The 57,671-nt window shown below is 45.1% G+C and carries 48 protein-coding genes and 7 tRNA genes (2 of these 55 cut by a window edge); 15 read left to right on the plus strand and 40 right to left on the minus strand.

Annotated features, from left to right (window positions below):
• The 9 genes from AAY47_RS00390 to tsaE form a co-directional block, all read right to left on the minus strand.
• Positions 1-59 carry the beginning of an adenylosuccinate synthase gene (locus tag AAY47_RS00390; RefSeq protein WP_047766278.1) on the minus strand. It extends 1,240 nt beyond the left edge of the window, so only the first 59 of its 1,299 coding nucleotides appear in the window; it begins with the start codon at positions 57-59; its stop codon lies beyond the left edge, outside the window.
• Between the two features lie 190 nt (positions 60-249).
• The gene (gene hflC, locus AAY47_RS00395) at positions 250-1,239 is read right to left on the minus strand and encodes a protease modulator HflC (RefSeq protein WP_047766279.1); all 990 of its coding nucleotides are present in this window, start codon (positions 1,237-1,239) and stop codon (positions 250-252) included.
• Positions 1,240-1,241: 2 nt separating this feature from the next.
• On the minus strand, positions 1,242-2,453 hold the full coding sequence (gene hflK, locus AAY47_RS00400; RefSeq protein WP_047766280.1) for an FtsH protease activity modulator HflK: 1,212 nt from the start codon (positions 2,451-2,453) through the stop codon (positions 1,242-1,244).
• Positions 2,454-2,775: 322 nt separating this feature from the next.
• Positions 2,776-4,056: a ribosome rescue GTPase HflX gene (gene hflX, locus AAY47_RS00405; protein ID WP_047766281.1), complete on the minus strand. Its 1,281-nt coding sequence runs from the start codon at positions 4,054-4,056 to the stop codon at positions 2,776-2,778.
• Between the two features lie 95 nt (positions 4,057-4,151).
• The gene (gene hfq, locus AAY47_RS00410) at positions 4,152-4,454 is read right to left on the minus strand and encodes an RNA chaperone Hfq (RefSeq protein ID WP_047766282.1); all 303 of its coding nucleotides are present in this window, start codon (positions 4,452-4,454) and stop codon (positions 4,152-4,154) included.
• 121 nt (positions 4,455-4,575) lie between these two features.
• Positions 4,576-5,517, minus strand: coding sequence for a tRNA (adenosine(37)-N6)-dimethylallyltransferase MiaA (gene miaA, locus AAY47_RS00415; protein ID WP_047766283.1), 942 nt, complete (start codon positions 5,515-5,517; stop codon positions 4,576-4,578).
• Positions 5,510-7,375 (minus strand): DNA mismatch repair endonuclease MutL, encoded by a 1,866-nt coding sequence (gene mutL, locus AAY47_RS00420; protein ID WP_047766284.1) that lies wholly within the window; start codon positions 7,373-7,375, stop codon positions 5,510-5,512. The genes miaA and mutL overlap by 8 nt, the downstream gene beginning before the upstream one ends.
• 60 nt (positions 7,376-7,435) lie before the next feature.
• Positions 7,436-8,752, minus strand: coding sequence for an N-acetylmuramoyl-L-alanine amidase AmiB (amiB, locus tag AAY47_RS00425; RefSeq protein WP_047766285.1), 1,317 nt, complete (start codon positions 8,750-8,752; stop codon positions 7,436-7,438).
• A gap of 14 nt (positions 8,753-8,766) precedes the next feature.
• Complete coding sequence (gene tsaE / locus AAY47_RS00430) at positions 8,767-9,231, minus strand: tRNA (adenosine(37)-N6)-threonylcarbamoyltransferase complex ATPase subunit type 1 TsaE (RefSeq protein ID WP_047766286.1); 465 nt, start codon at positions 9,229-9,231, stop codon at positions 8,767-8,769.
• A 204-nt stretch (positions 9,232-9,435) separates the two neighbouring features.
• Here tsaE and queG point away from each other — a divergent pair, with 204 nt between their 5' ends.
• Complete coding sequence (gene queG, locus AAY47_RS00435) at positions 9,436-10,593, plus strand: tRNA epoxyqueuosine(34) reductase QueG (protein WP_047766287.1); 1,158 nt, start codon at positions 9,436-9,438, stop codon at positions 10,591-10,593.
• Positions 10,594-11,252: 659 nt separating this feature from the next.
• Here the strand turns inward: queG and AAY47_RS00440 are convergent.
• Positions 11,253-11,328, minus strand: a tRNA-Gly gene (locus AAY47_RS00440).
• Between the two features lie 384 nt (positions 11,329-11,712).
• Between AAY47_RS00440 and AAY47_RS00445 the strand changes: the two genes are divergently transcribed.
• Positions 11,713-15,093, plus strand: a complete 3,381-nt coding sequence (locus AAY47_RS00445; RefSeq protein ID WP_047766288.1) for an indolepyruvate ferredoxin oxidoreductase family protein — start codon at positions 11,713-11,715, stop codon at positions 15,091-15,093.
• Between the two features lie 88 nt (positions 15,094-15,181).
• Here the strand turns inward: AAY47_RS00445 and AAY47_RS00450 are convergent, their stop codons facing one another.
• From AAY47_RS00450 to orn, 4 genes are all read right to left on the minus strand, one after another.
• Complete coding sequence (locus AAY47_RS00450; RefSeq protein WP_047766289.1) at positions 15,182-16,618, minus strand: NAD(P)/FAD-dependent oxidoreductase; 1,437 nt, start codon at positions 16,616-16,618, stop codon at positions 15,182-15,184.
• A gap of 364 nt (positions 16,619-16,982) precedes the next feature.
• Positions 16,983-17,058 (minus strand) — tRNA-Gly (locus AAY47_RS00455).
• 54 nt (positions 17,059-17,112) lie between these two features.
• Positions 17,113-17,188, minus strand: a tRNA-Gly gene (locus tag AAY47_RS00460).
• Positions 17,189-17,405: 217 nt separating this feature from the next.
• A complete protein-coding gene (gene orn / locus AAY47_RS00465) occupies positions 17,406-17,951 on the minus strand; it encodes an oligoribonuclease (RefSeq protein ID WP_047766290.1) in 546 nt (181 codons plus the stop codon).
• A 123-nt stretch (positions 17,952-18,074) separates the two neighbouring features.
• Here orn and rsgA point away from each other — a divergent pair, with 123 nt between their 5' ends.
• The 6 genes from rsgA (at position 18,075) to AAY47_RS20230 (ending at position 24,649) form a co-directional block, all read left to right on the plus strand.
• The gene (gene rsgA, locus AAY47_RS00470; RefSeq protein WP_047766291.1) at positions 18,075-19,133 is read left to right on the plus strand and encodes a small ribosomal subunit biogenesis GTPase RsgA; all 1,059 of its coding nucleotides are present in this window, start codon (positions 18,075-18,077) and stop codon (positions 19,131-19,133) included.
• A gap of 94 nt (positions 19,134-19,227) precedes the next feature.
• Positions 19,228-20,133: an archaetidylserine decarboxylase gene (asd, locus tag AAY47_RS00475; RefSeq protein ID WP_047766341.1), complete on the plus strand. Its 906-nt coding sequence runs from the start codon at positions 19,228-19,230 to the stop codon at positions 20,131-20,133.
• A gap of 40 nt (positions 20,134-20,173) precedes the next feature.
• The gene (mscM, locus tag AAY47_RS00480) at positions 20,174-23,518 is read left to right on the plus strand and encodes a miniconductance mechanosensitive channel MscM (RefSeq protein WP_047766292.1); all 3,345 of its coding nucleotides are present in this window, start codon (positions 20,174-20,176) and stop codon (positions 23,516-23,518) included.
• Positions 23,519-23,746: 228 nt separating this feature from the next.
• On the plus strand, positions 23,747-23,917 hold the full coding sequence (locus AAY47_RS22515) for a hypothetical protein (RefSeq protein ID WP_161803404.1): 171 nt from the start codon (positions 23,747-23,749) through the stop codon (positions 23,915-23,917).
• Positions 23,914-24,189 carry a DUF2931 family protein gene (locus tag AAY47_RS00485; protein WP_047766293.1) on the plus strand — a complete coding sequence of 92 codons (276 nt, stop codon included), beginning with the start codon at positions 23,914-23,916 and terminating at the stop codon, positions 24,187-24,189. The genes AAY47_RS22515 and AAY47_RS00485 overlap by 4 nt, the downstream gene beginning before the upstream one ends.
• Positions 24,182-24,649, plus strand: a complete 468-nt coding sequence (locus tag AAY47_RS20230; RefSeq protein ID WP_072059715.1) for a DUF2931 family protein — start codon at positions 24,182-24,184, stop codon at positions 24,647-24,649. Before AAY47_RS00485 ends, AAY47_RS20230 begins: the two co-directional genes overlap by 8 nt.
• Before the next feature lie 766 nt (positions 24,650-25,415).
• On the opposite strand, the gene AAY47_RS00495 is transcribed toward AAY47_RS20230, so the two are convergent.
• The 5 genes from AAY47_RS00495 to recQ form a co-directional block, all read right to left on the minus strand.
• Entirely contained in the window at positions 25,416-25,847 is a 432-nt protein-coding gene (locus AAY47_RS00495; protein ID WP_047766294.1) for a carboxymuconolactone decarboxylase family protein, read from the minus strand.
• A 300-nt stretch (positions 25,848-26,147) separates the two neighbouring features.
• Positions 26,148-26,501 carry a DUF805 domain-containing protein gene (locus AAY47_RS00500; RefSeq protein ID WP_047766295.1) on the minus strand — a complete coding sequence of 118 codons (354 nt, stop codon included), beginning with the start codon at positions 26,499-26,501 and terminating at the stop codon, positions 26,148-26,150.
• Positions 26,502-26,999: 498 nt separating this feature from the next.
• Complete coding sequence (gene yigL, locus AAY47_RS00505) at positions 27,000-27,800, minus strand: sugar/pyridoxal phosphate phosphatase YigL (RefSeq protein WP_047766296.1); 801 nt, start codon at positions 27,798-27,800, stop codon at positions 27,000-27,002.
• 21 nt (positions 27,801-27,821) lie between these two features.
• Positions 27,822-28,793: a lysophospholipase L2 gene (gene pldB, locus AAY47_RS00510; protein ID WP_047766297.1), complete on the minus strand. Its 972-nt coding sequence runs from the start codon at positions 28,791-28,793 to the stop codon at positions 27,822-27,824.
• Positions 28,794-28,838: 45 nt separating this feature from the next.
• On the minus strand, positions 28,839-30,665 hold the full coding sequence (gene recQ, locus AAY47_RS00515; RefSeq protein ID WP_047766298.1) for an ATP-dependent DNA helicase RecQ: 1,827 nt from the start codon (positions 30,663-30,665) through the stop codon (positions 28,839-28,841).
• A gap of 287 nt (positions 30,666-30,952) precedes the next feature.
• Here recQ and AAY47_RS00520 point away from each other — a divergent pair, with 287 nt between their 5' ends.
• Together AAY47_RS00520 and rarD are read left to right on the plus strand one after the other, a co-directional pair.
• Positions 30,953-31,438 carry a thioesterase family protein gene (locus AAY47_RS00520; RefSeq protein ID WP_047766299.1) on the plus strand — a complete coding sequence of 162 codons (486 nt, stop codon included), beginning with the start codon at positions 30,953-30,955 and terminating at the stop codon, positions 31,436-31,438.
• A gap of 247 nt (positions 31,439-31,685) precedes the next feature.
• Positions 31,686-32,576, plus strand: a complete 891-nt coding sequence (rarD, locus tag AAY47_RS00525; protein ID WP_047766300.1) for an EamA family transporter RarD — start codon at positions 31,686-31,688, stop codon at positions 32,574-32,576.
• A 178-nt stretch (positions 32,577-32,754) separates the two neighbouring features.
• Here the strand turns inward: rarD and corA are convergent, their stop codons facing one another.
• The 7 genes from corA to lptM all read right to left on the minus strand — a co-directional run bounded on the left by corA (position 32,755) and on the right by lptM (position 39,448).
• On the minus strand, positions 32,755-33,705 hold the full coding sequence (gene corA, locus AAY47_RS00530) for a magnesium/cobalt transporter CorA (protein ID WP_047766301.1): 951 nt from the start codon (positions 33,703-33,705) through the stop codon (positions 32,755-32,757).
• Positions 33,706-33,793: 88 nt separating this feature from the next.
• A complete protein-coding gene (gene uvrD, locus AAY47_RS00535; RefSeq protein WP_047766302.1) occupies positions 33,794-35,959 on the minus strand; it encodes a DNA helicase II in 2,166 nt (721 codons plus the stop codon).
• Between the two features lie 46 nt (positions 35,960-36,005).
• Positions 36,006-36,722, minus strand: coding sequence for a 5-amino-6-(5-phospho-D-ribitylamino)uracil phosphatase YigB (gene yigB, locus AAY47_RS00540; protein ID WP_047766303.1), 717 nt, complete (start codon positions 36,720-36,722; stop codon positions 36,006-36,008).
• Positions 36,722-37,636 carry a tyrosine recombinase XerC gene (gene xerC / locus AAY47_RS00545; RefSeq protein ID WP_047766304.1) on the minus strand — a complete coding sequence of 305 codons (915 nt, stop codon included), beginning with the start codon at positions 37,634-37,636 and terminating at the stop codon, positions 36,722-36,724. The genes yigB and xerC overlap by 1 nt, the downstream gene beginning before the upstream one ends.
• Positions 37,633-38,337, minus strand: a complete 705-nt coding sequence (locus AAY47_RS00550; RefSeq protein ID WP_047766305.1) for a DUF484 domain-containing protein — start codon at positions 38,335-38,337, stop codon at positions 37,633-37,635. The genes xerC and AAY47_RS00550 overlap by 4 nt, the downstream gene beginning before the upstream one ends.
• Before the next feature lie 48 nt (positions 38,338-38,385).
• A complete protein-coding gene (gene dapF, locus AAY47_RS00555) occupies positions 38,386-39,210 on the minus strand; it encodes a diaminopimelate epimerase (RefSeq protein ID WP_047766306.1) in 825 nt (274 codons plus the stop codon).
• Between the two features lie 40 nt (positions 39,211-39,250).
• A complete protein-coding gene (gene lptM / locus AAY47_RS00560; RefSeq protein ID WP_047766307.1) occupies positions 39,251-39,448 on the minus strand; it encodes an LPS translocon maturation chaperone LptM in 198 nt (65 codons plus the stop codon).
• Between the two features lie 78 nt (positions 39,449-39,526).
• On the opposite strand from lptM, the gene cyaY reads away from it, so the two are divergent.
• A complete protein-coding gene (gene cyaY, locus AAY47_RS00565) occupies positions 39,527-39,847 on the plus strand; it encodes an iron donor protein CyaY (RefSeq protein ID WP_047766308.1) in 321 nt (106 codons plus the stop codon).
• 111 nt (positions 39,848-39,958) lie between these two features.
• Here cyaY and AAY47_RS00570 read toward each other — a convergent pair whose 3' ends face one another.
• The gene (locus AAY47_RS00570; protein ID WP_047766309.1) at positions 39,959-42,577 is read right to left on the minus strand and encodes a class I adenylate cyclase; all 2,619 of its coding nucleotides are present in this window, start codon (positions 42,575-42,577) and stop codon (positions 39,959-39,961) included.
• A 656-nt stretch (positions 42,578-43,233) separates the two neighbouring features.
• On the opposite strand from AAY47_RS00570, the gene hemC reads away from it, so the two are divergent.
• Genes hemC through hemY form a run of 4 tightly spaced genes read left to right on the plus strand, consistent with a single transcriptional unit; the run spans position 43,234 to position 47,301 of the window.
• Positions 43,234-44,175 carry a hydroxymethylbilane synthase gene (hemC, locus tag AAY47_RS00575; protein ID WP_047766310.1) on the plus strand — a complete coding sequence of 314 codons (942 nt, stop codon included), beginning with the start codon at positions 43,234-43,236 and terminating at the stop codon, positions 44,173-44,175.
• Complete coding sequence (gene hemD / locus AAY47_RS00580) at positions 44,172-44,912, plus strand: uroporphyrinogen-III synthase (protein ID WP_047766311.1); 741 nt, start codon at positions 44,172-44,174, stop codon at positions 44,910-44,912. Before hemC ends, hemD begins: the two co-directional genes overlap by 4 nt.
• Positions 44,913-44,932: 20 nt before the next feature.
• Positions 44,933-46,093, plus strand: coding sequence for a uroporphyrinogen-III C-methyltransferase (gene hemX, locus AAY47_RS00585; protein WP_047766312.1), 1,161 nt, complete (start codon positions 44,933-44,935; stop codon positions 46,091-46,093).
• 2 nt (positions 46,094-46,095) lie between these two features.
• Complete coding sequence (gene hemY, locus AAY47_RS00590) at positions 46,096-47,301, plus strand: protoheme IX biogenesis protein HemY (protein WP_047766313.1); 1,206 nt, start codon at positions 46,096-46,098, stop codon at positions 47,299-47,301.
• Between the two features lie 735 nt (positions 47,302-48,036).
• Here hemY and AAY47_RS00600 read toward each other — a convergent pair.
• The 13 genes from AAY47_RS00600 to rffG all read right to left on the minus strand — a co-directional run.
• Positions 48,037-48,113, minus strand: a tRNA-Pro gene (locus tag AAY47_RS00600).
• A 23-nt stretch (positions 48,114-48,136) separates the two neighbouring features.
• Positions 48,137-48,223: transfer RNA gene (locus AAY47_RS00605), tRNA-Leu, on the minus strand.
• A 15-nt stretch (positions 48,224-48,238) separates the two neighbouring features.
• Positions 48,239-48,314: transfer RNA gene (locus AAY47_RS00610), tRNA-His, on the minus strand.
• Positions 48,315-48,389: 75 nt separating this feature from the next.
• A tRNA-Arg gene (locus AAY47_RS00615) sits at positions 48,390-48,466 on the minus strand.
• A gap of 171 nt (positions 48,467-48,637) precedes the next feature.
• Positions 48,638-50,011, minus strand: coding sequence for a bifunctional threonine/serine APC transporter ThrP (thrP, locus tag AAY47_RS00620; protein WP_047766315.1), 1,374 nt, complete (start codon positions 50,009-50,011; stop codon positions 48,638-48,640).
• A gap of 378 nt (positions 50,012-50,389) precedes the next feature.
• Positions 50,390-51,127 (minus strand): lipopolysaccharide N-acetylmannosaminouronosyltransferase, encoded by a 738-nt coding sequence (gene wecG / locus AAY47_RS00625; protein WP_047766316.1) that lies wholly within the window; start codon positions 51,125-51,127, stop codon positions 50,390-50,392.
• Complete coding sequence (gene wzyE, locus AAY47_RS00630; protein ID WP_047766317.1) at positions 51,114-52,541, minus strand: ECA oligosaccharide polymerase; 1,428 nt, start codon at positions 52,539-52,541, stop codon at positions 51,114-51,116. The genes wecG and wzyE overlap by 14 nt, the downstream gene beginning before the upstream one ends.
• Positions 52,542-52,543: 2 nt before the next feature.
• Positions 52,544-53,641, minus strand: a complete 1,098-nt coding sequence (locus tag AAY47_RS00635) for a TDP-N-acetylfucosamine:lipid II N-acetylfucosaminyltransferase (RefSeq protein ID WP_047766318.1) — start codon at positions 53,639-53,641, stop codon at positions 52,544-52,546.
• Positions 53,638-54,888, minus strand: coding sequence for a lipid III flippase WzxE (gene wzxE, locus AAY47_RS00640; protein WP_047766319.1), 1,251 nt, complete (start codon positions 54,886-54,888; stop codon positions 53,638-53,640). The genes AAY47_RS00635 and wzxE overlap by 4 nt, the downstream gene beginning before the upstream one ends.
• 1 nt (position 54,889) lies before the next feature.
• Positions 54,890-56,020, minus strand: coding sequence for a dTDP-4-amino-4,6-dideoxygalactose transaminase (gene rffA, locus AAY47_RS00645; RefSeq protein WP_047766320.1), 1,131 nt, complete (start codon positions 56,018-56,020; stop codon positions 54,890-54,892).
• The gene (gene rffC, locus AAY47_RS00650) at positions 56,007-56,735 is read right to left on the minus strand and encodes a dTDP-4-amino-4,6-dideoxy-D-galactose acyltransferase (protein ID WP_047766321.1); all 729 of its coding nucleotides are present in this window, start codon (positions 56,733-56,735) and stop codon (positions 56,007-56,009) included. Before rffC ends, rffA begins: the two co-directional genes overlap by 14 nt.
• Positions 56,713-57,594 carry a glucose-1-phosphate thymidylyltransferase RfbA gene (gene rfbA, locus AAY47_RS00655; RefSeq protein WP_047766322.1) on the minus strand — a complete coding sequence of 294 codons (882 nt, stop codon included), beginning with the start codon at positions 57,592-57,594 and terminating at the stop codon, positions 56,713-56,715. The genes rffC and rfbA overlap by 23 nt, the downstream gene beginning before the upstream one ends.
• A gap of 18 nt (positions 57,595-57,612) precedes the next feature.
• Positions 57,613-57,671, minus strand: the end of a protein-coding gene (gene rffG, locus AAY47_RS00660; protein WP_047766323.1) for a dTDP-glucose 4,6-dehydratase. It continues 1,012 nt past the right edge of the window; the window shows 59 of its 1,071 coding nt (coding positions 1,013-1,071); the start codon falls outside the window, past its right edge — the gene reads right to left on this strand; it ends in the stop codon at positions 57,613-57,615.

A 57,671-nucleotide genomic window follows, 5' to 3' on the forward strand; every position in this document is an offset into this window, starting at 1 on the left:
ATTTTACCCTTGCCCTCGTCACCCCATTGGGTGCCCAATACGACAACGTTCTTACTCATTTCAAAAGTTCACTCGGTTGCTTAAAAATGGATTCTACCATCTCATTTAGCACCTTTCAGTATTTTTTATTACTTCTTGTTATTTCTTTTAGTTATATAAATAGGATAATGAATAAACAATTGGTAATTATAGCGGTATATAAAAGCCACTGTCTTTTTCTACAGTGGCTTACAGTAAGTTAAGAGGACATTACTTCGCAGGGGCTTTCATATAACGGAAGAAGTCAGTATCTGGACTGAGTACCATGACATCATTACCGTCATTCTTGAAGCTCTTCTCGTAAGCACGCAGGCTACGGATAAATGCATAGAATTCGGGGTCCTGATTGAATGCATCCGCAAAGAGTTTTGTGGCTTCCGCATCACCTTCACCATGTAAAACCAGTGCTTCACTCTGTGCTTCTGCCCTGATTTCAGTTGCTGTTTTATCAGCAGCAGCCCGGATCTTTTCCGCTTCTTCCGAACCTTCGGAACGCAGGAGACGCGCTTCGGCTTCACGGTCAGCACGCATACGCTGGTAAATCGCTTCTGAAATTTCCTGTGGCAAGTTGATCTGTTTGATACGAACGTCAACAACCTCAATACCTAACGCCGCCATACTGTTTGGATTGATGGCAGGTTGCTTGCCTTTCGTCTCTTTTTCTACCAAGGCCGCAGCCGATGCAATGGCAGTATCGACATCTGTTGCATCATTCTCTTCGTGAGTCCCCTGATTCAGGGCATCACGCACATCGGTAGTTAAACGACCACGGGAATCAGTCACAATACCGCGCACATCAAGACGACCAATTTCAGAACGCAAGCGGTCACTGAATTTACGTCTCAGCATTATTTCAGCCCGGTTAATATCACCGCCACCGGTAGCCAGATAGTAACGGCTGAAATCATTAATGCGCCACTTCAAATAAGAATCAACGATCAGGTCCTTATTTTCACGTGTCAGGAAACGGTCAGCCTTGATATCCATCGTCTGGATACGGGCATCAAGGGTTTTAACTGTTTCTACAAACGGAATTTTGAAATGCAGGCCCGGCTCATAAATGATCGGTTTATTCTCTGCATCACGTACAACCTTACTAAAACGCAGTACAATGCCACGTTCACCTTCTTTTACAGTAAAGATTGATGAATAGAGAACAACCAATACCGCAATAATTACAACAATGAGTGAATTACGCATGATTATGGTCTCCCTGTTCTGACCGAATCACCGCGCAGGTTATCGCTACCACCATAAGTGTTAGATTCCCGTTGTGGCGTAGGTTGATTCTGACGGATCATTTTCTGCACTGCCGTGTTACTGGATATATGTTGCTGAACTTTCGCCTGATCTTTCACCACGTTATCTAATGGCAATAACAGCACGTTGTTACTCTTGTCGCTTGCAATAACTTTACGTGTATTGCTCAACACACGTTCCATCGTCTCGATATACAAACGTTCACGCGTAATTTCTGGCGCCGCCTTATATTCAGGTAAGATTTTGGCAAAACTCGCCACTTCACCCTTCGCATTCAATACCGCGCTAACTTTATAGGCTTTGGCATCTTCAATAATACGCTGCGCTTCACCTTTCGCTTTAGGTAATACTTCGTTCTCGTAAGCTCGAGATTCACGAATGGTTTGCTGCTTCTGTTCACGTGCTGCGATCACATCATCGAATGCAGCTTTAACCTCTTCTGGCGGACGGGCAGCCTGGAAGTTTACATCGACCACAGTAATGCCCATATGGTATGGACGGATCGTCTCTTCCAGCACTTTCTGAGTATCGTTACGGACAACAGTACGTCCTTCCGTCAGGTTGGTTTCCATCGAGTATTTACCAACAACACCGCGCACGGCACTGTCTGTAGCTTGACGCAAGCTATCATCAGGATTGGTAACGCTGAAGAGATAAGCGGATGGATCAGTCACGCGGTATTGGACGTTCATTTCAGCCAATACCACGTTTTCATCTGAGGTCAGCATGGCACCGGTCGTTGCCAAATCGCGCACAGACTCAATGTTAACAGGCCTGACTTGATCGATAAACGTCATTTTCCAATTCAAGCCGGGCTGTACAACATGACTAAACTTACCAAATCGAGTAACGACACCACGATCCGATTCTTTAATCGTATAAAAACCACTAACAACCCAAACAGCAATTGCAGCAGCAACGGCAAGACCAATAAGACGCCCGCCAAGTTTAGGGTTCTGCCCAGAACCATTTCCACCTTTGTTTCCACCGAGACCACCGAGTTTTTCACTCAGCTTACGGAACAGATCGTCGAGATCAGTTGCCCCACGGTTACGACCACCTTTATTGTTGCCGCCGGAGTTGCCGCCATTATTATTGCTGCTTCCCCACGGGTCGCGGTCTTGTCCGTTATTACCGGGCTGATTCCACGCCATGTTTTAGCTCCACTTTCTAGTTTTTACTGGTTTTTCAGAGGTGACTGCTCTCCACCCAGATGGGTGAGGCTTCCCACTTCACAGACCGTTGCCTGTCCCTGACAGGTTTGACAACGGCCTCCGTGGGCAGAAACGACGAACTTCATCGTTTTTGTAAGCAACCAATATTATTGGGTGATAACTTTTGACAGTGCTGATCCTGTTACTGCAATTCTGGCACAGTCATTTCATCACCGCCATTTCATCTCTGCCACTCCATCACTATAAGCACCTTGAAATGACGGATAAAATGATACCTTGTTTGTTGTCCTGCGCCAATCAATCAGACAACATAGTCGGGTAATTTTGGTTCTTGTTTGCACAGACGGCGCCAATCGACCATTGGCATTCTGACTTCAACACCAACCTGGCCATTTTCTTCCATCCATTCACGTTCAATGGCCTGAAGCTGATAAAAACGGCTACGCAAACGCCCTGCTTCAGGTGGGAGATGCAATTTATAGTGCGCAATTTCACCTGAAAGGCGCTCAGTCAATGCCTGCAATAATAAAGGAATACCTGCGCCGGTTTGTGCAGATAACCAAACTCTGACCGGACGATTTTCTTCATCACGATCAATGCGGGGAATAAAATCTTCTAACATATCGATTTTATTCATCACCATCAGCGAAGGGATCTCATTGGATTCAATCTCTTCAAGAACACAGTCAACAGCGATAATGTTTTCATCGAAGCGAGGATCAGCCGCATCAACCACATGCAGTAATAATCTCGCCTGCCGAGTTTCCTGCAAAGTCGCCTTGAACGCTGCCACCAAATCATGGGGTAAATGGCGGATAAAACCCACTGTATCAGCCAAAACAACCGTACCAACATCATCCACCTCTATTCGGCGCAATGTCGGATCCAGAGTGGCAAAAAGCTGGTCAGCCGCATAAACATCGGCAGAAGTGATTTTATTGAATAGACTGGACTTTCCGGCATTGGTGTAACCGACAAGAGAGACGGTGGGGATATCGGCTTTATTACGTGCCTGACGCCCCTGTTCACGCTGCTTTTCAACTTTGTTGAGGCGCCCCAAAATCTGTTTGATTTTGTCACGCAGCATACGGCGGTCACTTTCCAACTGGGTTTCCCCAGGCCCACGCAGCCCGATCCCCCCTTTTTGGCGTTCAAGGTGAGTCCAGCCTCGAACCAGACGGGTGGACAGATGACGCAACTGTGCCAGTTCGACTTGCAACTTGCCTTCGTGCGTTCTTGCCCGTTGGGCAAAAATATCCAGAATCACGCCCGTGCGATCAACGACACGGCATTGGCACAAGCGTTCAAGATTACGTTCCTGAGCAGGACTGAGGGTATGGTTAAATAACACCACATCTGCACCGCTGTTTTTGACAGCTTCAGCAATTTCCTCTGCCTTGCCCTCTCCGACAAAATATTTCGGATGAGGTGCCTTCCGGCTTCCGGTTACAATCTGCACAGGAGAAACACCTGCGGAAGTTACCAATGACTCGAATTCACTGAGATTTTCCGTATCTTTTTCCTGTGAGAAGAAAACATGCACCAGAACGGCTAACTCTCCGCCTTCATAACGATCAAACAACGGTGCAACCCCTCAGGCTGAGTAAAAATCCAATAAGAAAAAACATAGGTAAAGTCTCCCTACCTATGTTTTTATTTTCAGGCACGGCGGCTGATTTATTCAGCGCCATCGCTTTCCTGTTGTACTGCCGAGTTCGTGCCAGCATGATAATTACCAACGCCAGTCGGCACATTCGGGTTGTTACCATGATGAGACACTGGACGGGAAGGCACAACAGTAGAGATGGCATGCTTATAAACCATCTGGCTCACCGTGTTCTTCAGTAAAATGACAAACTGGTCAAAAGATTCAATCTGACCCTGTAATTTGATGCCATTGACCAAATAAATAGAAACCGGGACCCTTTCACGTCGTAAAGCGTTCAGGAATGGATCTTGCAGAGATTGCCCCTTAGCCATTCTATATTTTCCTTATTTTGTTGTTTTTCACTAAGAACCTGTTGGTTCGAAAAATTAACTACTCAAAAATGACACTTTGTATTGATCACTGGTACTGATCAATTGTACACAATCAATAAATTTATGTACTAACAACCTGCATGACTGTGTTTAGGTTTTGTTTAGGTTGATCGCTATCCAACCACGCCACATTGTCCCAACTCCTGAGCCACGTGATCTGACGCTTCGCCAATTGGCGTGTCGCACAGATACCACGGTAAACCATCTCATCATGAGAGATTTCGCCCGCGAGGTAAGACCACATCTGACGATAACCAACACAACGAATGGAGGGTAAATCGGTATGCAAATCACTACGAGCATAAAGTGCTTTTACCTCATCTTCAAACCCTGATTTGATCATTTGTTCAAAACGGGCTGCGATACGCTGATGCAACATTTCACGACTTGTCGGCGCGATCGCAAATTGATGAACTCGATAAGGCAATATTTCTCCAGACGTTTCAGTCAACTCAGTTAGAGTTTTACCCGAAATCCGAAAAACTTCCAGTGCACGAGTAAGACGTTGTGGATCATTAGGATGAATCCTTGCCGCAGAAACGGGATCAATTTCCTGTAATTGTCGATGTAATTCGTCCCATCCTAGCTCTGCGGCCTGTTGTTCAATCTGCGCCCTCATCTCAGGCTCTGCGGAAGGTAAAGGCGATAATCCTTCCAACAATGCTTTGAAATATAGCATGGTTCCACCAACCAGGAGTGGTATTCTCCCAGCCGCCGTGATTTCAGCCATTTCTTGCAATGCATCACGGCGAAAATCAGCAGCAGAATAGACTGCCGCAGGGTCAAGAATATCGATCAAACGATGAGGTGCCAGAGCCTGCTCTTCTGCGGAAGGTTTTGCTGTCCCAATATCCATTCCACGATAAATTAACGCAGAATCGACACTGATTAATTCAACCGGAAGATGCCGGCGCAAGGCGATCGATAACGCCGTTTTCCCTGAAGCCGTCGGTCCCATGATAAAAATGGCTGTCGGCAGGTGTTGAGTTTTTAAATCACTCATGATTAAGGAATGCCACCACTGCTTGTAAATCAATTAACTGTAATAACCCATCCGGCGGCGATCCCACCAGCTGAGGGCAAAGGCGTTCGACATCAGCCAAAAGCTGGACAGCCTGCGCGATGTTCCACGTTTCATGCTCACTATCCACGTGACGGGAAAGCCAACTGGCAACTTGCTCAACAGAAGCGGCTGACTGTTCCCCAAGATAACCCAACAGTTCCGGCAAGAGTTTCGGCAGGTTCTGTTGACGCAGAGGCAACGATACCGCATGAATGGTTACTTTTCCATGTGCGACTGTCGATTCAATACCAAAAGTCTTTAACAAGTCACTATTCTGCTTTAAGACATGCATTTCTGACTGATTGAGAGCCAGTTTCAGCGGGATCAATAATGGCTGGGATTTCAGCCCCTGTTCTCCGGGGGTCAGTTGCGCCTGTTTCAGCCAGCGCCCTGCAACTGGCAGAGAAAGCAGCCCGATTCCCAATGGCGATTCGAGCAAAGCATAACAACCTGCATAGATACACAATACTTTTCCAAAGCTATGTTTCCCCTGCCCCGATGGCACAGGAGTCGCAGAAACCGATACACCTTCCCGCACACCCCGCTCTGGAAATAACGGGCGTTTTTCTTCCGGGGAGAATTGCATCATTTTTTGGTACAACTCCCCCTGTTTTTTCTGGTAGCTTTCCCCATGATGTATTTGTTGTGTACCACGATCATGATGCTCATGACGTCGTGAAGAGGCCTCATCCGCTTGTTCAACACGCTTACGGGTAAAATGATTTTCTCCCGCAGCAGGGCGATTCTCCGGCACCCAGCTTGTAACACTCTCCTGACAGCCGAGCGCCAGTTCATCTCCCGTGCCGCGTTGTTTCAATACCGCAGCCACCCCCTGATAAATAAAATCATGTACCAGGCGGGCTTGATGGAAACGCACTTCATGTTTGGCCGGATGTACATTGACATCCACCTGTCGTGGATCGATTTCGAGATACAAAACATAAGCGGGTTGTTGCTCACCCTTAATCAAATCCTGATAAGCCTGACGAATCGCATGATTAAGCAGGCGATCCCGCATCATGCGCCCATTGACATAGCAATATTGGATCTCGCTCACGGCCGGATTCACCGGATCGACAACCCAGCCCTTAATAGACAAGGAATCATGCTGCCATGACAACGCCAGCGCCTGTTGCACAAAAGCGGTTCCACAAATGGCTGCCAGACGCCGTTCATGCTGAGATTCCTCTTTAGCGGGACGGTACTGGCGCATCAATTTCCCATTGTGATTCAGGTTAATGGCGACATCCAACCGCGTCAAAGCGATACGACGCACTATTTCATCAATATGGCCAAATTCCGTTTTTTCTGTTCTCAAAAATTTTCGACGGGCAGGCGTGTTATAAAACAGATCCAACACTTCAACCGTTGTCCCCACAGGATGAGCAGCAGGTTTTACCGTGACCTCCATATCACGGCCTTCGGCATAAGATTGCCACGCTTCTGCCTGACTTTCAGGACGGGAAGTTAATGTCAGCCTTGAAACCGAGCTGATACTCGCTAAGGCTTCCCCACGGAACCCCATGCTGACAATCGCTTCCAAATCATCCAATGAAGCAATTTTACTGGTCGCATGGCGCGCCAGTGCCAGCATCAAATCCTGTTTGGCTATCCCACAGCCATTATCGCGGATACGGATAAGCTTTGCGCCACCCCGTTCAATATCAATATCAATACGGGTTGCACCGGCATCAAGGCTATTTTCCACCAACTCTTTCACTACAGAAGAAGGGCGTTCAACCACTTCACCCGCAGCAATCTGGTTTGCCAATTGTGGGGGTAATATCTTGATAGCCATAATGTGACCTTACCTACGATTCAGAGCCTGTCAAACCTATTCTGATAGGCGTATATTTGGTTACTTTGGTGCAGACTGCAACGGGTTAGCCAGAAAATAGTGACGTAATCCCAAATGAATGGCCTGTGCCAGTTTCTCCTGATACTGATTGGAGCCTAATAACGTTTCTTCAGACACATTACTGATAAAGCCCGTTTCCACTAAAATGGACGGAATATCCGGCGAGCGCAAAACACCCAGGCTTGCATGTTCTGGTGTACGTTTATGCAGGGAACCAATTCTGGTTAGCTGGCTCAATACCTGCATAGCAACATCATAGCCAACCCGTTGTGAATGCCCAAATTGCAAATCCAGCACGGCCTTACTCAGATAAGGATCAGTGCCGTTGGCGAGAGCATCTCCCGCACCGCCCAGTAATTCCGATTGTTTTTCATGCTGTTCCAGCCAGTTCCCCAATTCACTGTTTGCACGGCGGTTGGATAGCACCCAGACAGAAGCACCTCTGGCACCGCGATTAGGCGCGGCATCGGCATGAATGGATACCAGTATATTGGCTTTATGTTTACGGGCGACTTCAGAACGCCCTGCCACAGAAATAAAATAATCGCCATTTCGCGTCAACACCGGCGTGAACATGGGATCATTGCGCAAAAGGGCTTCCAATTTACGAGCAACATTAATCGTGACATTCTTTTCTTTCAGCCCCCGTTGCCCAATCGCTCCAGGATCTTGCCCGCCATGCCCCGCATCAATGGCAACGACAACCGGGTGGAACGCTCTTCCTTGCGCAGATTGAGCTGCCTGTTTCTTCACACCTTGCTCACGGTGATTCGATACTGGCTTAGTTTCTTTTTCCGGCAGGGGAGCATTATTTGTAAGCAAGCGCTTACTTTCATTTTTTAAGGCCGGCTTATTCGATACCGATGAGTTATTCGCCACTCCATTGGCTTTCAGTGTCATCATCACTTGCGATTGATTGCCGACATTTTTCACCGTAGATGTCACTGTAGCCTTATGTGCCAATTCCAACACCACCCGCTGATGATGTGCATCAGATGGCTGGCTGGAACGTATCTGTTTTACCAGATTCTGGCCGGATAAAATCATCGGTAATCCAACAATCTTACTGGCTTGGCGAATATCCACCACCAACCGTTCAGGAGAATGCAAAAGAAAGAACCGATAATCAGGATACCCGCCGGTGAATTTCAACGTTACTACGGACTCAGATGGATCATTCTTCACATGAATATTCGACAGTGTAGCCGCAGACGCCGCCGTAATAACCAGCTGATTTAACATGAAAAACAAAACACAGGCCATTACCCAATAGGCACGCCATTTTTTTATCACATCCACTAAAAAGGCATTCATCATAGTCGGGTATTCCTTCATAAGGACTTCAAATTATCCAACAGACTTTCACCATATTGAGATAACGCAACAAAACGAGCCTGGCGCCCTTCACTGTCATAACTCAGGTGCAACTCAATATCTGCATCAGGCAAAACGCCAGTGCCCTGCTGAGGCCACTCCACCAGACAAATAGCGTCCTGATGGAAATAATCCCGGATCCCCATAAATTCCAGCTCTTCAGGATCAGCCAGACGGTAAAGATCGAAATGGTAGACAGGCCGTGGTTGTAAAGCATAAGGCTCGACTAACGTATAAGTCGGACTTTTCACATGCCCCTGATGGCCGAGAGCTTGCAGAAAACCCCGGCTGAATGTGGTTTTTCCTGCACCAAGATCGCCATACAGATAAATAACATAGCCGCGATCGCCAACTGCCGCCACTGCATTGCCCAATGCAACTGTGGCATTTTCATTTGGGAGTGATAAAACGAGTTCTTTCATTGAAAAATATCTGTTTTGATTTATTGAATGAGAAACTAGTCAGGTAGAATATCAGTTAAATAGATTAACCCGTAACCATAACATAATTCAGACATTATCATTTAGTCTCTTCTGTGCTACCGTAACAACTATATGCTCCATTTTTTGTATTCAATTCCCTCTGTGTTAAGCTAACGCCCCTCTTTCAGCAGTCATTTGTATTTCATGGCAACCCCTCTCGATCTGAATCTTCTGGCAACAAACATCAAGCAATGGGGCCTTTCCCTTGGCTTCCAGCAAGTCGGCATCTGTGATACGGACTTATCGGCAGAAGAGCCGAGATTACAAGAATGGCTTGATAAGCAATATCATGGCGAAATGGACTGGATGGCGCGTCACGGCATGATGCGCGCCCGTCCCCATGAGCTTCTGCCGGGGACTTTGCGGGTTATCAGCGTACGCATGAATTATCTGCCTGCTAAAGCCGCGTTTGCCAGTACGCTTAACAATCCGCAAATGGGTTATATTAGTCGCTATTCGTTGGGCCGGGATTATCATAAACTGCTACGTCAGCGTCTCAAAAAACTGGGCGACAAGATCCAAGAATATTGCAGCACCCATGAATATCAGGGAACTTTGAATTTTCGTCCTTTTGTCGATTCTGCTCCGATTATGGAACGCCCACTGGCCGCAAAAGCGGGGCTTGGTTGGGTTGGTAAACACTCACTTATATTAAATCGTGAATCGGGTTCCTGGTTTTTCCTCGGTGAATTGCTGATTAATCTTCCCCTGCCGATTGATGTTCCACAAGAGGAGCAATGTGGACGCTGCGTAGCCTGCATGACAACTTGTCCAACGGGGGCTATTGTTGCACCTGACACCATTGATGCCCGACGCTGCATCTCATATCTGACCATTGAATTGGAAGGTGTTATTCCAGAAGAACTGCGCCCACTGATGGGTAACCGGATTTATGGCTGCGATGATTGCCAGCTTATTTGCCCCTGGAACCGTTTTTCTCAATTAACAGATGAAGCTGATTTTAGCCCACGAGCCGTACTGCATACTCCTGAGCTATTAGATCTATTCAATTGGAGCGAGGAGAAGTTTCTGCGTATCACGGAAGGCTCGGCAATTCGCCGTATTGGATATCTGCGCTGGTTGCGCAACATTTCCGTCGCCTTAGGTAATGCACCGTATCAAGATGACATTGTGTTAGCGTTGGAAAAAAAGTTCGGCTTAAGTGAAGTTTTGGATGAACATATCCACTGGGCGATCGCCCGGCAAATGACCCGCCGCAATGCGAATGCCATTGAGGTTCAAACCTCACAACAAAAACGATTAATAAGGGCAATAACCAAAGGCTTACCCAGAGACGCCTAATAATTAACCATCCGGTTTTATGGTAAAAAAAACCGTTTATTTCCTTGTGAATAAAATAAAAATACTTTGCTGATCAACTAACAAACAGAGAATAAATGTTGATCATGTTATTTTTAAATTAGGTTAATTACTTTAATTAATCAATAAGTTAAGTTTGAACTGTTGTTGTGAATGATAAGTCAAGAAAACCAAACACAAAGAATCCTCCTGTGGATAACTCTGTGTAACAAGTAGAGCATCATCAGGTGACTCAATAGAGTGATAATGTTAAAAACTGTGGATAAAAAACAAGAATTGAGTTCTAGTCTCGAACACCAGAAATCAGCAGCAAGGCAATAGCCCACTCATCCATTCTAGACGCTAGTGGAGAAATTTTCCTCTGCCCATTCAAAAATGAGGCGGCATTATGGACCTGTTGGAGCAGGATAGCAAGCGCTTTATCGTCAATAATGTGCTGGACGCTTCCCAATCGGACGGCTTATAAAGGCACCTTAACGTCTGATAAGGGGACACCTGCATAAAACAACTCATATTGGAGATGCCTTGAAGCAAACGCTAACCCAACCACATCCTACACCAACCTGACCCTTTCGACAGGAGATACAGTATCTGTCTTGAACGAGATTTTTATAGAAATAAGGTAACAAAATGGAGGAAATTGGAGCGGGAAACGAGACTCGAACTCGCGACCCCAACCTTGGCAAGGTTGTGCTCTACCAACTGAGCTATTCCCGCGTCGCTGACAGCTAATATTATTAGCCTGAGATGCCTGAATGCTGATTTTGAATACCTGTTAACCTTATGAGTTATAGGTCATTCTTAGAGCCTGCATATCAGGAACGGGCGCCATTATGAACGCGTTCAGATAAGATGGCAAGCCCTTTGCTTTTACTTCCGAGTTAAACGCTCAAAAGATATTCACTCCCGTTTGACACAAAAAATCCCTACCATAACCCCGACAGTTGTCTGGAATACCAAACAGCACGGAGTTAACATTAAATAAACAATTAACCAACATCTAATAAGATTTGTGCTTGTTCTAACGATTTTATGGAAATAGATTAACAATAATTTGCGTTGTTAATTAGATAATTATTCTCTTAAGAGAGGGTCAGGAACATGGCTCGATATTATCAATCTAAATTTGTCACGGGCACTGAGGCGCTGGTTGACCTTCTACTCGCTCAAGCTGAGTTGGATGAAATCCACAATCTCAACACAGCGGGGTTAGTTTCAGGTTATCGTGGCTCTCCTTTAGCCCGCTTAGATCAAACATTATGGCAACACAGCAAACAACTTATCCAAGCCAACATTCGCTTTCAACCTGCCGTCAATGAAGATCTCGCAGCCGATGCACTGATAGGTACACAAAAAGTCGAAACAGACCCTGACAGACAGGTTAACGGCGTTTTTGGTATGTGGTACGGCAAAGGGCCAGGCGTCGATCGTTCCGGTGATGCACTTAAACATGGCAATGCTTACGGCTCCTCGCCAAACGGGGGTGTGCTGGTTATCGTCGGAGACGATCACGGTTGTGTCTCTTCGTCCATGTCCCACCAATCTGATCTCACGATGATGGCATGGAGTATGCCTGTTTTGCACCCGGCATCGGTTGCCGATTATATGAGTGTCGGTTTATGGGGCTGGGCGGCATCACGTGTCAGCGGCGCATGGTTTGGCTTTAAAGCGATCAGTGAAGTTGTGGAAAGCGGTGCCGTCAGAGAAAGCAAGCCATTTCCTGATTATAACGTTCCCCACGTTGATCCTGGACCCGATGGGTTGCATTGGCGCTGGCCTGATCTCCCCGGCCCACAGATTGAAAAGCGATTGGCCTATAAACTAAAAGCCGTCGAAGAGTTCGCTAAACTTAACCCCATTGATTACCTGCTCGCCCCCTGCGAACATCCACACGCTTTATTGGTAACGGTGGGTAAGGCTCATAAGGATGTTATGGAAGCCCTGCGTGTCGGGGGCCTTACACCTTCTGAACTGGCCCAACAAGGCGTCGCTTTTCTCCATATCCGTTTGGTTTATCCTTTATCACCGCTTCTCAGCGAGCTAGCTACCCAAGTCAGTCATATTTTTATTATTGAAGAAAAAGCAGCCATCGTTGAGATGCTGCTGGCTCATCAATTGGTTAAATTACAGAAAATGACCAATCTGATAGGTAAGCATAACCAGCTTGGTCAGAAATTGTTACCCGCTGACGTTGAACTACGCCCTTCACGGGTTGCCGTCCCACTTTCTGGATGGTTACAACAATTCAATTTATTTCTCTCCGTGCCACCCGAATGGTCAACGACGCCCATTCAGCACGATGCAACTTTACCCAAACGTACACCGTATTTTTGCGCTGGATGTCCCCATAGCACTTCAACCCGCTTACCAGACAATAGCCAAGCTCAACCTGGTATCGGATGCCATGTTATGGCGACATGGATGGATCGCAATACCGGAAACGGCCTCTTGCCAATGGGAGGTGAAGGCGTTGACTGGATAGGACATGCCCCATTTGTCAATCGCTCCCATGTCTTTCAAAATCTGGGCGATGGCACCTACTTCCATTCTGGTCACTTAGCCATTCGCCAATCAGTCGCCGCAGGAAGCCACATTACTTACAAATTGCTGTTCAATGATGCGGTGGCAATGACAGGTGGACAACCGCTGGATGGGAATATCACCCTATCGCAAATTGTTTCTTTGATGATTGCTGAAGGTGTGAAAGAAGTAGTTGTCGTGACGAATGATCTTGATAAATACAAAGATAAAAATTGCCTTCCTGCCAAGGTGAAACTCTATGAACGAGATTATCTGGAGGATGTACAGAAACGTCTTCGGGATATCATTGGCGTCACAGTGCTTATCTACGATCAAGCCTGTGCCACAGAATTACGTCGTAAAAGAAAACGGGGGCTGGCACCAAAATTGACGCGGCGCGCCGTCATCAATGAATTGGTCTGTGAGGGATGTGGTGACTGTCAAATACAATCAAATTGCCTGGCCGTAATTCCAGTCAAAACGCCTTTAGGCACTAAGCGCAAGATAGACCAACACGTTTGCAATTCAGATCTGTCCTGCCTGAAAGGATTCTGCCCCAGCTTTATTACTGTCGAAAATGCCAACCCACGTGCGGATCTCAGTAAGATCATCACACAGACTGAGTTAGATAAAATTATCCACAAACTACCTCAACCGACACTGGCTTCTGCCGAAATACCTTATGAAATCCTGTTAGTCGGTATCGGCGGTACTGGTATCGTCACCGCAGGACATCTACTTGCCAATGCGGCGCAATTAGACGGCTGCTTTGTCAGTCTGCTCAATTTTACCGGATTTGCGCAAAAAGGCGGGGAAGCCATAACCCATATTCGGCTATGCCATGACCAGGATAAACTGCATCAAGTCAGGATTGATCGCGGGCGTGCTAATCTGGTTATCGCCGCCGATTTGGTGGCTGCAACAGGGCAAAATGCACGGGAAGTGATGTCAAGGGGATCAACAAAATGCATACTGAACACCCATGAAACCCAGGTCGGCACTATGCTTCGCTCCCCTATGCTGGATTTGGATCACCCCAAAATGCTGGACACCCTGAATCAACATACACAAGTATTACACGCCATTGATGCAGAAATCATGGCTGCACACCTGGTCGGTGACAAAGACCAAACCAATATCATATTAATGGGTTATGCCTGGCAGCTCGGCAAGATTCCAATCACATTAACTGGCATCAACAATGCGATGCAAGAACTGGGAACCTCAGCAGATAATGCCCGACGAGCTTTCTGTCTGGGCCGCATCGCGGCAGCCCAACCCGATATTCTGCAAAAACACCTCAATATTACGCCGCCAGAAAATATAAAAAGTCTGGACGATCTCATTATGCATCGGTATCAATTTCTGGTTGATTATCAAAATGAAAGATATGCGATGCGTTATCTCAGCCGTATAGCCCAGGTTCAAATGGTGACTCAGCAGATCGACGCAGAAGAAATTACTCAATCCGTTGCTGAAAACTTATTCAAGTTAATGGCGTATAAAGATGAATATGAAGTCGCCAGACTCTACGTTAAAACCGGTTTTTTCGATAAGCTCCGCTCACAATTTGATAATACAGAAACCCTCCGCTTTCACCTTAGCCTTCCTCTCTTCAATCGCAAAGATCCCCGTACAGGCCAACGCGGAAAAAAAGAATATGGTTCGTGGATCGTTCCTGTATTCCGCTTTCTTGCCGCATGTAAATCGCTACGAGGCACTGTTTTTGATATTTTTGGCTATCAGGAAGAGCGTAAACAGGAAAGAAATCTGCTGCTTGAGTATGAGCGATTAATTGATTTTTTAATCGAAAAAATGGAACGCAATAATTTGGCAATCTGTCGGCAAATTGCGGAGCTTCCCAATCAGGTGCGCGGTTTTGGGCATGTGAAACAAAAAGCGATGAAAAACATGATGGAACGTAAGGAAATATTGCTGAAAGAATTACAAAAAGTGATGTGATAAAGCGTGTTGGACATTATCAATAATAATGTCCAACACTTTTCGAACCGCGATCAGCTATAGATACAATGTTCATGCCTTCCAAACACTATCCTTTCCAAACACGATAGTAATCACGTAACCGCTTAGTTATCTGCTCATCATGGCAAGAGAATGCAACCAAATCAGGAGGAGGCGTATAGATCGCATCAATAGATTCAACGTGCGCACGATACTTATTGTGTAAACCTTCATGGATTAATTCATCCCATCCTGGCTTAATATTCCAGAGATATTCATAACCCATCGCGACTGTTTGCTGCGCCGCTTCTAAAATAGTTTTCTCTCGGTTAAGTCCCACTAAGGGCCGACGGATAGGTATAAAATCCCCCAGATCAATATCCAGATTAGGCCGCCCCATAAGTGCATTTGCAACATAATCCGCTAAAAGCGGAGATTGATGCAAACCGTCCCGATATGTTCCCGTCACAAGCCACAACCCATCTATGCCACACTCCCCAATCAAGGGAAAACCATCTGCTGAGATGGGTCGATTGCCCACTTGAACAGCAATAATCTCAGATGCAAATAAATCAACGTTTATCTGATTGTAAACGCATTCTAAAAGGAACTGTGTGGTAGCAACTGTTGCATATTTACGAGGTTGGCTGAATACAAGATTGGTCGCACCAACGTAGAGAATACCATCACCACGCGGAACACAATGTAATCCACAAGCAAATGCGCGGTTAGGTGTTCGAATAACTGATGTTGGTAAATCATCGGGATTTTTAACTTTGAGTAAAACAGAAACTCCATGACCCGCAAAAAGCGGAGGGATCTTCTGCACGATAGAAAGCTGGTCTGATAATATATCAAGTGACTGCACTCCTGCTGCAATCACTACTTTATTTGCTGTAAAGCGCACCCCGTCGATGGTTTCAACACCGGTTATAGCCCCCTTTTCTGTAAGAACACGTTTAACATTATTATCAATAAGTTCTCCCCCTTCCTTGAGAAAAGCAGCATCCAGCATTTCAAGCAATATATGGGAATTAAGGGCATTTTCTTCTGAAATATAAATTCCTTTGAGCGAACGTACCAAATCGTTAGCTTTCATTCCCTTAATCGATTGCGGATCGACAACCTCATAGGGTTCATTATATTCACGAAGAATACTTTCTATCGCATCATAATTAACACTATCAACAGCAGCCATTCCTGCGGTATTGAGAATGACATGAGTACCTTTTGCAGTAAATAAAGGACGGGGATCTCCCGAAGATGCGATTAAACGCTGTGCCCATATTGACCAACGCGCTTTCGCGATACAATCCATTTTGAGTTTCAGTTTTCCATAATCGCTCGCAATCAGCCCGCTGGTCACTTCACCAAAACAGCCATTCATTGCCCCCGCAGCTTTTGACGCTGCATTGCTACGATCAAGACGTCCCAACCTGCATATTTTCAATTGGCGACTAGCCAGTTCATAAGCAATCGAACCTGCAATAGCACCAGATCCTACAACAATAACATCATACTTCATCGGCTCTATCCTTGTTCACATTGACAGATAAACATCCTTAAGAAACCCTTAAGGACAGATTAGAGATGCTTTGCAGATAACTGGATTATGGAGAGCTTCCATCATACGTTCACTCCCATTGCAGGGAGATTACGTTAAATTGATTTCTATGAGTGATTATAACGATCAATTCAATCTACCAAAGGATTTTAATATTCGTCAACATGAATATGACAGAATCGCAACATTGTAACTGAGCAAATTTCAGTACCGCTGAATATTCAGAAAGTTGTTGGCTTTGGTTGGAATTTTGAAAACAAAAAAACGCACTTAGGCGCTTTTCTTATGACTTGCAGACCTGGTTAGCAATCTACCGTCTTGAATTTGGAGCGGGAAACGAGACTCGAACTCGCGACCCCAACCTTGGCAAGGTTGTGCTCTACCAACTGAGCTATTCCCGCATTTTGTACGGCTTGCATTAAGCCTGACTTGAAATACCCGAATAAATTTTAATTTGGAGCGGGAAACGAGACTCGAACTCGCGACCCCAACCTTGGCAAGGTTGTGCTCTACCAACTGAGCTATTCCCGCATATATTCTGGCATATCGTACAGTTGAAATTTTTCATCGGTACGGGGAGCGCATTATACGAGAAATTATGCCGCTGGCAAGTCCCACAACACAAAAAATTGTATTTTCCCTCCGATTGATGATTAAACCAGCAAACAATCCGCTTAACCATCAATACAGAGATTGATTTACATACAAATCTTATATCAAATACCGTTCTTTATTTTTAGATCACATTTTATTTTTGGATAAAATGCTCACGGTAATACACCAATTCAGCAATGGATTCCCGGATATCATCCAGGGCCTGATGGGTATTTTTCTTACTGAATCCTGACAGCATCTCAGGCTTCCAACGACGGGCCAATTCCTTAAGCGTACTGACATCCAAATAACGGTAGTGAAAATACTTTTCCAACTCTGGCATATAACGAAACAGGAAACGACGATCCTGTCCCACGCTATTGCCGCAAATGGGTGATTTTCCTGCCGGCACCCATTGTTCCAGAAAGGCAATAGTTGCTTTTTCAGCTTGCGCATCATCAAACTGGCTCTGCTTTACACGTTCTACCAATCCACTCGCAGTATGCGTCCGTACATTCCATTCGTCCATCAATGCCAATTGCGCATCCGGCTGATGAACCGCAATCACAGGCCCTTCTGCAAGGATATTCAATTCCGAATCGGTGACAATAGTTGCCATTTCAATTATGCGATCGCGCTCGGGATCTAACCCCGTCATCTCTAAATCTATCCAGATAAGATTGTTCTCACTTTTTGACATGATATATCCTAGTTTCCTTCAAAAGAGGTAGTCTGTATCTGTGAGGTATCATAACGGTTTTGATCACTCACAGCGATGATCAGCAAGATAGATGAAATATAAACAAAAAATAAGTGAGGTTCGGTGGCTAAAAGTAAACTCTCCAAAGGGCAACAACGCCGTGTGCAAGCCAATCATCAGCGCAAGCTGAATAAGGCCGATGCTCAAAAGTCAGAAATGGATGACAGCCAGTTTGGTGAGCCACAAGAAGGGCTGGTGATCAGCCGATTCGGGCAACATGCCGATATTGAGGCAGCCGACTCTTCTATACAGCGTTGCAATATCCGTAGAACAATCCACTCATTGGTCACGGGTGATCGCGTTGTATGGCGCCCCACGCTGCAACTCCAGTCTGATGTCAAAGTGAATGGTATTGTAGAAGCGGTCCATGAACGTACTTCCGTTCTTACTCGTCCTGACTACTATGATGGCATCAAACCCATTGCATCAAATATCAACCAAATCGTGATAGTTTCCGCTATTTTGCCTGAACTCTCACTGAATATTATCGATCGCTATTTAGTCGCCTGTGAAACACTCAATATCGAGCCTCTGCTCGTACTCAATAAAATCGATCTGTTGGATGCCGAGAGCCGTGAGTGGGTTAACGATGTCATGGATATCTATCGCCATATCGGTTATCGCGTACTGGAAGTTTCCCGCTATACCGGCGAGGGTATCCCTGAACTCACCACGATGCTGACTAACAAAATCAGTATCTTTGCAGGCCAATCTGGCGTCGGGAAATCCAGCTTACTCAATACCCTGTTGCCCGACATGAAAGAAGATATCCTGGTCAATAATGTCTCAGATAACTCAGGTCTCGGGCAGCATACCACGACCACCGCACGTCTTTACCATTTCCCACTGGGGGGAGATGTGATCGACTCTCCAGGTGTCCGTGAGTTTGGCCTGTGGCACCTAACGCCAGAACAGGTTACACAAGGTTTTATCGAATTCCGCGAATATCTGGGGGGGTGCAAGTTCCGTGATTGCAAACATCTGGACGATCCGGGATGTGCCCTAAGAGAAGCATTGGAACAAGGCACCATTGCTCAGGAACGCTTCGAAAATTACCACCGGATTCTGGAAAGCATGGTACAGGTTAAACCACGCCGAAATTTCACAAGCGCTCACAAATAAGGCAATAATTAATGATACCCTGACATTAAAAATAATGGCAGGTACAATAGCCGACTTTTGTCCAATTTGCCAAGAAGAGATCCAAGAGGTTGACGTGCTGGATAATTTTAAAATCAGTCTACAATATTTACTGCCAAAACAATGCATTACAAAACTGGCAGGTTGGTTTGCCAATAAAAAAGCGGGCTGGCTGACACAGCTTGCAATCAAGGCTTTCGCTAAGGCCTATAAAGTGGATATGAATGAGGCAAAGGATCCTTCATTCACGGCTTATTCAACATTTAATGAATTTTTTGTTCGCCCTCTTAAGGAAGGCATTCGCCCTATCGCCAATGAAATCCACCAATTGGCTCTACCAGCAGACGGCACCGTCAGCCAGCTTGGGGCGATCCGCGAAGATCAGATTATTCAGGCTAAAGGCCACTATTACACGATAGAAGCATTGCTGGCAGGGCAGTATCAACTGGCCGAACAGTTCCGTCATGGTCAATTTATCACGACTTACTTATCACCAAGGGATTATCACCGTGTCCACATGCCATGTGATGGCGTGCTCAAGGAGATGATCTATGTCCCTGGTGATCTGTTCTCAGTAAACCCATTGACGGCAGCCAATGTGCCAAACTTATTTGCACGTAATGAACGCGTCATCTGTTTATTTGAGACAGCGTTTGGTCCCATGGTGCAAATTCTGGTTGGTGCGACCATTGTTGGCAGTATTGAAACTGTCTGGAGTGGCTGTGTCACACCTCCGCGTGAAGGCATCATCAAGCGTTGGACCTACCCTACAGAAGGCCAAGAAGGCGTCATCTCCCTCAAAAAAGGCGAGGAAATGGGACGCTTCAAGCTGGGTTCAACCGTGATCAATCTGTTTGCTGCTAATCAGATTAATTTTGCCAACCACTTATACAGTGGTTCACAAACCCGTATGGGAGACATGATGGCGCAGACTGCCACATCAGAAGAACCCACAGTAAATAACGATGAATCAATGAATTAAAGGTATCATCAACTAATTTATAACCAAGGAGCCCCTTATTGTGCGCCTGATTATCAGTCTACTTCTCAGCCTCTTAATTGCGAGCCAGGCTTTTGCTTCTGTGTCCCCGTTGGATGAAACCCAACTAAAACAAGAGCTGAAGCAGGTTGGAGGCAGTAAACGCTCACAAGATTCTGAAATCGCACATGCACTTCAAGGGGCAATAAATTGGGTTAATGATACAAAATCCGCCAATGAGCGTACCCAGAAGTACCGACAGGCAATTGATGAATTTCCTAAAATCATCAAAGATCTGCGCCAAAAAATCCTTGCTGAAAACAATGCTGCTACTTCCATTCCGGCCAATCAACCTATCAGCAATTTAGAACAGCAAATTATCCAGACCAATAATGAATTACAGGAACAAGGACACCAATTACAGCGCGAACAGGATAAACTCCGAGAAATCAGTGATTCCATGAGTCAATTGCCTCAACAACAGGCTGAGGCAAAGCGTTTGCTTGCTGAGGCAACTTCCCGGTTCCAGTCTCTGGATTCACCTTCCACGCCACTGGCCAAAGCGCAATTAGCGTTGGCGCAAGCAGAAGTCAATGCGCGTAGGGCTATGGCTGATGAACTGGAGATAGCTCAACTTTCTGTCAATAATCGTCAGGAGATTGCGCGCATACGCGCAGAATTATACAAAAAACGCTATCAACGGCTGGATCTTAAACTCCAGCAATTACGCAGCCTGTTAAATACCCAACGCCAGCAGAAAACGGAATCTGCACTGGAGTATACAGAAATGCTGGCGGAGCAGAGTGGAGAAAAATTGCCAACGTTTTTGCAGGATGAACTCCAGCAAAACCGCCAATTATCGCAAATGCTCAATCAACAGGCCCTGAGAATGGAAGCCATTGGCTCAAAACAGCGCAAGGCCAATAGCGAAATTCTTTTTGTTCTCCAAACACTCAATACTATCCGTGAACAAGCACAATGGCTAAACGATTCCACTGCGCTTGGCGAAACCTTGAGGGCGAGAGTCACCCATATTCCCGATATGTCAAAATCCCAGCAAATTGACAGGGATATTGTCGAATTACGGGTCGAAAGACTGAAATATGAGGAAATGCTGGAAAACCTGCAACGGCCTCCTGAGCAAACATTGCCCTTATATCACACGCTGATGCCAGAGCAAAAGAAGGTCTACGAATCACTTATCCGCACCAAGAAAGAGCTATTAAATTCCCTGCTATCAGGATATGACAATGAGATACTGGAACAGACTCAATTCAAGGTCATCACCAACAAATTAAATGATGCCCTGAAAGAAGTTCAGGATGCTACCCATCGCTATCTGTTCTGGGTAGCGGATGTCAATCCTATATCGCTCAATTATCCATTGCAGGTGGTGCAGAATCTGACGCTTCTGTTATCTCTGGATACGTTCTCTCAATTGGGTGCCGCCATCCACAGCATGTTGACTAAACAAGATACTCTGCTCTATTTGCTGGGGACTTTATTACTGGTCATTTTTAGTGTTAGCTCACACCGCCAGTATCATGCTTTTCTTGAGCGTTCGAGCAACCGCATCGGTAAAGTGACACAAGATCATTTCTCTTTGACTATGCGCACCGTTTTTTGGTCTGTTGTTGCGGCATTACCGTTACCAATGCTTTGGTCAGCCATTGGTTATGGATTGCAAAACGCATGGCAGTATCCGATGGCTACCGCAATAGGTAACGGTGTACGTGAAACCACCCCCGTTCTGTGGGTCTTTATGCTCAGTGCGGCCTTTGCCCATCCCAATGGCTTATTTATCGCCCACTTTCGCTGGCCGGAAGAACGTATCAAGCGAGCGATGCGTTTCTACCGTCTTTCCATTTTCCTGATCGTGCCCCTGATGATGGCATTGATCACTTTTAATCATTACAAAGACCAGGATTTTATCGCAACCCTCGGCAGGCTCTGTTTCATCATGCTCTGTATCTCGCTGAGTCTGGTCACCAGCAGCTTAAAACGCGCCGGCATTCCACTCTATATGGACAAACATGGTTCAGGCGAGAATATTGTCAGCTCTGTTCTATGGTGGATACTCCTCTCGGCCCCAATCTTAGCGGCACTCGCTTCGATCCTGGGTTATCTGCAAACCTCACAAGCACTATTAGGCCGTCTGGAAACCTCCGTCGCTATCTGGTTCTTCCTGCTGGTCGTTTACCACATTGTCCGTCGATGGATGCTGATCCAGCGCCGTAAGATCGCTTTTGAGCGGGCAAAACAACGTCGTGCGGAGATATTGGCCCAGCGAGCCAAAAGTGAGGAAGATGCTGGCAATATTAATAGCAGTGTAGAAGGTGCAATCGAAGTTGAAGAACCCGTCATCGATTTGGATGCCATCAGTGCCCAATCGTTAGGATTAGTACGTTCAATCCTGACAATGATAGCACTGGTTTCACTTATCCTATTGTGGTCTGAGTTACATTCAGCGTTCTCTTTTCTTGAAAATATCCGGCTTTGGGACGTGAGTACAACCATCAACGGTGTTGATAGCGTTCAGCCAATTACCCTGGGTTCCGTATTAATTGCAATCTTAGTTATTGTCATTACTACACAGCTTGTCCGTAACTTGCCAGCCCTGCTGGAACTCGCCCTGTTACAGCATTTAGTGCTGACACCGGGAACCGGTTATGCCATTACGACACTGACCAAATATAGCATTACCCTCATTGGTGGCCTGGTGGGTTTTTCACTGGTGGGTATTGAATGGTCAAAAATACAATGGCTGATTGCTGCAATGGGGGTTGGGCTGGGTTTTGGCTTACAGGAAATTTTCACCAATATTATTTCTGGCCTGATCATCTTATTTGAAAAACCGATCCGCATTGGTGATACCGTGACTATCCGTGGTCTGACAGGCAGTATCACGAAGATCAATACGCGGGCAACAACGCTGTCTGATTGGGACAAAAAAGAGATTATTGTTCCCAACAAGGCCTTTATTACAGAGCAATTCATCAACTGGTCACTGTCTGACACAATCACGCGTATCGTCCTGACAATCCCTGTGCCGGCTGATGTTGACTCTGCAAACGCCACCGACATATTAATGTCTGCCGCCAAAAGTTCGCCCTTTATTCTCGATAACCCGATGCCGGAAGTGTATTTAGTGGATTTGCAACAAGGCATTCAGATTTATGAACTACGTGCTTATGCCGCAGAGATGGGGCATCGTATGCCTGCCCGTCATGAAGTGCATCAACATATTTTGCAGGAATTCCGCAAACATGATATCACCTTGCCATTCCCACCATTCCAGGCACGGGTTGATATTTTTGGACAAGAGATCCGCAGTGCTACAACTAACTTCACGGGCCGTAATCCCCCACGCAGGCCGGGAGAACTATAGCCTATGCCAATCTCACCACATGTCCAAACGCATACCTTTTTAAATTAGCGAATACCTATGCTTTCAGGCTACGGGAGTTTAGGTTCGCCACCCGAAGGTGATCCTGACAGGCGAGGGATCGTTTTGTAGAAAAAGATATTAACGGTCAGGCAGGAGAGAGCCATCACTCAGGGAAAGGCTATCAGGCAAGGTCAAAAACCTGAATCTTTTACTTTGGAGGAACTTACATTGATATGGTCTAAATATACCCATTTTTCAGCACATTGGAATAATGTGAAAACAAAAGATAATAAAATCAAAGGTGATATTTATCCGGCAGAAATTGCTTATGCGAACCGTCCTAATCGTGATTGGCGCAGAACTATTTTTGATAACAATGGAAAGGACATCTCAAAATGAGAAAAAAAGCATTAATTTTATTGATTATGATAGGGCATATTCTGCTGATATTAGGTGGATTTGCTTATATATACATTAATGAACTTGCTAAAGCGTTTGGGTACTCAGAAAATCGTGTCGTGAATTACAAACCCATTGTACGCAACAGTGAACCACTGCCTTATGATAAATGGAGATTCCAATTTATTACCCCAGAATATTTTTATGCCAGTATTAGTTTTGTTCAATTTTTGGATGAAGATAATTATATTGTGCAAAAAATTTATGCCTGATGGAGCAGATTCAGATTTTAGAAGTGTGAATTCATGGAGTAAGAAGTTAGGAGGGGGGGCTAGCGGAATTAAAAATCATGGTGAAGCCTTACCTCAGTCATTATTAGTTTGCTGGGATTCGGTGATTGATAAAAAAACCTACCAAACAAAATTTATTTTTACACCAGATGTCCGAAAACTGATGAGAAAGCCTTCTGCCGGGCACTCAGTTAAAAATCGTGTATTCTATCGAGATACCTTATTTATTGGCCTAGCTCCTGGTGGAACTGCTAAGGCTTGGTTACGGGGTTATGATAAAAACGATGGCAATAATATTTTGATTGCTATAGGAGAGTCAGTTTCTGGTGATGAAATGACTGTATGCCAGAATAAGACAAAACACCCCGATGGATATAGTGAATATTCTGAGGAAATAAAATCCTTTATCAAAGGGAAAAAATACCCCTATGGAGAATGGTAAAACGGCCATTTTGAAATCGCCTCAACATCAGAAGTTGGCATGATTTCTGATGTTGGAACTTGAGACCAATCCAGAGCGAGGGCGAGAACGTGAACGTTTTATGAACACAATTGGAGCAAAAATAACTAAGAAAATATTAGCATTGTTACTTTGCTCAAGCATGATATTTGGATTAACTGCTTGTCACTCTTATCCGTCCGGAAAGCGGGTAGTGACCTATAGCTGGATTAACGCAATAAGTGCAACATGCGACCCGATATAGGCTTCCATTGGCGTCAGCCCATTTAAAATCTTTCTTGGTGTCATATTCAGCCTCAATTCCATATCGCTGATACCTTACCCCGTCAGTGGGCTAAAAGCGGTTCCCTTAGGCCATTGGCGACGAACTAAACCCTTTGTAGCAAGAGTTTATGGTTTCACATATATAAGTAAAAAAGGGAAACAAGTAGATTTTGAGGAGAATGTGGAGGCTTATGACGCAGAAAAAAAAGACTGCATTTGGAAATAAACGTGACGTTGTTTAAGATTTTGTGTAATCGCCATTTCATGTTAAATGAGACCGTCTAGGCGGTCTTATTGGAGGCGTGCCCGAGATACAGCAAGAGAATTAAATAACGCCAGGATATATCAGTCCATTATACCTAATATCTATGATTTTTGATTTGGATAAGATTTTCTTTTAAAAGGAGGGACCGTAATCCCAACTTCCAGAAGAAAATATTTCCTTTTAATTAGCTCAAAGCAACGATGATGAAATCAAATAACATTAATGGCGCATACCGATTGCCAATCGATTCATCCCATTCATAAGCACAATCGCAAAAGTCAAATCAGAAATTTCCTGATCTGTGAAATGATCTTTTAAGGGTAAATAAGCATAATCGTCTGCGTGTGTGGTCACAACGTGAGTCAATGCCTCGGCCCATTCCAACGCCGCTTTTTCACGGGGAGTAAACTGACTACTCACTCGCCAACCGGCTAATTCAGCTAACCGACGTTCTGCCTCTTGATTTTCGCGCAAAACTTGCGAGTGTTTATTTAAGCAGAAAGAACAACCATTGATTTGAGATACACGCAAATAGATCAATTCAACCAGTTGCAAACCTAACGGACTATTTTCCAGACCTTCTTTTACCGCACGAAAACCTTGCAGTAACTCTGGAGATAAGTTGTAGTAGGCGAGACGCAATTTACTCATAAATAATACTCCTTATATTAATATTCCAAGAAACTATATTAAAAACACTTACATTAAGTAAAGGAGAAAATTATTTTTTATAAGACCAAATCATTTAAGCAATAAAACGCATAAAAACCCGTCATTCAAAGAGATAAATATAATCCACTGAATTAATTATTCAGTAAAGTAACTATCAAAAAAAACGCCACACAAGTAATAAGTGGCATTTCATCTTACATGGCAAACTAAATAGTTAACATTTCAATTCACCGATTTATAGACAGTAATTTAAAATGATCAGGGATATATTTTCCGATATTAAGACATTCTTCTTGGATCAGGACCGTATTCATTATTACCCTGAGTACCTTTCAACAGAGTAAAAACGAATACAAGAATGCTGGCTACAGGAACAAAGGTAAATAAAATCCACCATCCAGAACAGTTAATATCATGCAGTCGGCGTATTGTTACAGCAAGATTTGGAATAAAAGTAACAATGATATAAATCCCCAACAATGCAATACCGGCAGTATCATTAATTGCTGAACCCAATACTAAAAGAACAAAGGCTACAATAATGTTCAATAACTGGAACATCCAATATTCTTTACGACGGGCACGGCCAGAAAATTCAGCATAATTCTTTAAAACACTAAAATACCAATTCATAATGTCACTTTGTTTAAATTAAATGATATAAAATAAAAATAGGCAAACTATAAAGGATGATAGATTCTATACTCATTTATCTTTTTATGTCCACAATTCATGATTCGTTGATAGATGGCTCCTTATTCATGTCATTATTAGATAATGAATTAAAAAATACTTCCAAATGTAAAATTAGAAACAGGAACAATATAAACCTCTTTAACTCATATCAAAGTTATGCATAAATCTATCCGAAAAATAAGAGCAATTATGTTACTATAAACTATAGCTACATCCACAAGATTCACTAATCTGTAATTCGAGTTCAAACTCCCGCGCTTGAGCTGTCCTATTCCATATTCTTAATATTTCAATGGCAGTTTTAGCCATTTTATCGATGGGCTGACACACTGCGATTCAAAAAATTGGACATGTTATAGGAAAAATACCTAACACGATAAAAAAACAGCATCACGCCGGATGCTGTTTTTTAAGCCATGATTTAAATTATTAGCTTCACACCTGATACATTTTCCGTAAATAACAAGAAACGGCATCCTCCGCGTTGGAACCAATGACTTCCATATCAGGCAAAATATCTTTTAAGCGCTGATGCGCTCCCTGCATGATACAGCCTTTACCGGCCGCACTTAACATTTCTCGATCGTTCATACCATCGCCAAAAGCAATGCAGTCATTTAATTGATACCCGATCAATTGGCAAACTTGCTCCAATGCATGACCTTTAGAAACACCACCAGCCATCACTTCCAAACAATTCCTCAGTGAAAAACTGACATTAACCCTTTCCCCCCAACGCGCTTTAATCCTCTCTTCCAAATCCACCAAATAATCATGATCTTCACTGGTGTAATAAACCTTGCATACGCCATCCGTGGAAAAATTATCGCGCTGAAAAAGTTGGTAATGGAAAACGGACTCCTGAAAAAACGCTTTCTGTTCAGGTGATTCTCTATTTATTAGCCAATCATCGTTATTGAAATAATTAGTCAGGATATCTGGATTATCAAACTCCAATAAACACAAATCATGGGCAATATCCGGATCTAAGTTATGGCTAAATACCAATTCATCCTGGGGATTGTGAACCCTTGCACCGTTGGAAGTGATCATATAAGCATCAATGCCTAATCCATCACGGATCTGTCCCACATCAATATGATGCCGCCCTGTTGCAAAAACAAAATGAATCCCTTGTTCCGTCAATAAGTTCAACGTTTCCTTGGTATACGGGGTTAATTTATGGTCGGGAGATAACAAAGTGCCATCTAAATCTGAAGCAACAATATGATACATGGTTATAGTTCCTAAACTAAATCAGTTCTGGTCAAAAAAATCACAAATTGCATTGAGGCCCTGCGCTCGCAATACATCTTTTTCGAACAGGATTTCGTGATGAGCCCCCTGGATAATCAGGGGATTTTGGTGCGATGCACAAAAAGCCAATAACTCCCGATGACTGACTATCTTATCTTCACTTGCTTGTAATACGATGAGTGGAGTTTGAATTTTGCCCGCATTTTCAATCAGATTATCGCCCATCAGCATACTTTCACGCATCCAATGGTAAGTCGGCCCCCCAAGGCGCAATTCAGGATAATCAGCATAGTAACGCAAATAACGCTGATAACGCGCATAACTGTGCGTTAATAGATTGATAAAATAGGGTAATGGCTGCCATTGCCCCGTTGACAGGGCATAGGCGTTACGTCTTTTGATACTGGGTTCCGCCTGATTAACCAGAAAATTCGCCAACCAGCGCGGCATGGGTAAGTTAATACCAAACATCGGCGCACATAACGCCACAGCACGAAAAATCGGTTCCTGGTAACGCACCAGAAAACGGCTCAAAATTGCGCCCCCCATTGAATGGGCCAGAGCATAACAGCGATGAGACTGACGAGGTGCTACTTCAAGCTCAATAAATTTAACTAAGTCATCCACATAATGATCGAATTCTTCAACATGGCCTTTTTGTCGATCGTCTAACATTCTCCCTGAACGGCCTTGCCCACGATGATCAATAATGAAAACATCGTAACCCAGATGATAAAAATCATAGGCAACTTCAGTATATTTCACGTAACTTTCACTACGGCCAGGCAAAACGACGAGTGTTTTGTCATGATGGAAGGAACAAAAGGAGACATAATGGATGGAAATATCATCAACTCCTACAAATTGCCGTTCTTCCCTTGTTTGCCAAAAATCCAGTAATAGTCCATTCGTAAAGGCTGAGAACTGAGGTTCACGGTTTAACCAGCTGGCTTTCAATATCTCAGATACCATGCGTTATCCTCAGTTCACTGTCCTTTAGTTATTCAAATCTTTCAGTTACTCGAATTCTTCAAAATGCTCTCGGATTAAGGTCATAAATGCATCACCAAAACGCTCTAATTTCCGCTGACCAACGCCATTAATCAGCAAAAGTTCATCTGGCGTTATTGGGCACTGCTCTGCCATCTCAATTAACGTGACATCATTGAAAACAACAAAGGGTGGAATATTGTTTTCATCAGCAATGGATTTACGCAATTTGCGTAACTTAGCAAATAATTTGCGATCATAATTGCCACTGTATGATTTGTTTTGCTGATTGCGGCTTTTCAAGTTTTGGATACGTGGTACGGCAAGTTGCAGAGACACTTCGCCACGTAATACAGGCCGTGCAGCCTCTGTCAATTGCAGCGCAGAATAGTTGGCAATGTTTTGGCTGATAAGCCCCAGGTGAATAAGCTGACGCAAAACGCTCATCCAATGTTCCTGACTCTGCTCTTTACCCATGCCATAAACAGGCAGCTTGTCGTGCCCAAAATCTCTAATGCGTTGATTATTCGCACCACGTAGCACTTCTACAATATAGCCAATCCCAAAACGTTGTCCAACGCGATAGATGCAGGACAGCGCTTTCTGTGCTTCGACCAGACCGTCGTAACGTTTGGGAGGATCAAGGCAAATATCACAGTTGCCACAAGCTGTTTGGCGGCTTTCCCCGAAATAATTCAACAATACCAAGCGACGGCAGGTCTGCGCCTGTGCAAATGCGCCCATAGCATTGAGTTTATGCCGCTCAATATCCTGTTGTTCACCAGTAGGTTTTTCCTCTAAACAGCGACGCAGCCATACCATATCCGCAGGATCGTAAAACAGCACGGCTTCCGCCGGTAAGCCATCTCGCCCAGCCCGGCCTGTTTCCTGATAATAAGATTCGATATTACGGGGAATATCAAAGTGCACAACAAAGCGCACATTAGGTTTGTTAATTCCCATACCAAATGCAACCGTTGCTACTACGATCTGCAAATCATCTCGCTGGAAGGCATCTTGTACCCATGCCCGTTGACTGTTTTCCAGCCCCGCATGGTAAGGCGCAACACTTAACCCCCGCTTTTGCAGACGCACTGCGGTTTCTTCCACTTTATTACGGCTATTGCAATAGATAATGCCACTTTTTCCCTGCTGGCCTCGGACAAATGACCAAAGCTGATCAAGCGGTTTGTATTTTTCAACTAAAGTATAGCGAATATTGGGACGATCAAAGCTGCTGATATGGATAATCGGCTCATGCAACTCCAATAAACGTACGATATCCTGACGGGTCGCTTTATCTGCTGTAGCGGTTAGTGCAATCACTGGAAGCTCGGGGAAACGACGACGGAGTTGCCCTAATGCTCGATATTCTGGGCGAAAATCATGCCCCCATTGAGAAATACAATGAGCTTCATCGACAGCCAATAAAACAGGCGGCCAGTCGCGGAGCTGGTCAAGAAAGTTATCCGTTACCAGCCGTTCAGGCGCGATATAGAGCAGTTTAATACTTCCCTTACGACAACGTTGAATGATATCAAATTGCTGTTCACGATTTTGAGTTGAGTTCAGGCATTCCGCTTCAACGCCATTCGCACGCAGCTGATCAACTTGGTCTTTCATCAATGAAATGAGTGGAGACACAACCAGAGTCAGCCCATTTTTAACCAATGCGGGGATCTGGTAGCACAGTGACTTACCGCCTCCCGTTGGCATAACCACCAGACAGTCGCGTCCGTCAAGAACGGCGTCAATCACTTGCTGCTGCCCCGGACGAAATTGCTGGTATCCGAATGTTTTTCGTAATGCTTGTTCAGCCAGCGAGGCCGTGCTGATAAGTTCTGCGGTAGACACGCCTTTCCTCGATCGTTAGATACTAATCCCTGAAAAAGCCTGAAAACAGGCTATAAAAATACAGTAGCGATCCGATCGCCTGTATATAAAAAATTACCGTTTATTCTACACGCTATATGGTTATTTTTTGTAGTCCGTTTTTTCCCCCCCTGAATTGTTTCTCGAAGCGCTTCACAGACTGGCAAAGACGATAATGAAAGCATAGACTTAACAAGAAATTAACTATATAAATTCATTTAGCACCCGTTAATTTTACTTTTTATTATCAGATTATCAGGAAAATCACCATGGAAAATACTCAGCCAGTAGACACCCTCTTAACGCCAGAAGAAGCCCGTAAATTTATCGGTGAAATCTTTGTTTATCGTATGCCATTCAACCGCCTGTTGGGTCTCGAACTGCTCCGCTTCGAGCAAGACTACGCAGAACTGCAATTTTGTTACCAAGAAAAATTGGTAGGTAATATGATCCATAAAATTCTACACGGTGGTGCTATTGCTTCCATATTAGATGTTGCTGGAGGGCTGGTTTGTGCTGGCAATGCATTAACATCCATTGAAACAATGACCATCGCCGAGATCCAAAAACGTCTAACCACATTAGGCACTATTGATTTGCGCGTGGATTATCTGCGCCCAGGACGTGGTGAAGTATTTACTGCCAGTTGCAATCTTATCCGCGCAGGCAATAAAGTTTCTGTCGCCAGAATTGAATTGCATAATGAAAAACAAGTGCATATCGCTAGTGCCACGGGAACTTATTTGGTTGGTTGATGTTTTCAAACCCTAATACCTAAAACGAATACCCCACTCATGCCCAGAATACAAACTTAAAATAAATGAAGGAATTAATAATTTAGCATAAAGTGCTATTTGGCTAAGTGGAAAATTTAATTTATTATTCATGCGATTAACTACTTGTAAATCATTCATCCCAATGACAAATTGTATAGGTCTATGAGCTATCACCTTAACCAGCTCTTCTGATTTTCTGAACATTTTCTAAATATTCAAGGATATTATGAGTAACCAACAGACTGCCAAAGGTATCTTGTATGCCTTGGGGGCTTGTCTTATTTGGGGATTTGCGCCCATTTACTTCAAAGCCATACAATATGTGCCCCCCGATGAAATCGTATCACACCGTGTTATATGGTCAGTTTTTTTTATGGTACTGTTGCTGACAGTGACTCGTCACTGGCGCCAGACTTGGGCTGTTGTTCGCCAGCCAAAGATACTGCTATTACTAGGTATCACTGCCTTCACTATTACCAGTAACTGGCTTACCTATATCTGGGCAGTCAATAATGGGCACTTGCTGGAAGCGAGTCTGGGGTATTTTATTAGCCCACTGGTTAATGTGCTGTTTGGTATGATATTTCTTGGTGAACGTTTTCGCCGTATGCAGTGGGTTGCCGTAGGATTGGCCTTTACCGGTGTATTGATCCAGCTATGGCAGTTCGGTTCTGTACCGGTGATTGGTTTGTACTTAGCGACGACGTTTGCTGTCTATGGGCTGATCCGCAAAAAATTGGGGATTGATGCACAGACGGGGATGTTGATTGAGACAAGCTGGGTATTCCCTGTCGCCCTAATTTACCTGCTGTTTTTCACCCATAGTCCAACAAGTAATATGTTGGATAATACGTACTCTTTGAACCTTATGTTGATTGCTGCCGGTATTATTACGACGGTGCCACTGCTGCTCTTCACCGCAGCCGCTACGCATCTGCGTTTATCTACGCTGGGCTTCTTCCAGTATCTTGGCCCGACATTGATGTTCTTGTTGGCAACGCTAGTTTATGGCGAGGAAATTGGTCCCGATCGTTTGATGACGTTTGGCTTTATCTGGGCTGCCCTGATTTTGTTTATACTGGATGCGCTCTATACGCAACGTCGTTTACGGCAGTAGCCAACTTCCTCCAACAAGCACCCGTATCGATAAAATGTCTAAACTGACCCAAGGTATTAGCGAAAATTCGGGTCAGTTTCTTCATAAATTAAATCGATTTCAACTTGCAGTATCACGACATCCCTCCTCCAGAAACATAGATAACCATGTAACTGGAGACAGATAGCTGGTGAGATGATTACAGCCAATTTTTGCGTTTGAAGTAGAGATAAGGGGCCAGGCCCGCTGCTATCATCAATCCAATCGCCGCAGGATAGCCGAATGTCCAATGCAGCTCCGGCATAAATTCGAAGTTCATACCGTAGCTGGACGCGACTAATGTTGGTGGCAGGAATACCACCGAAACCACCGAGAAAATCTTGATAATTCGGCTTTGTTCGATGTTGATAAAGCCCATCGCCGCCTGCATCAAGAAGTTCACTTTCTGGAACAGGGATTCGTTGTGCGGCAGCAAGGATTCAATATCCCGCAGTATTTCACGAGCCTGTTCCAACTGATTGGCTGGCAAGCGGGCACGGCGCACAAGGAAGTTCAGCGCACGCTGGCTATCCATCAGACACAAACGGACTTTCCAGCCAATATCTTCCTGTTCAGCAAGGTTAGACAAAGCAGAATCAAACTCATCGCCCTGTTTGCCTTTCATAATGACCCGACTCAGAGATTCAAGCGCACTATAGATGTTTTCAATGACATCAGCCAATTGTTCGATTTTGGTTTCGAACAAGTCCATCAACAGTTCATAGGCATTTCCATCAACCATCGTCTGGTTACGGGCACGCATTCGGTATAATCGAAATGCAGGGAGTTCACGCTCTCGCAATGTGTAGAGACGACCGTCACGGATGGTAAATGCGACTGTCGAGTTGCCAGCATGGTCTTCGGCATCTTCAAAGTAGAAGAATGAATGGACGTGCATACCATCTTCATCTTCAAAAAAACGGGCTGATGCCTCGATGTCATCCAACTCGGTGCGGGTCGCCAGGGCTTGTCCTAGCTCATTCTGGACGCGGAGGCGATCATCATCCCCCAGCCCCACTAAATCTACCCACATGGAATCAGATAACTTATCACCTTCTTCAAGTTCAAGACGGAGCAGGCGATTATTCTCTAATTTAAATGCGTTCAGCATGTACCATAAGTCTCCTTATACTCCCTACGCTTATCGTAAGGCGCAAATGTTACGCTTAGAAGAAAAAGTCTGTCAACATTCAACCGGATTATTGGCCTGTTTCGAGTCGGGCATAAGCGGCCACCAACCACTTAATGCCTTCGCCCTGAAACGCGATTTGCAAGCGGCAATGCTCCCCACTGCCTTCTATATTGATAATCGTCCCTTCACCAAATTTGGGATGGCGTACACGCTGTCCAAGTGCATAACCACTGTCATTGGCACTGACAGGCGTACCCAGTCGTCTGTGGCTGACCGGACGGGATACCGTTGCCCGCAAGCGAACTTCTGCCACGCATTCTGTCGGTAATTCTCCAATAAAACGAGATGGGCGATGATGCACTTCCTTGCCATATAAACGACGGCTTTCCGCATAAGTCAGCGTCAGTTTTGCCATCGCCCGGGTAACGCCTACATAGGCCAGACGACGCTCTTCTTCCAGCCGACCGCCTTCTTCGATGGACATCTGACTCGGAAACATGCCCTCTTCCATACCGACAATAAAAACTTGCGGGAATTCCAAACCCTTCGCTGAGTGCAAGGTCATCAGTTGCACTGCATCCTGATAGGCATCTGCCTGACCTTCCCCCGATTCAAGTGCGGCATGGGAAAGAAAGGCTTGCAATGGCAGCAGGTTTTCATCTTCATCCTGATAGCTGAATTGGCGGGTTGCCGTGACCAATTCTTCAAGGTTTTCGATACGCGCTTGCGCCTTTTCGCCTTTCTCCTGTTGATACATCGCCCATAGGCCAGAATCACGGATAATGCGATCGGTCTGCACATGCAACGACATCTCCTGCGTTTCCGTTTCCAGCGCATCAATCAATTCGATGAAGCGTTGCAGCGCAGATGCCGCACGGCCAGCCAGCACTTTTTCCTGTATCAATCCCTGACTACTTTCCCACAAGGTTTTTTGCTGATCCCGCGCCACCTGGCGCACAACATCAAGCGTTCTGTCACCAATGCCACGCGTCGGGGTATTCACCACACGTTCAAAAGCAGCATCATCGTGACGGTTTGATACCAGACGCAAATAAGACAAGGCATCTTTGATTTCCTGACGTTCGAAGAAACGCTGACCACCATAAATGCGGTAAGGCATGGAAGCCTGCAACAAGGCTTCTTCCAGTACGCGGGATTGGGCATTACTGCGATACAGGATCGCACACTCTTTCAGTGCACCGCCATTATCCAGCCAATGCTTGATACGGCCGACAACATAACGGGACTCATCCAATTCATTGAAGGCGCAATAAAGCGAAATTGGCTCTCCCTCGCTGCCTTCTGTCCACAAATTCTTGCCCAAACGATCACTGTTATGAGCAATCAGGACATTGGCCGCTTTCAGGATATTACTGGTCGAACGGTAATTCTGTTCCAGACGGAGCGTTTCCGCTCCCTGAAAATCCTTGAGGAAACGCTGGATATTTTCTACCTGCGCACCACGCCAGCCATAAATGGACTGGTCATCGTCTCCGACAATCATGACCTTACCGCTATCACCAGCCAGAAGACGAATCCAGGCGTATTGAATGCTGTTGGTATCCTGAAATTCATCCACCAGAATATTCGTGAAGCGTTCACGATAATGTTGCAGGATTTGTGGCTTATTCAGCCAAAGTTCATGGGCGCGTAGCAACAATTCAGCAAAATCCACCAGCCCTGCGCGGTCACACGCTTCCTGATAAGCCTGGTAGATTTTCTGCCAAGTTGCCTCTACCGGATTGCCATAGCTTTCAATGTGTTGTGGACGCAATCCTTCATCTTTTTTGCCATTGATGTACCACATCCCCTGACGGGAAGACCACTGTTTTTCATCCAGATTCATCGCTTTGATGATACGTTTGATGAGGCGGTGTTGATCTTCGCTGTCAAGGATCTGAAAATCCTGCGGCAGATTTGCATCAAGGTGATGAGCGCGCAGCAAGCGGTGAGCAAGTCCATGGAATGTACCGATCCACATTCCGCCCTGGCTGGTGCCAATCAGGTTTTCGATTCGGTGCCGCATCTCAGCAGCCGCTTTATTGGTAAACGTGACTGCCATAATGGAAAATGGCGAGGCATTTTCAACTGACAGTAACCAAGCGATCCGATGTACCAACACGCGCGTTTTACCACTGCCAGCCCCAGCCAGCACCAGCATGTTACTACGGGATGCGGCGACCGCTTCACGTTGTTTATCATTGAGGCTTTCGAGCAGATAAGAAACGTCCATAATTACCGTCAGTTGTGAGTATTTTTATACAGATTTCAGTCTGAAATTATATCAGTGCTATCAAAGAAGCCAAATCAGAAATCTCAATATGTGGAACCAAACGTCCTTCAGGTTCCTGCATCAGATTTTTATTTTCGATGTTAATCCAGCAAGCTTGCATACCACTGCAAAGTGCGCCTTCTACATCTGTAGTCAGATTATCCCCCACATGCAGGATCTGATTTATAGGCAGATTGAGCCGCTCTGCCGCGAGCTGGTACATATCAGGGTAAGGTTTGGCGCGCCCATCTATGCCCGCTTTCAATACAAATTCAAAATAACGGGCAAGCCCGCATGCAGCCGGTTCAGCGTTCCCATTGGTAATTGCCACTAACGGCATTTTTTCCGCCAGTACGGACAACGTCTTATGAGTCGATTCAGGAACCGTGATTTGGTTACGCCAGTACGTAAAACAGGACATGATTTCATTCGTACCGCATACCGCCTCTTCATGATTGAAACCCTGGTGGGCAAACATGAGTTCTGCGGATTGTCGCCGCCATGAAGTCACATCATGATAAATCTCCGGTTCCCGTTCAAGAACCGCCTGGCGGTATAAATGCAGATCTTCATAGCCAAAGTGACCGAATTTGGCATCGTACTGCCTGATAAAACACAACACTTCTTTTTCGGTTTTATCGATGACCGGATGATTATCGTAAAGCGTATCATCCAGATCGAATGTCATCGCAGAAAACGGCGCGACAGGCCGATAAAAACGCATTATGATTTTCCTCGTTTGGCTCTGGGGTGGGCCACATCATAGACTTTGGTCAGGTGCTGAAAATCCAGATGAGTATAGATCTGGGTGGTCGACAAATTCGCGTGACCCAGTAATTCCTGTACTGCTCGCAGATCGCCGCTGGACTCCAGAATATGTGTGGCAAAAGAGTGACGCAATTTATGAGGGTTAACATGGCTGCTAACACCTTGCCGAATCCCCCACTGTTCAAATCGTTTCTGTACATTACGGGCAGAGAGACGTTTGCCGCTTTTGGTGGAAATGAACAGCGCATTATCTTCCGGTTCAAGTAATTCCCGCATTTCCAGCCAACGCCGGAGCCATTCCTGCGCCATACGGCCGAACGGCACTTTACGCTCTTTGCTGCCCTTGCCATATACCCAAACGTCCCCAGCTTCCAAATCCAAATGGCGGCAATCCAGGCCCACCAGTTCAGACAAACGCAATCCCGCTCCGTACATCACTTCCAGCATGGTTCTGTCACGCACTGACAGCGGATCGTTCAGATTAATATTGAGCAGTTGGTTAACTTCATCCACATCCATATTTTTAGGTAAGTGGCGTTTTTTACGTGGGGTACTGACGGTTTTAGCCGGATTAGCTGCCAGCTTATTTTGCATTACCATCCAGTCAAGAAAACTACGCAGAGAAGAAAAGCGTAAAGCAAGGCTGGCAGACTGCAAGCCTGCCCGCCGACTGCGGGAGGCAAACATTTTGACTTTAGCCGGATCTAACTCCTGCCACTCACGTATCCCCATCTCCCGTGACATTTCCGCCAAAACGGCCAAATGGCGTCGATAGTTCGTGATCGTGACAGGGCTTAAACGTCGCTCAACCCGCAAATAGTGCAAGAAGTCTTCCACGGGCGCTAACAGTAAATCAATCGGCTGAGTCATGCGCGTTCAATCCAACGGGACAACAAATCCGGCAACAGCTTCGCCAAATGGGCGAGAATGTCAGTTCCCATGCTTTCGTGATAGTGCTGTTTATTATGACTATTGAAAATGACCATGCCCAACTCCCCTCGTGATCCCAAAAGGGAAATCGCCACGGAGCCAACATGACGGGCCTGTGGCATCAACAATAAAATCTCTGGGCCATGCAAGCGGCCAAGATAATGATTTTTTTCACCGAATCGTTTAATGCGAACGGCTTCAAAAGCCTGACGGGAAATCGCCAGCTCCGGCACATTCAGTGGTGCGCCAATATGCCATTGATCACCGAACAACCGAATATAACTGTTACTTAATCCCAATGTTTTTGACCATGAACTTAAGCAGGAAAGAAAGTCCTGTAAACTCTTGGCGCCAGAGAGATCTGTCAGTAATTGCAATAGGCTACTGAACAGCACTTCATTCTGTTTCGCCTGCTCTATCAAATGGTTCAGATCGTCTTCCAGATAACAGATACGTTTCCTCTGGCGGTTCATATGCCATTCCATTAAAGAAACACATTCCCGCACTGGATGAGGAACTCTTATCTTATCGACCATATTGGCATTACGGATAAAAAAATCTGGATTATTCAATAAATAATCCACGACTGTCTGATCATCCAACCTGTTTCCAATGTGCAATGGATCGTCTTTTTTACTCATTTTCCAATGCCCCATATTTCAAGAGAGACTCAGCGAACACAGAATCAATCACAAATGAATCGTACCATCATAGACATGGGTTGCAGGTCCCGTCATAAAAAGTGGTTTGCCCTGCCCATCCCAGCGAATTTGCAGTATCCCACCCGGAAGATCAACCCGAACCTGATTATCCAACAGATCCTGCTGGATACCGACGGCTACTGCGGCACATGCACCGCTGCCACATGCCCGTGTCTCACCCGCACCGCGCTCAAAGACACGCAACCGAATATGGTTCCGATTTATTATCTGCATGAAACCAATATTGGCGCGTTCAGGAAAACGTTCATGGCTTTCCAATACGGGTCCCAATATTTCCACTTCGGCAGTGTCCACATCCTCAACCTGTATGACACAATGAGGATTTCCCATCGATACAGCGCCACAAAGTATCGTACGTTCGTTAGTACGAATAATATAGGTTTTCTCCGCCTTATTGGCGCGAAAGGGAATACGCTGCGGCTCAAAATCCGGCTCTCCCATGTTGACACAGACCTGGTCATCATTGGTGATGCTCAATATCATTTGGCCCGCTCGCGTGCTGACTTTGATATCTCGTTTATTGGTCAACCCCTTGAGACGGACAAAACGGGCAAAACAACGTGCCCCATTACCACACTGGGAAACTTCACTGCCGTCAGCATTAAAAATGCGGTAGTGAAAGTCTAAGTCAGGATCATAGGGCGCTTCCACAATCAAAAGTTGATCAAAACCCACCCCAGTATTCCGGTTAGCCAGACGGCAAATTAACTCCGGAGAAAAATAAATATTTTGGGTCACGGCATCAACAACCATAAAGTCATTACCAAGACCATGCATTTTGGAGAACTGCATATACGACTCCAAGAGAAATCACATCACCGAATCACTATCATTAAGCATTCATCGATATATTGTCTTTAAAGAAGCTGTTTTTTAACAACTTTTCTGGCTGCACCTTATCCATTTTGTGCATAGATACCTGTGTTGCAGATGTTTTTGCAGGAGGAAAATAGAGAGGCCCTTTCAGGCCACAACCAGCCAGAGAAAGTAATGTTATGATAGCCAGTGACCAACGAAGTTGTTTTTTCATTATATTAATGCCTGTGATTCATACGCCAATACTCTCTATAATCGCAGCTAGACCCTGAAAAGCAAATAGGAAATAAACATGAACGATAGCGAATTTCATCAATTGGCTGATCAATTGATACTTCATCTTGAAGAGCAACTGGATAATTACGAAGGTGATGCGGATATTGACTATGAAACAAATGGCGGTGTGATGACGCTGAGTTTTGAAAACGGCAGCAAAATCATTATTAACCGCCAGGAGCCTTTCCATCAGATATGGCTGGCAACCAAAAATGGCGGTTACCATTTCGATTATCGGGATAGCCAATGGATTTGTGACCGCAGTGGCCATGATTTTCTCTCCCTGCTGGCACAAGCCATTACTGAGCAAAGCGGTGAGCCGTTCCCATTTTCGTGACTATGTTTTATCAAAACCGCCTTTTATCAAAACCAAATAAAAACAATGAGTCGATGAAAGGTATCTAATATAAGCGCCTGATAAAACAGGCGCTTAGGATTATTGATAATATCAATAGTGATAAAGCGAATGGTAAAGGTCACGTGCATGTGCCCTACAGGTTTGATCAAGGTGCCCATCAATATGGAGCCTGGCATCCTTTGCTTCTATGCCATCCACTGGGTACACTCCCGCTATAAATGGAGTGGCATGGGTACGCTCACCTTTCTTAACGATTTGATAGAACTGCGGCAAGTTGAAATTGACAAAACTAGAGCCATAAGTGAAACGATCATGTGATGATGAATAAAATCGGCTGATATCTCGCACCAACTCTTCTTTACTGCCTTCGCAATGGGAATAAATTTCCACCCGATTTGATTCATCAAGAATATAAATATTGAACCCTTGTTTGCTGTCAATATCTTCGAAAAAGAACTGGATAATTCCTTCACAGGCAAAACCGTCGATGACAGACGGTAAGTGTTTTTCTTTGGTATCAACTTCGACTGGCAGACCATGCAATTTGGTGTTGGAAATCGCACCATAGAATTCCACTGCATTTTCCAATTTTTGCACCGAAACGTTTAACCGTTCGAAGAATAGTCCCCATGTTTGCCCTGAAATGCGTAACGCCTTGAAACGGTTTGGATCTTGTCGGTTGCTGGACAGGCGTAATTCTATACACTCCGAAACTAATTGCTGGATACGAGTGCAGATCAACCCACGCAAATGTTTGCTATAACAGAATACTTCAACATCAGATGGCGGCGCTGCATCTTGATGCATTTTTCCCAATATGGTTTTTAATGCTTCCAATACCGATTGTTCACCACTGAAATGCAAGGTTCTCACTTCATTCCATGAATTGCGGTAAAGCAAATCAATACTACCTACCAGACATTGTTGCAACTCGCCAAAACTGAAAACATTCAGGTTCCTTAAGTCAAAACGAACGATTTGATCAGAAAATGCAGCCGTTGGATCTTGTTCTAAATTGACAATGATCGCCAAATGGCGAATTTCACAAGGACTATATAGTGCTTTTGGTGTGGGGGCAGGTAGACGGATTGAGAAGTGAGCGGCAATGTCATCCACCAAATCACATAATTTTTGCCTGTCACACTGAGATTCCCCGTGATGAATATGGAGCCGAGTTTCTTTAGCCAGCAGACCATTAAAATAGGTCCAGGAAACTAATTTATTCAGATAGCGATTGTATTCCAATGGTTGATAACCAATGATCGATTCAATCGTGGGGGCATGGTTGTAAAGATACCAACCACTGCGGTTTACTCGCCCCGGAGGGACATAGATGAAAGTCAAATCCTTTTCCGACAGATCCGGTGATATCTGAGGATTGACCAAAGTCACTTTACCGGGTAATGCTTCAAAAGCCGCATACAATTTACGGGTCAATACGCCAATATCTTGCGGGCTGGCACTCACACTTAAATTATTACGGCGGGCAAAGCGGATTAAGTTGCGATAACTCTGCATCATGGTATCAAGCAATTCATTATGGGCATCACGTACTTGCTCAATTTTCCATGCATGACGCTTATCCAGCATAGCCAGTTTCTCGTCATCCCAACCCCATTCGCGCACTAACTGGGACATAACCTGACGACGCCATCCTGTACAGCCTTTATCATTCTGGCTTGCCAATAGTTTCTCGCATACCTTCAGATAAAAACAACGACGCGCCAAATCAAGGCGCGCAAGGTCGTTCGTGGCAATCAGATAGCGGGTTACACGCTCCAGCATCATGCTATAGGCATCGAGACCAAACGAAACAATCGCACCATCATGAAAATATTGCTTCATTTCCATCGCCAGAAGTTTTCCATTGGGATACTCCCATGAATAAGCTTCCAACAGCAGGCTTTTCAATACAGCTTTATAAGGAGAGTCCACACTCTTGTAAAGCTGCCAGAGACTCGCCCCAAAATATTCCTCTGCGGATAATTCGCTCAAGCCGCCCAGATCTAACCATTCATTTGGTGTCAGCACGCCCTGGGCATAGAGAGAAAGAACGTACTCATCATAATGAGCTTCCTCTTCTACCGGAACCATTGCCCATAATAAGCGTTTGCCAGCCAGACAAACCGCTGTACGATAAAATTCATCAAGCAGAAGGATATGTTGGGTAGAACCGCAATCTTCACCGTTCAAACGACCACAGCTATTATGCCGAAAACGGTTTTCATCAATCAGAAAAAAAGTAACCTCAGTACCCAGTGAAGCCGCCCACTGTTCTATCAAGGTACATTTTTGTTCCAGTAACGCTTTCTCATCACTATCCAACCAAGATTGATGGCAGACCCAAATATCTAAATCAGAAGAACAACTTTGCCCGATAGAAGAAGTACTGCCCATGGAATAAATTCCCGTAATCGGCAATTCACCATTAGACGTATGTGACAATACATCTGGCAGGGCACCAGTAAGCTGGCTATCCAGATCATTAATCCAAAACTGCTGTGCTTCATCAGGCATAAAAAAGCAGACGCCATGAGGAACGTCGCTTTTGATATAACCTGGCATCATTGAATGATGATAATGTAATAATACTGGAATTAAACTATAAACTTGCTTGAAAGCGTCACTCATTAAGCTCGTAGCGCGCTCTAATCTAAGTTGGTTAATTGCATCCAGTCGCTGCTTTAGCGTTTCAATATAGAGATACAAGAGTTTCGCCTGATATCAGTTCCAGTGCCTAAAGTAGTCCCCTGTTTCCGATAACGCATGGTATTACAAGATTATTTAAAATTATTTTTACAAACTTATTGTCGGAAACGTGATCAATTTAACACCTTGCAATCAAAGCGTAAAGTACGCAATACCATCTTTTCTCTTTACCTGCAATAGCCAAAACGCAATTAACTCATTGTAAAATATTAAGTTAATCACAAAACAGACACAATAATATGCTTTTTTAGTATCACTATTACCGCTGATTATTTTTCATATCGCGGTTGTAAGATATTGTAAATACATCACTCTTTCATCAATATTTAATCGAATAATATTTTTCTTATTGTTAAATATTTTCAGCGCTTTTTATCATTAAGATAAACCCAAATTTCAATTTGCTTTTAAATCAATCTGTTTGTTTATTTTATCCATTCGAGCAAACTATTATTTTAATATTTAAAATTATTTTTATTTCATAAACTGTATATCCATATACTATTTTGATTTCTTCTGGCTTTTTCGTCACTGGAAAAAAAATCATTGAGATGTTAAAACTGGCACTATTTTCTCACTAATTGGTGGCTAACTGGTGGCTAAAAACCATTATTTCTCCATCAATTACCCAATATACTTACCTAATAGATTTATCCATGACAATGAAAACCATTCGCATCGCTACCCGCCAAAGCCCATTAGCTATGTGGCAAGCGCAATATGTTCAAAAGCAACTGAAACACTTTCATCCAGAACTGCAAGTAGAACTGGTTCCAATGGTGACACGCGGTGATATTATCCTCGACACGCCATTGGCAAAGGTAGGCGGCAAGGGGCTGTTTGTGAAGGAACTGGAATTAGCGATGCTCGAAAAGCGAGCTGATATTGCCGTCCACTCCATGAAAGATGTCCCTGTCGAATTTCCTGATGGTTTGGGATTGGTCACAATCTGCGAACGGGATGATCCACGGGATGCTTTTGTTTCAGTAAAATACGCCTCGCTCGATGACCTACCGACTGGCAGTGTTGTGGGCACCTCCAGTTTACGTCGCCAGTGCCAAATCCGTCAGCGACGTCCTGATCTTGTCGTTCGTGACTTACGCGGTAATGTCGGGACCCGTCTGAACAAACTCGATAACGGCGATTATGATGCCATTATTCTTGCAACAGCGGGCCTGAAACGGCTGGGGCTGGAAGAACGCATTCGTATGCCATTAGAGCCTGAATTATTGCTGCCAGCCGTTGGTCAAGGGGCGGTAGGTATTGAGTGTCGGCTTGATGATCATCAAACCCGTGAACTGCTGCTGCCCCTGAACCACGCAAGAACAGAAGCTTGCGTTCTCGCTGAAAGAGCGATGAATACCCGCCTTGAAGGAGGCTGTCAGGTACCGATTGGCAGTTATGCCATCTGGCAGGGAGAAAATATTTGGTTACGTGCGCTTGTGGGTTCCCCTGATGGCACAGTGATCGTGCGCGGTGAAAGAGTGGTCTCACCCAAAGAGGCTCGTCAGGCGGGTATCGCATTGGCGGAAGAGTTATTGGAAAAGGGCGCACGCCAGATCCTGGCGCACGTATACCAGAGGAACCTACCGAAATGAGCATTTTGATCACCCGCCCTGTCCCCGCAGGAGAGGAATTGGTCAAGCGACTGCGGTCTATTGGAAAATCAGCCTTCAGCGCCCCCCTCATTGAAATTCATCCGGGGGCAGATTTGCCATTACTGCGACAAAAGCTGCAATGGCTGTCTGCGGGAGATCGGGTTTTTCTATTATCAAAAAATGCGGTTCATTATGCCAATGAACAGCTTATTCAAGCAGGCCAATCATGGCCTGAACAGCTATCCTATTATGGGATCGGCAAATCAACTTCCCTGATGTTTCATCAATTAACAGGATTGGAAATCTTCTATTCTAAGCAGGGTGAAACCAGTGAAGATCTGCTGCAACTCCCCACTTTACAGTCAATGGACAATAAACAGATTTTATTGCTCCGAGGCAATGGCGGCCGCGAAGTGATTGCCTCCACATTAAGGCTCCGTGGAGGTGCAGTAGATTACTGTGAATGTTATTCACGCCAGCCAGTCAAATACGATACAGCCGATTTCAATCGTCACTGGCAGCAGTGTGGTATAAAAACCATCGTTGTTACAAGTGGCGAAATGCTGCAACTGTTATATAACTTAGTCACGGATAGCGCTGGAAAAGCATGGTTACTGAATTGCAAGCTGATTGTGGTCAGCAAACGTCTTGCTGATATCGCCCAGACTTTGGGCTGGCAAACAATACAAGTCGCCAAGAGTGCAGATAATGACGCCTTAATCCAGGCACTGGAATAAATTAATAGGGGATGTCCATTATGACGGAACAAAAAAAGACGGAACAAAAACCATCTACCGATACGGTTAAGAGTTATGGATGGTTAGGTAATACGCTCTCAATTGCCATTTCTTTGGCGATAGGTGTTGGTGGTCTTTATATTTATTATCATGGTCAACAGCAGAATGCAGCATTAAAAGCCGAAAATCTCGCTCTTCAACAAGAGACGGCGTCTCTGACACAACAGCAGTCTGCCGATAAGCAAAACTTTAGCACCAAACTCCAAGAGTTGGCGGATTCCTTACAACAAGCCAACTCACAACGTCAGCAACAGGCTGGTCGCATTACAGAGCTTCAAAACCGTGTTTCGGCATTTGCAAATACAGATATTGAAAACTGGCGACTGGCGCAGGCAAGCTCCCTCGTTAAGATGGCTGGCCGAAAAGTCTGGAGCGAACAGGATATGACTACTGCCATCGCCTTGCTGAAAGATGCCGACCAGAACCTGGCTGAAATGGATGATCCCAGCCTGCTCTATGCCCGTAAAGCTATCATGGCAGATATCGATTCCCTGACCAAAATCAAACAGATTGATTTAGACGGTATTATCCTGATGCTGAATCAGCTATCAAACCAAGTCGATAACTTACACCTTGCCAATAAAGTAGAACAAGCCACATCGGAGAAGGAAAACGAGCATGGGATCACTGCCTCCCTCGCTGATTGGCGCCAGAACCTGGGCCATAGCTGGCACAGCTTTATGGATAACTTCGTTACCATTACGCCACGTGATAACAGCAAAGAGCCGCTGTTGGCACCTAACCAAGGTGTTTACCTGCGCGAGAACATTCGTTCCAGGCTACTGATTGCTGCTCAGGCAGTTCCTCGCCATCAAGTTAAAATTTATCAGGATGCATTGAAAGATGTTCAATCTTGGGTGAATGCTTATTTTGATACCACTGACTCAGGGGCAGAGCGCTTTTTAACAAACGTTGCCTCACTGCAAAAGAGACCGTTATCCATCAATGTTCCTGAACAACTGAACAGCCAGCCGATATTGGCAGAGCTGGTTCGTAAGCGTATCTATAACTTACCAGATTCCACGCAATCCCAAACGGATTCCCAATCTGAAATTCTGCCTGAGGCACAATCACAGTCGACAACCGCCGATCAGGTAAAAACATCCGTTGAGGGGAACTGAACATGCTGAAGATATTCTTGCTGTTCGTGATCCTTATTATCGGGATCGTCGTTGGTCCCTTGATGTCTGGCCACCAAGGATATGTTTTGATCCAGACGGACAAGCTCAACATTACCACCAGTATCACTGGGCTAGTGATCATCTTCCTCCTGCTGCAATTCCTGCTGATTCTGATCAGCTGGTGTTATCGGCGTTTAAAACGTACCAGCACGTCCACTCATAGCTGGATCTTTGGTGGATATAAACGTCATCGTGCTCGCTCACAAACCAAACAGGCACTGCTGAAATTCGCCGAAGGGGATTTCAAGCAAGTTGAACGCCTGATGGCCCGCAACGCTGACCATGCAGAACTTCCTGTCGTGAATTATCTGCTGGCGGCAGAGGCAGCCCAACGACGCGGGGATTATTTCCGAACCAACCAATATATTCAACAAGCGGCAGAAGTTGCCGATAAAGACCAGCTTCCCGTTGATATTACCCGTATCCGGGTCCAATTAGCACAAGGTGAAATTCATGCCGCACGCGTTGGTGTGGACAAGCTGTTGGATCATGCCCCTCGTCACCCTGAAGTATTGCGATTAGCTGAACAGGCTTACTCTCTTTCAGGTGCTTATCAATCCCTGATTGATATTTTGCCTTCCATGCTGAAAGCTAATCTGCACAGTGAAGAAGAAATCCTTAAATTACGTCAGCAAGCCTATATTGGATTAATGAATCAGGTTATGGCAGAGAAAGGCTGTACGGGGCTGAAAATATGGTGGAAAGATCAAAGCCGCAAAATGCGCAATGACATTGTACTGCAAGTTGCCGTGGCCGAGCATTTGATTGAATGCAATGATCACAAGACCGCCCAACAAATCATTTTGGACGGATTAAAACAGCAGTACGACGAACGTTTGCTGCTATTAATTCCCCATCTTAAGGCAAGTGATTCTGACGCCATACAAAAGACCCTTGCTCACCTGTTAAAGCAACATGGTGCAACCCCGCTGTTCAATAGTACACTGGGACAAGTTGCCCTGCGCCGTGGTGAATGGGCCAATGCTGAATCGGCATTTAAAGCCGCTCTTGCTCAACGACCAGATGCTCATGATTACGCATGGCTTGCCGATGCACTGGACAGATTGCAAAAGCGTGAAGAAGCTACCCAAACCCGCAATAAAGGCTTTATGCTGACCCTGAAGCGTGATAGCGACGTCGAAGTATAAACGGGGGCACACACCTCAGTTAACGATGAAAGATATGGGATGCAATTGAGTCGTTAACCGAGGTGCATTCACCATTAAAGCTCATGGCCAACTGCCTGAAGCCTGTCTTCACTGTTCTACAGACAAAAAAAAACACCTATCAAAGAAGACAGGTGTATAAATACAATCAGGTCTACAGACGGATAGTGCCTCACTCAACGTTGTGTCCGGTTTGCGATGAAAAGACAGAATACTTACTCATCTATAACGTGGACTATAGGCACTGACAATCAGCTCTACATCATCCCGAGGTTTATGAAGTCATATGCTGTCATAAGGAGTGGAATGAGTATCTACAATCTTAAATATTGCATTTTATGTGCCAACTTTTTCAATCAGGATAAACTTTCTTTACCCCGGGTTTGGCTGGCTTTCCATAATAGATAACCGGACTTTCACCAAATATCGTTAAAAATACCGTCTCTCATTTGAGACGCTCTTTGAGCCTTTTAAATATAGACATGATAAATCATATAGTTGAACGTCTCCTATTTGAGACATTGAGTAGTGCGGTTTGTCGTTGAAATACAACATCAATAAAAAATATTTTTTAAAACATAACGTTAATTCATTAACAAAAACAATAACACTCAATTTATCGATTAAAAATAGAACAGAAATTAAGAAGAAATAAAAAGGGAAAAATTTTTTATCCGCAGGGAGAGCAGGGATCATAGGGAGAAGAAGAAAAGAATTTGGTCGGCGAGAGAGGATTCGAACCTCCGACCCACTGGTCCCAAACCAGTTGCGCTACCAAGCTGCGCTACTCGCCGAAATATATTTTTTATCTTTCTTATGGTGCGAAGGGGGGGACTTGAACCCCCACGTCCGTAAGGACACTAACACCTGAAGCTAGCGCGTCTACCAATTCCGCCACCCTCGCGTTTCATAAAAAAGATGGGGTGGCTAACGAGACTCGAACTCGCGACAACTGGAATCACAATCCAGGGCTCTACCAACTGAGCTATAGCCACCATAACAGCTATCTTTTTACATACAACAATGCCCGACCACGATAACTCATTACCACTGCTCTTGCACGCTTTAAATGGCGCGCCCGACAGGATTCGAACCTGAGACCTCTGCCTCCGGAGGGCAGCGCTCTATCCAGCTGAGCTACGGGCGCTTAACGCCGTTGCGGTGGAGGATAGTACGGATTTAATGTCGTACTGTCCAGTGCTTTTTTAAAAGAAATGAAGCGTTTGATTACGCTTTACTCATTTAGCTGATAAAGGCAGCACTTTTCCACCGCAGTATTATCACAAATCGTTTTTTAGATTAAAAACCGACCAGAAAACTATATCGATTTTTTAGACAAATACCATTTCATCAACCCATAAATTGATGACACGATCAACAAAAATAGGCCACCCACTATCAGTGAGAAACGTGTATCAGGGTTAATTGCCATTCCCACCAAGACACAACACAGGAAAATCAATGTCAGGTAATTGACGTAAGGGAACAGAATCGATTTAAACCGGTGCTGTTTTATGGCTTCCTCATGATGCTGACGGAAACGCAATTGACTGACCAGAATCACAAACCATGGCACCATGCCAGGCAATACGCTGGCGCTATAGACGTAAACAAATACTGACTGCGGATTTGGTATCAGATAATTCAGGCAGGAACCTGCAATCAAGCAACCAATGGTAATTGCAATACATCTTACCGGCACCCCATTTTTCGACAATTTCAGTAATGAAGCAGGCAATTGACGGTTCTGCGCCAAGGCATACAGCATTCTGCCACCGCTGTACATTCCGCTGTTACACCCTGACAGCGCAGCTGTCAACACGACAAAGTTAATCACCGCAGCCGCAGAAGCGATACCAACTTTAGAAAAAGTCATCACAAACGGGCTGCCATGCGTGCCTACTGCCGTCCACGGGAACAAGGTTACAACGATAAAAATAGCACCAACATAAAAAATCAGGATACGCCACAAAATATTGTTGATCGCTTTTTTAAGGGTAACTTGTGGGTTTTTCGCTTCACCAGCAGTAATGCCAACCAGCTCTACCCCCTGATAGGAAGCGACCACAATACAAAGGGCAAATAAAAAGCCTTTCCATCCACCGGAGAAGAAACCACCATGTGCAGTCAGGTTATCCAAACCAATGGGTTGCCAGTCATTGCCCAAACCGAAGAAAATCAAACCAATGCCAATCAGGATCATCACAATAATCGTTGTGACTTTGATCATGGCAAACCAAAATTCCAGCTCACCATATAGCCTTACTGCCGCCAGGTTGGCTAAGGCAACCAATCCAACCGCTACCAGTGCTGAAACCCATTGCGGCAACTCTGGAAACCAGAATTCAGCGTAGACGCCCACGGCCGTGATTTCTGAGATCCCGACAGAAACCCACATGAACCAATAACCCCATGCGGTCAGGCATCCCCAATAAGGGCTTAGGTACTTATGCCCAAAAGCAGCAAATGAACCCGTTACAGGTTCAAGGAACAACATTTCTCCCATGGAACGCATAATGAAAAAGACAAAAAAACCAGCAATAATGTAAGCCAGCAAAACAGAAGGGCCGGCCCATTTCAAGGTACTGGCTGAACCCATGAACAGCCCTACACCGATTGTGCCACCTAGCGCAATCAGCTCAATATGACGTGCCTCAAGTCCCCTTTGCAGGCTCTGTTTTGAATCACTCATAAAACTCCCTATCCACTTTTATGATGTCTATACTTGCAAACAGAAAAATACAGGAATTGATAATCAATCGTTGTAAAAAAGGCTGGGATCAAAACACGTTTTGCCAATCAGTGAAATAAAAAATTATAAAATTGAGTCGATATCTGTTTTATTTGACATCGTAATGGAAGAGAACGACTTCCAGCCTGACTGATTTTCCTCATATAACAAGGTGACTATTTGACACTTTTGCCAAGTGAGGCTTAAAAACACGGGAGTTAAAACATGGAATGTGAACACAAATGATTAAACAACAAGCTATTAGCAAATCCAAAAAACAAAAACCTGCTGCAATCGCATATGCCCGACGCAACAGGTAGAAAAAGGACATGATCGGGGCTAAAGCCTACCACCATAATAATAACCAAGGAATCTCAATAGCTTTAGCTGCCTACGGATACGGCTTGGCTGAGAAAGTAAGCGATACAACCACTCCAAACCCAGATTTTGCCAGACTTTTGGGGCACGTTTAACGTGACCAGTAAAGGCATCATAGGTTCCGCCAACCCCCATATACAGTGCATCTGGATATACCTTGCGGCAGTCACGCATAAAGATTTCCTGTTTGGGTGATCCCATTGCTACGGTAATAATCGCAGCACCACTGGCATGAATCCGCTCAAATACCTCATCACGCATTTCGGCCGTAAAATACCCATCCTGGCTGCCCACAATATTGACCTTCCACTGGGTACGCAGTTTGTGCTCAGTCTGTGCCAGGATATCGGGTTTTCCACCAACCAGAAAGACCGGAGTACCTTCACATCCGGCCCGTTCCATCAAGGCTTCCCATAAATCAGCGCCCGCAATACGCGATACCTCCGCCTCAGGGTATTTACGGCGAATGGCACGTACGATGCTAATACCATCTGCGTATAAATATTCGGTCTCACCCAACAATATATTCAGTGCATTATCTTTCTCGGCCGTGAGCACTTTTTCTGCGTTAATCGCAACCAATGTCCCTGTTTTTACCTGTCCATCCAGGAAAAGATGATCGAGGAAATGCGACATACCGCGAAAGCCCCAAATATTGAGACCGCGAATGCGGTATTTGGGAGTGTTATTCAACGCCATTTTTTTTCCTTACATCCAAAATAACAGATGTTTTTCGCAAAGTAGCCAGATTACTGACCACAAACTTTCGAATCAGCCCGGCACTTTCAAACAGCCAATACAGCAATTTCGCCGCAACCAGACATAGGCCAAAGACAATACAAAAGAACACCACCCGAGAAACAAAAGAATCTACTCCTTCACGGGCAAGCACAATCATGTTAAAGATGGCGCCAAAGCAGAAAGCCTGCAAAATAGCTGCTTTATAGCGATTACTTTCCTGTTTTCCTGCTTCATAAATCCAGTCAAACCATTTGATAATAAAACCGACTGCAATCGCCCCCAGAGGGATAAAGAATACCCCCCCCATCACCACAAGAGAGCCTATCAGTGTGGGGGAGATCGCAAGACCAGAGTGGTTATCTAATACATCCCACGTGAAATAGTTAGCGGTGTTCCAGACCAGATTAGGCCTGTCCGGCCATACCCAACCAGGAATAAAAACATAAAAATCACGGATAATCGGTGCCAGCCCTTGAAACTCAATTTTGCTGTAATTATCCAGCAACAGGGCCAAATTTTCCCACGGCGAAAAAGTATCCCGCGTGAGATACAGAAAAGTATAAAATGCCTCCGCCCCGCTTACATCCAGGCTGTAGCGTTTCAACGCCAGCCAGAACATACCGACAATTCCCATCGCACCCGCAGTAAACAGCACCCACAGCGTGATCCAGCCACGAACAATCCCGATAAACAGGAACAATGCAAATGCGATAATGATGTTAGCCCGCGTTCCGCCAACGATCACATACGTCAGGATGCCAAACCCCACCGTTCCGACCAAAAAGCATAACCATCGTACTTTGGTCGGTTTCAGAAAAAAGACCACCAGCATGGCAGGAATAAAGAAATAAAAGAAGCGCTTGAGCGCCACGCCGGAAACCTGGCTGGAAAATATCTGGCTATAGGACTGTAACTTAAACAGCAAAAAGCCGTTCTGCATAAAGAAGGAGCCTACCGTAACGATAGCAATACCGGCAAGCAGTAACCACGTCAGATTCGTTTCCACCCGATTCATCGTAAACAGGGGCTTACGCGGCACAGTCACCGTTAAGTTTTCAGGTCTGATATTATCGTCGGGCCGTATTTTGTAAGTGAGACGTGTTTTATAAGCCACATAGTAAATGGCATAAAAACAGCCAGACGCCAACATCGCATGTAACAACGAATCTACCGGCACGACTTTCACATCAAACTGAAATACCAGCAGGCTCGTCAATGGAAAGCCAAAATAGAATGTCAGCAGATACAACAATGAGAAAAAGACATTAAAGTTAAAACGGATACGCCGAAACTCCTGATACGTTAAAGTCAGGATAAAGGCCACCGAAATCACGTAAACAACAAAAAGCCCGCCGAATTGTGTCAAGGTCATTGCTACTCTCCAGATGCTGCCGACAGGGCGGTTTTCCACCCCTCAATGAAATGGGGATCAAAAAAAGCAATCGCCTTTTTATCGAGGGACAGCATCTGGCGCTGTGCTTCCTGCACCCAGTGTTTATTGAGTTCATCACCGTCAAACAGCACAGGGATCTGCTGTTCCGTTAAATCATGCCAGAATGGATTCTGACGACTCAGAACAAACGGAATACCAAATTGAATCAACAGACAGAGTGTTCCGATACCCTGCTGACGATTGAAAATGAAATAACCCAAATCGCATTGGCGCAACAATGATAAGTATTCATCAAAGGCTATTTGCTCTTTCAAAATGCGGATGTTTTGCGCCGGAAACAACGATAACGCCGTTTGCTCCACACTCTGGATATAGGCCTGATTATTATCAGGATAGCCCATTGGAATGATTACCTTTGCCTCATTACCGAACTGGCGGTGGATCGTCTGCAAGGCTTCAGTATGACGATTGGATTGATCTCCTGAATTGCCCAATAAGATGGTAATCCCTTGCGGTGAAAATGTTTTCTCCGTTACCGTCAGCATAGGGTTCATCCGGGTCGGGAAATAGAGTAATGATGATGGCACATCAGGTTCGGCCTGACTTGAACGCGGATCATCCTGAAAAAAGTGCCGCAGATCACCACGCGTGGCAAAAATATGCCCTAACCGCTTCTGTGCCAGGCGACGGATCAGATAGAACAAACGAAATTTCAGTTGGCGGGACTCTTCATAGAGATCTGCGCCCCAAACATGCCAAAAGAATTGATGTCGCTTAATTTTGCCCATTAATAAAGCTAACCACAAAGCAGCATTAAACTGGCCGTGGAAAAAGAAACGAACGGTTCTGTCGGCCTTCGCTTTCTCTATCACCGCCTGTGACAAGGCAGATTTACTGTTATAAAGTGAAATAGTCAGGTCAGGGTAATTTGATAACCATGTGTGGTCTTTGGACACCACCATAAAACACGGTTTGGCGGGAAAATGTATTTCCTGTGCCAAGACGTCATTAAAGAAACGCAGTAACGTTTGATTGTGATGTGGGATATCCGATCCCAAAACGTGAATTAGGGTTGTCATGCTCGCCTGCGATAAATAATAAATACGCTACAACAAAGAATGAAATAAACAATGTAAGTTACCATATATGACTGGGCAGCCCCCAACGCCCCATTTGCCGGTATCAGCCAATGAGAAAAACCCGTCAGTAAAAGGAACTGGCTCACTTCAGTCAATAGATAAAAACGCAGTGCCGCCTTCGCTATCACCAGATAACCAAAAACATAAGCACCAACTTTCAACACGTCGCCCACTAACTGCCACGCAAACAGATCCCGCATGGCGATGAATTTGTCTGAAAATAACAGCCAAATCACGAAATCACGCAACAACCAGACAGAGAAACTGGCAGCTGCCACCGCAGGCAAGACAAATTTCAGCGCCTTCATAATCTCGCCAGTGATTTCTTGTTTACTCTCCAGACGAGAAAGGGTCGGCAATAGATAAACCGTGAAGGAGGCGGTGATAAATTGTAAATAGGCATCTGAAATACTGCTCACTCCCTGCCAAATCCCGACCTCTTCCCAGCTATAACGCGCGGCCAGTAAATTTCGCATCATGACATAAGCAACGGGCAATGTAATGGAAGTCAGCAATGCCATAAGGGTAAATTTGCCCAAATGGCTGGCAATCGCACGATCCCACATAGGTTTCAAAGCAGAAAACGTAATCACCTTGCGATGCAGTATCATCAGGCCGGCAGGTAAAACCACCAATGCAGGTACCAATGCCAGGCCAGCCAATGCCCCTTCATAGCCCCCCAGCCAATAGCAAAGGCTATAAGCCAGCATGCCTGTCAGACTGCCCAAAATAATGGCTAACGCATTTCCCTTAGCATCCCTGAACCCTTTCAGGATTGCCAGAAAATAGTTGGCGTAAGCAATACCCATTTGAATAAATGCGAGCGTCTGCACAACAGTTTTGTAATGGGTGTGACCAAACAGGCCAATACTGATAATTTCACTGAACCAGAGGAAAATCACTGCCAGTAAGGTCGAAAAACCCAAAATTATCAAGGATGATGTGCCCAATACGGCCCTGAGCCTTTCCGGTTGCTGGTGATGTTCCGCCACGTATTTGGTGACACCATTAAAAATCCCTGCCCCAGAGAGCACACCTAATACAGTAATGAGTTGGCGAAAATTACCTGCCTGCCCAACACCTGTTGGACCAAAAGATACCGCCAGAAGTTTAATGACCAGCAACCCCGCACCGATCTTGATCAGTGTGGAGCCTGCTGTCCAAACAGAAGCTTTAGCAAGTGACATATCAGGCGAAAAATTCCTTGATACGATCGATAACGATTTGCTGTTCTGTATCAGAGATGTTGTAGAACATCGGTAAGCGAACTAAGCGGTCACTTTCGCGGGTGGTGAAGCGATCTTCGCCGTGGAAACGGCCACATTTCTCACCCGCAGGACTGGTATGCAATGCCACGTAGTGGAATACGCTCAGGATACCATTCTCTTTCATATAACTATTGAATGCGCTACGCGCTCCTACCTCTTTGAGCTTGATATAGAACATGTGGGCATTGTGTTCCAAACCTTCCGGGACAATTGGCAAAGCTAAGTGCCCCGCGTCTGCTAATGGTTTCAGGGCTTGATAGTAGTTCTCCCACAAAGTCAGGCGGCGTTGGTTTATTTTTTCAGCAAGTTCCAGTTGTGCCCACAGGTAAGCCGCTTGCAGATCAGACAACAGATAGCTGGAACCGATATCACGCCATGTGTATTTATCGACTTGTCCACGGAAGAATTGACTACGGTTGGTACCTTTCTCCCGAATGATTTCGGCACGGGCAATCATAGAACTCTCATTGATTAATATTGCCCCGCCTTCACCACCGGCCGAGTAATTTTTGGTTTCATGAAAGCTGAAACAGCCAATATGTCCAATTGTGCCCAATGCACGGCCTTTATAGGTGGACATGACGCCTTGTGCAGCATCTTCCACCACATACAGGTTATATTTTTTCGCCAGTGCCATGATGGTATCCATTTCACAGGCCACGCCCGCATAATGCACCGGTACGATGGCACGGGTTTTCTCTGTAATAGCGGCGGCAATCTTGTTCTCATCAATGTTCATGGTATCAGGACGAATATCCACGAATACAATGGTTGCCCCACGCAGTACAAAGGCATTAGAGGTCGAAACAAAGGTATAGCTCGGCATAATGACTTCATCGCCCGGCTGGATATCCAACAACATTGCCGCCATTTCCAGTGAAGCTGTACAAGAGGGTGTCAGCAATACCTTCGGGCAATTAAAACGCTGTTCCATCCATTCTTCGCAACGTTTGGTAAATTCACCATCACCGCACAATTTACCGCTAGCCATCGCCTGTTGCATGTATTCAAGTTCAGTACCGACTATCGGTGGTTTATTAAATGGAATCATTTCGTCCTCTGTATAACCAATATGCGGTGCTTTCAATGATGGCACCACGACGTGTATAAAGACGCAACGCAGCGATATTGCTTATTTGTGTCGCTACTCTCAGCCGTTGTATCTGATGGCTCTGGCACCACTGTTGCGCCGCCGACATTAATTTTTTGCCAATCCCTTGATGATGATTATCTGGTACAGCTGCCAATAAACCAATGCGTGCTTCGCTGTTACCTATGTCCCTTAACGTGACAAAACCCGCTATTTGACCGTGTTCATCATGGACAAGCAGGCATTCATGATCAAATGTGCCTAAAACGGCTTTTTCAACCCAAGCGGCGTAAAATCGCCCACTGTCATCCTGTTGATACCAGGGTGCCCGGAAACGACTCGCGGTAAATACACGCGCTGCAACAGCTTTCAATACGGGGATATTTTCTTGTTTTGCCCGAATGGCTTCTTTTCCCGTATGCATGCCAGGAATATCTCCCGCCTCAATCGATAACCGTAAATCGACCTCACCTTCAACCAGTGAAAACCCGAAAGCAGAAAGCTCATCGATAATGCCCGTTTGCTGGGCCGCCACTTTAGCTTGCACCAATGCATATTGGTCCAAATCAGCAGCCGTCAATGCTGCCGCTTCCGACGAAAAATTCAGGCGGGCAGTAGATAAACCAAAAAACTGGTTTTCCCAGACCAAAGGGTCAAGGTTGGCGTGAATAGACATTGAGCAAATCCATCAGATAGTTGCCGTAACCTGTTTTCGCTAAATCCGTGGCCGCCACTTTTAATTGCTCCTCACTGAGCCAACCATTACGCCATGCGATCTCTTCCAGACAGGCAATTTTGAAGCCTTGCCGTTTTTCAACGGTCTGAACAAAAGTACTGGCTTCAATCAGGCTGTCATGCGTCCCCGTATCCAACCAGGCAAAACCACGCCCCAATAATTCAACATTCAATTCACCGCATTCCAGATACATCTGGTTAATGCTGGTGATTTCCAGTTCTCCGCGCGCAGAAGGTTTTACTTGTCTGGCGAAATCCACGACTTTGTTGTCGTAAAAATAGAGACCCGTCACCGCCCAATTGGATTTAGGCTGTACCGGTTTTTCTTCTATGGAAAGTACCCGATACTGCTCGTCAAATTCCACTACACCAAATCGTTCGGGGTCCATCACCTGATAACCGAAGACTGTCGCGCCTGTTTTTCGGCCCGAAACATGTTGTAGTTTCGGGCTAAATGCTTGACCAAAAAAGATATTGTCACCCAATACCAGACAGCAAGTATCATTGCCGATAAATTCTTCACCAATCAGAAATGCCTGCGCCAGACCATCAGGTGAAGGCTGTTCAGCATAGCTAAGTTGGATACCAAATTGTTCACCACTGCCTAGTAATCGTTTAAAAGCGGGTAAATCTTCCGGTGTCGAGATGATCAGGATATCGCGTATGCCCGACAGCATTAATACTGACAGCGGATAGTAAATCATCGGCTTGTCATAGATCGGTAATAACTGCTTTGATACACCGCGTGTTATTGGATACAAACGGGTGCCAGAACCCCCAGCCAGTATAATTCCTTTCATCTGCTCCCCCTGACGGGCTTATTCATTTCCTAACCCAAGCCGTTCCCCTGTATAAGAGCCATTCTGCACTCTTTCCC

Source organism: Xenorhabdus griffiniae (assembly GCF_001028135.1).
GTDB classification, from domain to species: Bacteria; Pseudomonadota; Gammaproteobacteria; order Enterobacterales; family Enterobacteriaceae; genus Xenorhabdus; species Xenorhabdus bakwenae.

Excerpts from the sequence above, each read along its gene's own strand:
- AAY47_RS20230 (WP_072059715.1), top strand. The coding sequence starts at position 24,182 with ATGCCTGATGGAGCAGATTCAGATTTTAGAAGTGTGAATTCATGGAGT.
- thrP (WP_047766315.1), bottom strand. The coding sequence starts at position 50,011 with ATGAGTGATTCAAAACAGAGCCTGCAAAGGGGACTTGAGGCACGTCAT.
- xerC (WP_047766304.1), bottom strand. The coding sequence starts at position 37,636 with ATGACTCAGCCGATTGATTTACTGTTAGCGCCCGTGGAAGACTTCTTG.
- rfbA (WP_047766322.1), bottom strand. The coding sequence starts at position 57,594 with ATGAAAGGAATTATACTGGCTGGGGGTTCTGGCACCCGTTTGTATCCA.
- lptM (WP_047766307.1), bottom strand. The coding sequence starts at position 39,448 with ATGAAAAAACAACTTCGTTGGTCACTGGCTATCATAACATTACTTTCT.
- wzxE (WP_047766319.1), bottom strand. The coding sequence starts at position 54,888 with ATGTCACTTGCTAAAGCTTCTGTTTGGACAGCAGGCTCCACACTGATC.
- hflC (WP_047766279.1), bottom strand. The coding sequence starts at position 1,239 with ATGCGTAATTCACTCATTGTTGTAATTATTGCGGTATTGGTTGTTCTC.
- hemD (WP_047766311.1), top strand. The coding sequence starts at position 44,172 with ATGAGCATTTTGATCACCCGCCCTGTCCCCGCAGGAGAGGAATTGGTC.
- wecG (WP_047766316.1), bottom strand. The coding sequence starts at position 51,127 with ATGGCGTTGAATAACACTCCCAAATACCGCATTCGCGGTCTCAATATT.
- miaA (WP_047766283.1), bottom strand. The coding sequence starts at position 5,517 with ATGAGTGATTTAAAAACTCAACACCTGCCGACAGCCATTTTTATCATG.
- hfq (WP_047766282.1), bottom strand. The coding sequence starts at position 4,454 with ATGGCTAAGGGGCAATCTCTGCAAGATCCATTCCTGAACGCTTTACGA.
- cyaY (WP_047766308.1), top strand. The coding sequence starts at position 39,527 with ATGAACGATAGCGAATTTCATCAATTGGCTGATCAATTGATACTTCAT.
- AAY47_RS00520 (WP_047766299.1), top strand. The coding sequence starts at position 30,953 with ATGGAAAATACTCAGCCAGTAGACACCCTCTTAACGCCAGAAGAAGCC.
- uvrD (WP_047766302.1), bottom strand. The coding sequence starts at position 35,959 with ATGGACGTTTCTTATCTGCTCGAAAGCCTCAATGATAAACAACGTGAA.
- AAY47_RS00485 (WP_047766293.1), top strand. The coding sequence starts at position 23,914 with ATGAGAAAAAAAGCATTAATTTTATTGATTATGATAGGGCATATTCTG.
- corA (WP_047766301.1), bottom strand. The coding sequence starts at position 33,705 with ATGCTGAACGCATTTAAATTAGAGAATAATCGCCTGCTCCGTCTTGAA.
- rarD (WP_047766300.1), top strand. The coding sequence starts at position 31,686 with ATGAGTAACCAACAGACTGCCAAAGGTATCTTGTATGCCTTGGGGGCT.
- AAY47_RS00445 (WP_047766288.1), top strand. The coding sequence starts at position 11,713 with ATGGCTCGATATTATCAATCTAAATTTGTCACGGGCACTGAGGCGCTG.
- AAY47_RS00500 (WP_047766295.1), bottom strand. The coding sequence starts at position 26,501 with ATGAATTGGTATTTTAGTGTTTTAAAGAATTATGCTGAATTTTCTGGC.
- rffA (WP_047766320.1), bottom strand. The coding sequence starts at position 56,020 with ATGATTCCATTTAATAAACCACCGATAGTCGGTACTGAACTTGAATAC.
- AAY47_RS00495 (WP_047766294.1), bottom strand. The coding sequence starts at position 25,847 with ATGAGTAAATTGCGTCTCGCCTACTACAACTTATCTCCAGAGTTACTG.
- AAY47_RS00450 (WP_047766289.1), bottom strand. The coding sequence starts at position 16,618 with ATGAAGTATGATGTTATTGTTGTAGGATCTGGTGCTATTGCAGGTTCG.
- wzyE (WP_047766317.1), bottom strand. The coding sequence starts at position 52,541 with ATGACCTTGACACAATTCGGCGGGCTTTTTGTTGTTTACGTGATTTCG.
- yigL (WP_047766296.1), bottom strand. The coding sequence starts at position 27,800 with ATGTATCATATTGTTGCTTCAGATTTAGATGGCACTTTGTTATCTCCC.
- AAY47_RS00550 (WP_047766305.1), bottom strand. The coding sequence starts at position 38,337 with ATGAGTAAAAAAGACGATCCATTGCACATTGGAAACAGGTTGGATGAT.
- pldB (WP_047766297.1), bottom strand. The coding sequence starts at position 28,793 with ATGGTATCTGAGATATTGAAAGCCAGCTGGTTAAACCGTGAACCTCAG.
- queG (WP_047766287.1), top strand. The coding sequence starts at position 9,436 with ATGGCAACCCCTCTCGATCTGAATCTTCTGGCAACAAACATCAAGCAA.
- tsaE (WP_047766286.1), bottom strand. The coding sequence starts at position 9,231 with ATGAAAGAACTCGTTTTATCACTCCCAAATGAAAATGCCACAGTTGCA.
- orn (WP_047766290.1), bottom strand. The coding sequence starts at position 17,951 with ATGTCAAAAAGTGAGAACAATCTTATCTGGATAGATTTAGAGATGACG.
- AAY47_RS00635 (WP_047766318.1), bottom strand. The coding sequence starts at position 53,641 with ATGACAACCCTAATTCACGTTTTGGGATCGGATATCCCACATCACAAT.
- hemY (WP_047766313.1), top strand. The coding sequence starts at position 46,096 with ATGCTGAAGATATTCTTGCTGTTCGTGATCCTTATTATCGGGATCGTC.
- rffC (WP_047766321.1), bottom strand. The coding sequence starts at position 56,735 with ATGTCTATTCACGCCAACCTTGACCCTTTGGTCTGGGAAAACCAGTTT.
- hflK (WP_047766280.1), bottom strand. The coding sequence starts at position 2,453 with ATGGCGTGGAATCAGCCCGGTAATAACGGACAAGACCGCGACCCGTGG.
- mutL (WP_047766284.1), bottom strand. The coding sequence starts at position 7,375 with ATGGCTATCAAGATATTACCCCCACAATTGGCAAACCAGATTGCTGCG.
- amiB (WP_047766285.1), bottom strand. The coding sequence starts at position 8,752 with ATGATGAATGCCTTTTTAGTGGATGTGATAAAAAAATGGCGTGCCTAT.
- hemC (WP_047766310.1), top strand. The coding sequence starts at position 43,234 with ATGACAATGAAAACCATTCGCATCGCTACCCGCCAAAGCCCATTAGCT.
- hemX (WP_047766312.1), top strand. The coding sequence starts at position 44,933 with ATGACGGAACAAAAAAAGACGGAACAAAAACCATCTACCGATACGGTT.
- dapF (WP_047766306.1), bottom strand. The coding sequence starts at position 39,210 with ATGCAGTTCTCCAAAATGCATGGTCTTGGTAATGACTTTATGGTTGTT.
- yigB (WP_047766303.1), bottom strand. The coding sequence starts at position 36,722 with ATGCGTTTTTATCGGCCTGTCGCGCCGTTTTCTGCGATGACATTCGAT.